A 57671-nucleotide genomic window follows, 5' to 3' on the forward strand; every position below is an offset into this window, starting at 1 on the left:
ATCTTACCCTTTATGTGATAAAGATCAAATAAAGTTGGTAACTTAATTACATGATTTTTAGGAGTCCAGTTTGGAAAATCTAATTCGTATGTAAGCAACCTCTTAGATCCTTTGCTGATGTGTCGTACATCCATCGCTATTGAGAACAATAAGTCCTTCTTTTGACGAATTGGTTGGGTAATCATCGCAGAAAATGCTTGTAACAAGGCGTTTAAGAGTGATTCTCAACGCGTGGCAATTTCAGCTTGAATCAGTTTAAGTGTTTACGGCAAATAGTTTAGGTTAGGTGGTATGCGTTGTTCACACCTTATTGTAGGCGTTACATGCAAAATGAGTTTCTTACTCAAAATAATTTAGACAGTAGTAAATGTTGGGTTTAAATACTACAGGAACAAAGTGAGACTTTTTCTGTTAAATCAACCTATTAAGTGCTTATATACATCAATACGATTTGTTCCTGCATCTATTGAGAGTTAGGTCTATATTGTCTACAATAGCGCACTTTTTATTTTCTATAGATCACGAATATGAGCGACACTAAATCGCAACCAACTTTACCAGATCACCTTTCAGGTAATTCTCGTAGTCCACATCATGTGGCAGAATGTTTCGAGCACCACATTGGTATTCGACTTAACGGTAAAGAGCGTTCTGATGTTGAGGAATATTGCATCAGTGAAGGTTGGGTAAAAATCCCGTCGCTGAAAGCGTTGGACCGTCGTGGACAACCTCTTATGATCACATTGAAAGGAACTGTTGAAGCCTTTTATAAATAAGAAAAAACGATAACTTAGTCAACGGTAATCATCCTACCAAGTTGTCGTAATAGTTAAGTGGTTTTCTTATTCCACTTACTATAATCGCTAAAAATTGGCCTAAAGAAATTTAGGCCTTATGTATATTGGTATCCAAGCAAACATTTCTATCATTCTCTATCTCAAGGTTTCGTTACAATTACCCCCGATATTCAGCTTATAATCGGGTAGCCGAGGGTTTCTAGCCCTCAGCCCCCACAACACCCTGCATGCGGATCCGCACAGGGCGTTTCCCAAAGATGTTTAAAGAAAGTTGGCCGATTAGCTCCTACTTTCCCCAATGCTGGCTACTGTATTCTCAACGCCCCCATGCCTAAAGTCCGATCGGATATAGCATGTTGAGTTGCACAGACTCCTCATTGACCTCTAGGTTCAGGCCTTCACCGTGTCCCAGCCATTACGCTGGGCGTTTGGCTACTATGCCGTCTGCTGACTTCTGCTTAATCACTTAGCGAGTTACCTCGTCAAGCGCTATCGTTGATCATCTGTTTCGCTCGCGTAAGTTGATGAAGCTTACACGCCAGGCCTGTTAAACCAGAGGCCAAGCTGGTTAGGTAAACGATCGCTTGTTAAGCAGATCTCCCCAGATAAGGACATGGACTTTCACTGCGCAACTGYATCATTTACGGTGGTCATTAAATCACKTGGCTTCGTCGTCTTGTGCCGACTCGCCTCTGACCTACGCCTCATATGATGTTCTTGTTCATCAGCTCGCAGTTTTGCTAGCGGCTTCCTTCAGACCRTTCCTCGCGGAAAAGCCCTTGCCATTCGCTAGTAGTTAACATCTAATAATCAATAGATTATTAGACGGTGATTTTCCTACAGAGGACTTTCACCTCATTAGTTCATGCCCATGCTGGGCGTACACAAAAACATCAAGGTGATGCGTTACACTCGGCGGTTTTGGTATGCAGTTCTGTGAGCTTGGTGAGTTGGTCGTAGCGCACCTTATGCCAAGCGTTATATTTTTCTCAGTTTCAGTGGATACAAGGATTTTGTATGAATGTGGATAAGGCTAAAAAACGAATCGCGAAACAGGTCAAGAAAGGCTTTAAAGGTTATCCTCAAATCACATTAGCGTACTTTGGTAAAAGTGCGGATTGTGCAACTGAAGTTGTGGTTCAGTTTACTCTGGGAGAGGGCGAAGAAGTTCAAGAAGAACGGTTTGCGAGTGAAACTGACGTTAGAGAAAATGAGGTTATTCAATCGGCCTTGGTTAAAATTATCGAGCGAGCCGATGCCAATTCAGTAATAGAGATTGAAGGTGTTTCCATTCTCTAGTTTTTTGACTTTAAATTGCTATCAAGCAATTGAGTCGAAAAAAATATAATCGGGTAGCCGAGGGTCTCTAACCCTCAGCCCCCACAACACCCTGCATGCGGATCCGCACAGGGCATTTCACCTAGAAAGTGAAGTATGTCCAATTCATCACACGGCTTCGTCGAATTGTCTTTGACTGTTTTTATTTGGTATTCTGAGTATACGTTTGCATTTGTGATTACGTTTTTTCAATTTATTATTGTGCAAAACAGCGTCACACTGCAGGCGTTGGTTTTGAAGGGAACTGCTATATGCGAATATTGCTTGCAGACTCTAAGCGCCTGCAATCGCAAGCAGAGGAAATTGCGAACAGCATTAGCCACGGGCTGGGGCTGGTCGCCGCGCTCATCGGAACTCCTTTTCTCATCATGCATGCAATACGGCAGGGGGACACTGGATTCCTTGTCGGCACAAGTATCTTTAGCGGATCTATCATTCTCCTATACCTAGCCTCGACCCTCTATCACGCGTTGCCAATGGGCAAGGCCAAGCGAGTTTTTAGGATCATTGAACATTCCGCCATATTTATTCTTATTGCTGGTACTTACACGCCGTTCACACTCGGAGTGCTTCGTGGCGCATGGGGCTGGACCCTTTTCGGTATTGTTTGGGGTCTTGCTTTAGCTGGGGTGGCACTGAAGGTTTTCAATAAGACCTCCCATCCCGTTTTCTCCACCGTTCTTTATTTGTTGATGGGGTGGATTATCTTGATCGCGGTCGATCCGTTGTTTGACCGAGTACCAACAGTTGGCTTGCTCTTGTTGAGTGCTGGAGGCATTTCTTACACAGCTGGTGTATTCTTTTTTACAACCGATTCGCGGCTGCAGTACGGCCACCTGATTTGGCATCTATTTGTTATAGCCGGTACGGTATTCCATTATTTCGCTGTGCTCTGGTATGCAGCCTAATCGGATAGTTAAGGGTTAAAGCCCCTCTGCCCCACAATACTCTACATGTTTAGAACGGCGAAACCTGTCCTCTCTTTTTAAATATGCGCCCCCCTCCAGAAACCCGTGCGATGGAATACTGAGTGGAAAATTGATGTTGTCGAATTGCCTCTCTTACAGCCGATTAGGGATTGGCAAAAGCTAAATCCGTTTAAGTATCGCTTCTAGTACGCTAAACTCCACGTCAAATCAACACATCCACCGCCAGTACAAACAGGTGATCCCATGAATAATACAACTAATGTAAAAAGTCTTTCTGGATCACTAACGGTTAAACCCATCATGTTAACTCGTGCTTTTAGTACCCCATTTAGTACCCCAAACAGCACAGTGAAAATAAAAAAGAGTTATAGATCAAATGAGTAGTCAGACAATCCAGTGGTTCCCGGGCCATATGCACAAGGCTCGCAAGGAAATTGAAGAAGCCATTCCTAAAGTCGATGTCATTATTGAAGTGCTTGATGCGCGTATCCCTTTCAGTAGCGAAAACCCGATGATCTCTTCTTTACGTGGCGAGAAGCCCGTAGTTAAGGTACTGAACAAACGCGATCTGGCTGATCCGGAAATGACCCAAATGTGGATTGACCACCTTGAAAAAGAACAAGGTGTAAAAGCGATTGCCATCACGACTGAGAATATTGCTGAAGTAAATAAAATTACTGAGCTATGCCGTAAGCTAGCCCCGGGCCGTGAAGAAATGGGGAAAAATATTCGCACCATGATCATGGGTATTCCGAATGTCGGTAAATCGACCATCATTAATACCTTAGCGGGCCGTGCTGTTGCCGTTACGGGTAACCAGCCAGCCGTCACCCGCCAGCAACAACGTATCAATCTACAAAACGGTATCGTGCTGTCTGATACGCCTGGGATCTTATGGCCTAAAGTTGAGAACCCACACAGTGGTTTCCGTTTAGCCGCAACAGGTGCGGTAAAAGATACGGCAATGGATTATACCGATGTCGCATTCTTCACTATTGAATATTTGGCCGCGGCTTATCCTGAATTAATCAAGGCACGCTACGATCTTGACGATGAGTTACCTGAAACCGATATTGAGCTGATGGAAGAAATTGGCCGTAAGCGTGGTTGCTTACGTCCTGGTGGTCGAATTGATATCCACAAAGCATCAGAAATACTGATCAACGAACTCCGTAACGGTACTTTAGGCAAGATCACCATGGAACGACCGGAGATGATCACTGAAGAGCTGGTCAATGTGGCGATTCAAGCTGAACTTAAGAAAGAACAGCAAATTAAAAAGAAAGAAGAGCGCAGAAAACGCTACTTGAAGAACAAGCGATAGATAATACCCTAATTTGTAAATATAAAACTTAGAGTCAAATCTAGCTGTTTTGAGCTGAAAAATGCTGCCAATTGGCGGCATTTTTTTATACATCTAATAAGCCAAATGGCGACAGATCTTTTTCTTTACTCTGCTAAATACCAATTCCGTCTTTATTTCCGAAGGGGTACGAAATCTCATCTCACCGCGCGGTGGAAAAGCAATCAAGCAGTAATCCAAACGCCCCTGCTTTTAACGTATATCCGTAACAGCAATGTGCAGTTTTGAATTGAGTCATGTACTTCCCTTAGCTTTTCAATTCGGCGAGCTTTATAAGTTCATCTGCAGTTGATATATGGTCAAGTGAATTCATAATTTCCTGAACAGCTTCAGCTTGTTTAGCCCGCTCCCCCTCATCAGCTTTATGAATCAGTGCGTTAATCATTCCATACCAATCATGTACATCTTGCATAGCGATTTTGTAGAACCCTTCGCTTCTTGCACATTTATTATTCATAAAACTGATGTCATGAGTGGGTAAGTCAGTTCTATTAACCGTCAAGCGAAAATCGATTGTTGTTACTTTATCTGAAGGAAGTTGCGCGCCAGATAGCCCACCTAAAACTGCATCTCCCTCCCCTACATGGCCAGATCTAGAACTCCGAGCAACCATAACTCCATCTTCAAAAATTTCAGATGCCAACAAATCTTTAGAAGGTATTGTGTAAAGGGAAATTGATTCTCCTTTATGTGTAATTAGACAAATTTTATTATGCGCTTCATCAATAGCCATGCCTGTTTTTCCAGTATTTCCCATGACTTTTTGTGTGAATGAAAAATCACTTATTTTTGCAAGCTCTTCTTCCATCTCCTCTTTTCTTCGCGAAACTACTCCTGCGTAAAGGATGCCACGCACAAACAGCAAAACAATAAACAAAATTACTATGGCAACAATTTCCATGGCTTACTCCGCAACATAGACCTAGCCTGCAATTTGTATTTCTACAACCACATATAACACCTATTTCATATTCTATAATAATAGAAGCTCATTGGCTATTTTCCATCAACTTGCTTTCATTCGCGCAGAATCAGCGGTTAATACGTCAACTTCGTGATCTGTGTTGACTTTCCATTTGTAAAATCGTGCTGTTGCTTGAGGTCACCATGCATGAATACTCAACTATCTTCTTTTAGAAAAATTGTTGAGCAAGCTCTCCTCTAAACCATAAAGGCAATCAGTTATAACTAGTGCTGAATTATAATTATTAGTCAAATCAGTAGTTGTAATTCATCTTGCTATAAATGAAAAACAGCCTCTACCTCTATATAGTACAAACAAAAGTTATTGTGCTTAGTCCGTGTATTTGCGATGGGATTAATGTCTCTGAGTAATTATTTTTTGTATTAATGCTAGCGTTTGCTTTACTGGGGATGTCTGCTTTTTAGCTACAGCGTAGGCTCAGCGGCGGGCCCGATGGTTGAGAATTGATTTATGACTAAAAAAAAGAGCGGGCGCGACTTTCGTCGCGCCCTTAGGTCTTACTTGCAGCAATCCCGCTACTATGGTGCTCCCTGCATCATTCCATGATATTGCTGATTCCTTCAGCTTAGTCCTTTATTCTCTGTCCCAGAGATGTCCTTGATCTTACCTTGATCCGTCGAATCATCCTGTTCCGACTCTCCTCTCCATCCTGGAGGTGTCCCTGACTTCATCCTGAAGTGGTCCATTTTTGTCGTCCTGACTAGTAAGTTATCCTACTTACTATATCGATTCCTTCCGATTGTCCCTTCACAGTCCATGTCCGATAAGCCATCCTGACTCACCGCCCTCATCCTGAGGCTGCCAATGTCCCTGGCTTTTTCCTGTTCCGTTCCGTCAGTTCCTTCCGACTGAGTACAGATTACTTGTTTTATGGATCTAAGCAATGAGCTGAGATCACATTTTTGCCCGAGCATTTTACAAAAACAGAACGCGAACCAGTAAGGCACTGATAATTATTGGTTTTTTGTTTCAGGCAAGAAATATAGCCAACGATATTATTATAATTTCGCACAGTTTTGTAAGAGATATCGCACAAGAATAGGTGTATTACTCTGTCGTTCCACCACAAACCGGCTCAAAACCTTTATTTTAACCTAGGTTAGCAAACCGATTTTGCGGATCTTCATCACAGCAAGGCCACTTTTCATAGCTATACCCTACTTCAAAAAAACACCATTCGATCATAGAGTTGTCTTCTTATACCGCTTCCATCAAATTCTCTAACTTTTCTAATAGGTGTTCTTTCTTAAATGGCTTAGCAACATAGTCATCCATTCCTGCTTCAAAACATTTCTCAATATCTTCATCAAGTACACTGGCAGTCAAAGCGATAATCGGCAACCTATCAATCTGATTCGCGGTTTCCCATCGCCGGATCTCTTCTGTCGCGGTAAATCCGTCCATGACAGGCATCATGCAATCCATGAGAATGGCGTTATAGCGGGTGCCCTTCATAACGGCATCAACTGCCTCCTTGCCATTATTAGCGATTTCAAACTGATAGCCCGCTTTTTCAAGTAACACGGAAGCCACTTTCTGATTAATCAGGTTATCTTCAACAATCAAAACGAGCGCTTTATTCCCTATATCAGCCGCAATTGTTGTATCTGTAGTAACTAGACCTATATTGTTGTTATTTATGTTAGTCGCCAAGGCATCAGCTTGCATTAAAAGATGGCGAATCAAAGGCTCCCTATTTTGTTTTGCTGAACGTAATGAGCCACTAACTGTTTTCACAAAACGTTCACCCAGTATTGGCAAAGTCACCACCCCATTAATGGTATTACCGAAATCATATTGTCCATCACCATGACTACAGCATATAACCAAAGCTGGACTTGAAGGAGCTGCACTCAGTCGTTCAATATCTTTTTTAGTCTGATCTAGCGTGTTCTGGCAATACATCAGCAAATCATATTGCCCTATCATGGATGACGCTAATTCTGAGGACGCAGTGAATAAAGTGACATCTAAACCATATTTCTTACACTCGTCACCTAACTGCATTGCAAAGGCAGTCTTGTTACACAGTAACAAGCATTTGATACCTTTAAATTCAAGAACAGGCTTAGGCTCCATTTGTTGTATGTCAGCCTCAAGAGAAAAATAAAAGTTACTTCCTTTTCCTTTCTCTGAATCCAGACCGATATTTCCTCCCATTAACTCAACCAACTGACGACAAATCGCCAACCCTAGCCCTGTACCACCAAACTGCCGAGTGATAGAGCCATCTTCTTGAGTAAATGGATCAAATATTTGATGTTGTTTATTCTTGGCAATACCTATGCCTGAGTCCTGAACTGCAAATAGTAGTGCCGCTTTATGTTCAGTGAATAAATCACAATGAATAGATAAAATAACGGTTCCACTTTGAGTAAATTTGACCGCATTAGACATCAGGTTCATTAATACCTGACGCAGACGGTGCTCATCAATCATTATGGATTGAGGCAATCTTGGATCAAGCTTGAGTTGCAGATCCAGACCTTTTTCAGACGCTTTAGCCAGTACGACGGCCATCGTGTCATAAGCAACTTCACAAATATCTGATTTATATGCCGTCAGCGCTAAATTACCAGATTCAATTTTGGACAGATCCAAAATATCGTTAATCAACATAAATAGTGCCTGGGAGGACGTTTCTATTGTTCGTAAATACTCTAACTGCAATGGATTCAAATCGGTATCAGCCAGAATTGCCGACATACCGACAATGCCATTAAGGGGGGTACGGATCTCATGAGACATGTTGGCAAGAAATGAACTTTTCGCAAGATTCGCCTTTTCTGCCTCTTCTTTAGCCTTGATGATCTTAGTTTCGTTAATTGAACGCTCTTCAATCAGCTTGTTTAACTTACTGCTAAACAAGGTGAATTCATCGTTACCGTCTTGTTCGATCTTCAACGAGTAATCACGAGTCTCTTCAATCTGAGACATTGTCCGAATCACTCGATGCAAGTAATTGATTATCCGCCGGGAAAGGTTGGCGCCCAGATAACTCATCAGAGCCAGTGACAGAACAATTACTGATAAAAAAATGCCCATCAGCAACTTCGCATTGTTCATAGATGCTTGGATTTCTTCAACTAGCTGTCGATTGACTTTATAGACCACAAACTGAATCAGTTTAAATCGTTCATTAAATGCGCTCAGCCCCTTCCCGATCTCACTGTTTTCAATATTACCCGTTATAATACCCTCGCGAAGTTTATAGCTGCTTGCGAATGCTGGGTGGGCAAATGTTTTAAGCAATAATTCAATTTGTTCAGGTTGTGCGTTAATTGCAATGAATCGATCGATGTATAACTGCTGACGTTCGATGACTGTCGACAAGGATGCTTTATAGTCCATGTTGTTTTTTGCCAGGAATTGATGGATGTACCAGTTTTCTTCCTGAGCCCAGAACAACAGCCACTGCAGTTGGTATAAAACACTCACATTGTGTTCAATATGAGTATTTCCAGTGTGCAATACTTCTTTTTCAAAATTCATCAAAGACTGATTAATTAAGTCATCCACCCAAAGTGACCAATCATTTAAGTCTTCTTTTTCTAATCCTCTGAACTCCTCGCTCGCTTCTCCCATCTCAGTCATGACTTGCGACATTTCCGCCAAAATAACACCCTTAAAGGCTCCGGGTAGTAGATTTGAAACATTCTCAATCGACTCTGAAATTTGTTTTTCGGCCAGAGTGCTATCTTCACCCTGCAGTCGTCCTATTTTTAAGGAATGCATGGCCGATGAGATTTTAGACTGCTCTTCCAATAGCTCAATACGAGTATTTAGGATGTTCAAAGCCTGCACATCGTGGTACAGATTCTTGATCTCTGCCCCTGCAAAAACACCGGTAAAAAGCAGGGGTAATATCACCAGAAACAACAGCCTTGTTTTTATTGATATTTTATTCAACAGGCTCATATCATCTCCTTGATCTTGAACCCAAATCACATTTATATGTCGCTACATGCATGTCTATTTGTAGTTACATTTATGCCTACTATTATCTATAGTAGGACTAATTCAGGATGAATGGAAAAGAATTAATGGATAATGGATTTCATTTCCGACACATTCAGACCAACGTGTTAATGGGATTATTAATCGCATTTCTCTGCTTCCCCACATTTGCAGCTAAGAACAAAGAGAAAGAAGTCGATTTTGCCGTGTTTTCGCTAAATAGTGAGTTCCCGACACTCAGTAAAAGTAAAGCTAGAATGCTATATAAAGGAAGAACTAAAAAGTTAAACGGTAGCATTAAAATTGTCCTGGTTGATTTACCCGAAAGCTCTATTCATCGGGAAGAGTTTTATGAAATGTTACTTGGAAAATCCATTTCCCAAATGAATGGTTATTGGGCTAGCCTCTCCTTTTCGGGTAAAGGTGCACCACCGGAAGAACTCAATGGGGATGATATTAAAGACATTATCGAATGGCTAAATAATAATCCTAATGGTATCGCTTATGCACCAATCGAATCAGTACCTGATAATGCCAATATCCTCATCACAATCTTACAAGGAGAGTAAGGTTATGAAAAATAATCTTTTTTTATTACTGTTTATCGCGAGCATTTCCTTAAGTTCTCATGCCGGCATTAAAATTACCGATAACTTTTCGGTCAGTGGCTTTGGTTCAACCTCCCTCACCCAATCTGATAATAAAACTCCGCTGTTTGTTCATCGTGAAATCACTGATAAGACTTGTTATGACTGCGACACTACCTTTGGTTTACAGGCTGATCTGGCAATTACTGATGAGTTAAATACATCAGTACAAATTGTGAAACGCCCGCAAGATGACTGGTCCGATCCTGAGGTTGAATGGGCATATCTTGCCTATAACTATGATGACTGGTCTTTTAGAGGTGGGCGATTAAGACTACCGTTGTTCCTGGCATCTGAGTATTACTACGTCGGTCAGGCTTATACCTGGGCTCGCCCTCCCCAAGAAGTCTATGACAGTATTCTCGGTTTTACCTTCTACGATGGTTTCTCCGTTCATTGGGAATATCATTTATCAGACGAAGCCATTGTCACTATTAGCCCATATTATGGTTTTTCAAAAAAATACAAAACCGAATTGGGTAGTGATGAACTCGTATTTGATGCAGAACGAATAACGGGAGTCTCTTTGGAGTTAAATGGTTTTAATTACCGGATACATGCCGGGTACATGTACGCCGATTTTGATATGTTGCCAGAGCCAACCTACGATTATCTGAATATGTATACATTAGGTGCTGAATATTCCTTTAAGCAATGGCTATTTATGTCAGAGCTGGAAACCGATAATTTGCAAACAAGCTGGTATCTCAGCAGTGCTTACCATTTCGATCAGTTCACGCCATATTTGGTTTACGGTGAAAGCCATCACCGCAGAAAATCCAACAGCATCACCGCAGGCCTTCGTATTGATCTCACCTACTCCATTTCAATTAATGCCGAATGGCAAAACATATTTATGGACCAGGAAGATTACAACAACGGTTCTATGGGGCAATTTATTGCACCACCAATTCTCTACAATGAAAGCAAAGATGTACAACTCTATACGCTGATGCTGAACTTTGTATTCTGAAATTGATGGTACACAGTGAATTGTCGATAGATGCACTTCTTTTATTTGTCCAACAACAGGTTCACCTGATTAAGGAAATAAGGTCTAAGGAAATAAGGGGCCCCGGCTATTTCACCAGCATCGCCGCCCCAAACACCCCGGCGCTATCACCTAAGTCAGGTTTAACAATCAGAGTTTCTAGTCTGGGATTGAATAGATGCCGCTCAATGGCTTTTGGCGCATATTCGTAGAGTGCATCAATATTCCCCACCCCGCCACCAACAATAATGACATCAGGATCAATGATATTGATCACCTGAGCGACAGCCAGGCCGAATTTTTCAATCAGACGTGTCAAAGTATGCTGAGCATAACTGTCAGCTTTAGCGGCTTGCTTAACAATTTCAGGTAACGATAAAGACTGCTTAGTCAGGTTCTTGTAGTGCGCTTCAAGGCCTTTTCCTGAAATGACTGTTTCGAGACAGCCATTTTTACCGCAATAACATGGTGCGCCATTTGGCTCAAGTACATTGTGTCCCCACTCACCGGCAATACCATGCAAGCCATTAATGAGCTTGCCGTTGACAACCAGCCCCGAGCCAACACCTGTACCCATAATGATACCGAATACCACTTCAGCATTTGGTTTTAAACGCTTCACGACGCCTAAATGCGTTTCTGCCAATGCGAAACAGTTCGCATCATTGGCTAACATAACTTTTGTGCCAAGCACATCTTCTAAATCTTTATCAAAACTCTGGCCATTGAGCGCCGTCGAATTACAGTTTTTCATCACGCCGGTTTGGGGATCGAGAGCCCCCGGCGTACCAAAACCAATGGCATCAGGATATTCCCCTACAGCTTCGACGCACTTATCAATTAATAATTTAATCCGCTGTAAGATGTGTACATAACCCTTATCACTTTGCGTCAAAACACGTTCACGAACGACACAACGGTTATCTTTACGTGACATCACTGCGCACTCAATCTTAGTTCCGCCAAGATCGACGCCCCAATAATACTGGCTCATGGCCTACTCCACTGGCTAAATTTCATATCTGCCTGATATATCCAAACCACATAATAATAGAATTACGCAAATTAATTCAGTTACCTACCTAACAAATAACCTAAATAGTGAGCTAATACCAATCGGGATAACAAGTCTCCGGGGAACCATCGTTTCTGACAGATTGAGACGTTCAATTACCTAATGAATAAAATCGGCCATACTTATATCTATCGCACTCACGGTATTAGACCCAATACTGAGCAGGTTAATCTGCTGGTATCTTAACTTGAGGAGAATCGCACTATGTTTCTGAAAGAGACACGCACCGGCGACCTAGTCGATGTGGTTGATATGGGAGCATTGATAAACCCGTTTGCACAGCAGGTAAATGTGCAGTATCAATCAGGGGAAGATCTGGCAGAGCCCGTAACCATCGACAAAAAAAATCTGGCTTTTCCCTCTGGTGAAGAACTGCCAGAATGCTGGATTAACGGTTATTACCGATTTAAACAGAAGTAACACTCTTATACCATTATACCAATCGGTACAATTATCTGCCTATCCGCGGTAATTATGCCGGTTGGCATTCATTTTTACTTTAATGACGCTTTAACCTGCAGCGTTACCAATCGCTGAGCAATCTGCGAAGTTAACTGTGACACCCCTTCCGACAAGGCTTTCACCTGAGCATCATAACCCTCTTGTTCCAGCGGCACCTGGAACTGAAAAGGAAACACACCTTGCAGCGAACCCTTACCATCCAGTATTAGCCATTCACCACTAACTTTTGCCACACCTGAGAAATGGCCGTTAAACTGACTGATTTTCACCTGCAACCTTGGCAGGCCCGCCGTAGCCAGTGCAGGCGTCAGTTCTGTCGGCCAGTAGCGAGTTTGTTTTTGACGAAGATCAGCATTAATACGACGCGTTAGCTGCTCACCAATACTTTCAGCCCACAGGTTTTGCTGGGCTTGTACGACCTCGGTCTCGCTCACCTGATAAACCAGCCCCGTACCCGCTAAATGTTCAGCCATTTCGACCGGACGTACCACCAACAACGGTTGATGGATACCAGCTTGTGCCATCGCAGCCTTCCCGCTGTAAGGAAGAAGATAGGTGTTACTCACCGCTTCCGGCTGACTGCTACACCCGGTTAGCGCTAAGGCCAATAGTAATAACCACTTTTGCATTATTGACGCCCCCCGGCAGGAATCGGATCTTTGGCTTTCTCACTACTAAAGATTAAAGAATTAGGTTTTTCGTTAAGTTGCCTTAATACCGGCTGTAGCTCTGTCATCACTTGTTCAAAACGTAATAATGCCTCTTCGAGATTACGATAAGGCACCGCATCCGGGCCAAATCCATTCAGTGTCGATTGGATCTGTTGCAGACTTTCACGGATCTCACCAGGAATTGCTTGTGTCTCTTTCTGCGCTAATAATTTATTTAGCTGGTTAGCCACTTTTTCTGCCGCGAGTAAACTTTTTTGCGAGGCATTTAAGCTTTTGGTCAATGACGCTATCGTCTCTTCAACGGGCAGATCATTAAACTTGTTCAGTAAACTACTTACTTGCTTCTGAATTTCAGCAAAGCCACCAGCACGAGTCGGGAATAGATCATACTCGTCATATTTGACTATTTTTGGCATTGCCTCTTCCGGGTACATGTCAGTATCAACGAACAAAGCCCCCGTCAGAAAACTACCGGTTTTCAGTGTTGCCCGCAGGCCCAGTTTAAATTCGCGAACCAGGGTAGTTTTCAATTCCTGTGACGTTTTATAGCTCACATGATCATTAACACGACCCAGTTCGATACGCACTAATACAGGGATCTGCTTATTCGAAAAGCCTTTTTCTCTGGTTGGCAATTGCAGCGGTACTTTCTTCACGGTACCAATACGAATTCCTCGATATTCAACCGGTGCACCTGCATTTAAACCTCGAACCGATTCATCAAACATCATGACGAACTCAAGGTACTCGTCAAAAACACGTTCACGCACTAATTTCAGGCTGTCATACAGCTTGAACAAACTCATCTGCTCTGTGATCAGCCGGCCTTCTTCTGAACCTTCAGGTACCCGGAAACTTACCCCACCGGTGATCAGTGACTCTATAGAGCCGATCGTCAAGTTAAAGCCTTCCGCCGACATCTGCAAATCAACACCCGAGCTAATCCAGAATTTGGTGCGAGAACGGATCAAACTGTCATAAGGCTGGAAGATGAATAACTGATAGTTCGCTTTCTTGGTATTAGTATCAAAGCTCACCTTCTCAACCCTACCTACGGTAAAACCTTCATACAGTACCGGATCACCGACACCTAATTTTCCGGCTTCATCGTGAGTCAGCACCAAACGTAGTCCCTTAGCATCAGCAGGGCCGACGGGGGGCGTTTCCAATACGGTAAATTTCAGCTGTTTCTCTTTTTTAACCCCAGGTTGCAATTCAATGTATGAACCCGACAGCAGCGTATCCAGCCCTGAAATACCTTCTTTACCAATACGTGGTTTCACCACCCAAAATCGCGTATCTTCTTTCAACATGCGTTCTGCATCTTTATTCATCTGAGCTTTCGCAATAATATAAGTGTAATCATCACTCAAATTCACATTGGTGATCACCCCGACTTTTACATTCAGTGATTTAATTTCAGTCTTACCAACTTCGATCCCTTCTGCGGTATTCAGTTTCAAGGTCACTATTGGCCCTTTACTGCTGACATACTGAACCAGCATCCAAATCCCGATGACTACGGCAATCACAGGTACCAGCCATATTGTTGATATCTGTTTTAGGTTTTCGACTTCAGCCTTCGCGGGTTTGTTATCACTCATAGTCAGGCATCTCATTCAAGTTAGTAGTTACTGTCAACTAAGCGCCATTATCTGAAACGCCACCATTCGGAGGGGATGGATTGGTTGCATTGTGATAGCTCGCGTTATGGTTAATGTGCTCTTCATCGTTTGCACCTTGTTGGCTGTCTGATGATGTCCAAAATGCACGGGGATCAAATGTCATCGCTGATAGCATGGTAAAAACTACGACCACAGCAAAAGAGAGCGCGGCAGGCCCCGGAAGAATCGCCATTAAATTATGTAACTGAACCAAAGCAACCAAAATTGCGACCACAAAAACATCAATCATCGACCAGCGGCCTATCAGCTCTGTCATGCGATATAAGCGTAACCGCTGAATAACTTGCGTTGTCGATCTGTCGCCAATACGCTGCGCACTGATGTATAACCAAGCTAAAGAAAACATTTTGGCGAGTGGGATCACCACACTGGCAAGAAAAATGACCATCGCAATGGGATAGGATCCAAACTGCCACAAAAGAACAACGCCTCCCAGAATCGTCGAACCTTCACTGTTACCGAGACTGACGGTGTACATGATCGGATATAAATTAGCCGGGATATAAAACACCGCAGAAGCGATCAACAACGCCCATGCCCGTTGCAGACTCTGATTGGGGCTGTAACGATGTAACGTGCTGCCACAGCGGTTGCATTTTGCATGCGAAGTTGCAGGCAAAGGATTCAGCTGTGAACAAGTGTGACAGCTCACATGATTATCCGACATGTGAGTATCACCGACTTTCACGCCTTCTAACGTTTGCATCGGAATAAACTGTTGCCACAGCCAAGTTCGATCAACCATAGAGACACACTTCACGACCAGCATGGAATACACACAGAACGCCCAAAACGACATACCGAGGCCAACATCAGCCAGCGAAGCTATCTTAATCAGGCTAACCAAAACACCGATCAGAAATACATCAACCATGATCCAGGGTTCGATTCGAAAAGTTCCCCGGTACACTCGTTTGAGAATACGCATATGCTGACTGGAACTCTCGATGCACTGATGCCTCGACGCCTGGCGGTACAAATACAGCACCGCAGTAATATAACCCGCGGGCAATACCACGACCGTTAATAACAGCAGCATTGCCAACAGGCTATTTTCAAAATGCTGGAGCATTTTGGCAGCATGCAACAAGGTTATTTCCTGCGTGATGCCTTGCACACTGAACGACATAAAAGGAAAACTGACACTCAGCACCAACATAATTAAACACGCAATACCATAAGCAAAAGGACGCTGGAATGGCATGCTGATCTGTTTGATCAGGGTATGATGGCATCGCGGACAGGCCGCTTTTTGCCCATCGGACAATTTCGGCAGAGCAATCACCAATCCACACTCTTCACAGGCTATCATCGGTTCTGGTGTTTTGTGTTCCGTCATAATACTGCTTGGTTTCAGTTAACAGTTATCACCTCAGTATAGAAAAGATTCAGAAAACCATCAGTGAACAGGCAAGATAAAGCCTTCAAATACAAGAGGATATAGCGGCAAACCGCGAAACTTCAAGCTATAGCACGGGGTAATCATAGTTTTATATGCTGATAGATTGTAAAAAACACCATTGTTATAGACCCAACCCCCTTCAAGATGCCGTGTTCAGCAAGAATTCAGTGGCTTTTAGGCAAGGCAGCCATATGAGCGAATAGTGGTTCTATTTGCAGTTTGGGTATATACCCAAGTTACCTCAAGATGCAGGATTCAGAGTGATACCAGCTAGTTCAATTCAAGGAAAATGTGTGAAGGAATGACTGGTCCTTTCGAGTACATTTGACACAGAAGTGGGCTGGCTGGATCACTCCCGAAGGGCGAGTTTTCCAGGCACCAATGTTGCGTTGCTGATTTTTGATGTAGAGCGCTATATCTGCAAATCAGCGCCTGACCTTAGCGCCTGGAAATTCTCGCTGAAACGAGCATCTTGAGGTTACTTGGGTATAATAGATAAAAAGAACCTTCCAATGAGGAAGGCTTTAAATGATGAAGTATTACGTTATAGCTTGCTTTCAAAAAGCACATCGTTTTTTGCCGCACAGATGAAGTCATTTTTATGTAGTCCCTTCACTGAATGGCTCCACCAAGTCACGGTTACTTTCCCCCACTCCAGCGTAATGGCCGGATGGTGAAATTCCTCTTCCGCTAGCTCGGCCACTTTATTACTGAACGCCCAAGCCAGTTTGAAATTCTTAAATGTAAAGACACGCTCTAACTGCAGAATGCCGTCTCGATCGACTACCTCCCAGAGTGGGATCCCTTGCGACAATTCAGTCAGTTCCTGCTCTGTCACTTTCGACGCGTCGTTGTGGCAAGCTTCGCATTTTAATTGATGTAAATCAGACATATTCCCCCATGCTCTCCATGGTTTTGGATCGAAATAACGGCGTATGCAGACCTTGAGCTTTGGCCTCTTGCACCATGCTCATTATGTCTTGCTGCGCCAGCTCATATAGCTGATTGATATTATCAGTCACAAAGTAAATCGGCTGCATGATGTCAATGCGGTATGGCGTGCGCATAACATCAACGGGTTCAAACGGTTTATAAATCGGTACAGTACCGGCAATCGCATATTCCGTCTCACCCGGAGAGGATAAAATGCCGCCGCCATAAATTTTTCGCTGCTCGTTAACGCTTAGCAAACCAAATTCGACGGTAAACCAATACAGGCGAGCCAGGTATACCCGATCTTCTTTACTCGCCTCGTAGCCTAAACAGCCATAAGTGTGGGTAAATTCAGCAAAGGCCGGATTTGTTAACATGGCACAGTGGCCAAAGACTTCATGAAAAAAATCAGGCTCTTGCAGGTAGTCAAACTCATCACGGTTACGCAGGAATGTCGCGACCGGAAACTGCTTATTGGAAAGCATGCTGAAAAAGCGGTCAAAGTTGATCAACGCGGGAACTTCCACGCATTGCCAACCCGTGGTATTACGCAAAACCTGGTTGATTTCGTCCAGTTGCGGCACGCGGTCAGTTGGCAAGTTCAACAGTTCCAGCCCGGCAATATATTCATCGCAAGCCCGACCATCAATACAGTTGAGCTGGCGAATGATTAAGTCATGCCAGATTTGATTTTCTTCATCGCTCCAATCAATATAACCATTTTCATCTGGTTTCTTGGAGACGTACTTTGTCGCTTTTACCATAGTCCATCTACCTTGGAAATGAGTCACCTTGTCAGCTTACCCGTATCTGCTGATGCGTCTCCTTTGCATTAAGGTTAGGTGTTTTAAGGGAGTAACTGGAACCAATTAGTGAGAATCGCCACCGCTCGCGTGTAACAATTATTTTACATTGAAATCTTTAAGTCCTTCCTGCCCCTTGTATTCAACGGACTACAAGCAGACAAGCCCTAATCCATAAAATACATCTCGTTATGCACAAAAATTAACACCGCCTTCACCCGCATAATCTTGGGGCTAATACCAATTAGCAAAATCATCTCTCTGATGGGTCAAATTAATATGCTGATTGGTATTGTTGCTTGTTAGCTCACTCTCAACCAAAGTTAACAATGAGCGTTAACAACTTATTAACCACCTTTTATGAAGATGAAGAGGGACTAAAGGATGCGGCACTGGTTTCAATTTCCAATCATTGAGGGAAAGGCTTCCCGGCAGGCACACTGTGATTTACCCGACGGAACGTACGAGCGGGAATGCGGCAAAGAGGGCTTCTTCGGCCCTGCCAGCCACATGTACCATAAACATCCGCCAACTGGCTGGATAAACTGGGAAGGTCCCTTACGCCCTCGGGCTATTGATACCACGCGGCTGGAGCAATCTGGCGTCACACCGTGGGATGCCTCATTACTGCTGTATAACGACAACCTGAAAATACGCGTATGGAACAGCCAGCAGAATATGGATCACCTGGTCCGCAATGGTGACGGCGATGAGGTATTATTCGTCCACCAGGGTAGCGGTCACCTCTACTGCGATTACGGCCACCTCTCCTTCCGCGATGGCGATTACATTGTGATCCCACGTGCTACCAGCTGGCGAATTGAAGTTGATAAACCCGTCTCGCTGCTACTCATTGAAGCATGTAACAGCGGCTATCAGATGGCAGAACGAGGCTTGGTAGGACAGCATGCGATCTTTGATCCGGCGATGCTCGAATACGCCCGCATAGATGAGTCCTTTCTGGCCCAACAAAGCAGCAATCAGCACTGGCACGTATTGCTTAAAGCCCGCAATCACATGAACACCATCACCTATCCGTATAACCCGTTAGATGCCCAAGGCTGGAAAGGCGATCTTACGGTATTCAAACTGAACTGGCGTGACATTCGTCCGCTAATGAGCCACCGCTATCATTTACCGCCATCAGCGCATAGCACCTTTGTGGCTAATGGCTTTGTGATATGTACTTTCGTACCAAGGCCGATTGAAAGTGATCCTAATGCACTGAAAGTACCTTTCTACCATAACAATGATGACTACGATGAAGTCTTATTCTACCACCGCGGTAACTTCTTCAGCCGCGACAACATCGAAGCCGGCATGATCACCCATCACCCTTGCGGATTTTCACACGGCCCGCATCCAAAGGCCTTAGCCACCAGCCAGCAAAACCCGAAGAAAGAAACCGATGAAGTAGCGGTAATGATCGATGCCCGCTTCCCGCTGGAAATTGCGGATTTACCGGATGGGGTCGAAAATAAAGATTATGTCTACTCATGGCGACATGAAAAATGCTGAAAAATTTACAATGTAAATATAGTTAGCACATTAAGGAGCCCAACGTGAAATTAGCGTCTCTTAATCATGGTCGTGATGGCCAACTCATTGTTGTTTCAATGGATTTATCTCGGGCTGTTCATGCCCATAATATTGCACCGACTTTGCAATTTGCCCTCGATAACTGGGATCAGGTGGAAACCGATCTACAGCATCTGTACCGCAACCTAAACGATGACATCGCCCACGATGTCTTCCCATTCAATCCTAAACTTTGTGCGTCTCCCCTGCCCAGAGCCTACCAATGGGCTGATGGCAGTGCCTATGTCAATCACGTAGAACTGGTACGGAAAGCTCGCGGCGCAGAGATGCCAGAAAGTTTCTGGACTGATCCGCTGATCTATCAGGGAATGTCTGACGCTTTTCTTGGTCCGTATCAAGACATTCAAGCTGCTGATGAAAAATGGGGCATCGATTTTGAAGGGGAAATAGCCATCATCACTGATGATGTTCCTATGGGTGCCCGCACCGAGCAGGTTCACGGCCATATTAAACTGCTGATGCTAGTCAATGATGTTTCGCTCCGTAACTTGATCCCCAGCGAGCTGGCAAAAGGTTTTGGTTTCTTCCAGTCAAAACCAGCTTCAGCTTTTTCTCCGGTCGCTGTGACCCCTGATGAACTGGGCAATAACTGGCACGACTTTAAAGTACATCATCGGTTAACCGTACACTTAAATAACGAGTTATTTGGTCAGCCTCATGCAGGCACCGACATGACATTTAACTTTGCAGAGCTGATCCAGCATGTCGCAAAAACCCGTCGTCTGTGCGCCGGAACCATTATTGGATCAGGCACCGTATCCAATAAAGATCGTTCCAGCGGCTCTTGCTGTATAGCGGAACGGCGAATGCTGGAACTTATTGATCAAGGTGACGCAAAGACACCTTTTATGCAATTTGGCGATCAGGTTCGGATCGAGATGCTTGACGACAACGGCCACTCTATCTTCGGAGCCATCGAGCAAAAAGTCGTGCGCTACACTAATATCTACGATGACGAGGATTTAAATCGTCATAAGCCAATGTAAATACCCGAGTAAGGCGCAATAAGGAGCAGAATGAAACTCTACGATTATTATCGTTCTTCAGCATCATACCGGGTTCGTATTGCATTCAATCTAAAAGGGCTGAGCTACCAACAATGCCCTGTTTCTCTGTTGGAAAATGAGCAGAAAAGCGCAAGCTATATGTCACTTAACCCTAATGGACTGGTTCCCTGCCTGGATACCGACCAAGGCTTGCTTGGCCAGTCGCTGGCGATCATTGAATACCTTGAAGAGACATATCCAGAGCATGCACTGCTTCCTTCCGAACCCTGGCAAAAGGCACAATGCCGTTCATTAGCGCAGCTGATTGCCTGCGATATTCACCCGTTAAATAACCTGCAAGTGTTGAACTACCTTAACAGTGAATTCGGAGTCAATAAAAACGAAAAGATGGTGTGGTATCACCATTGGTTAACGCGTGGTTTTCAGGCTTTGGAAACGATAATCGTCAATAACCGAACGATAAATAGCACCAATGACCGTTTCTGCTGCGGTGACAGCCCCACTTTGGCCGACATCTGCCTGGTACCACAGCTTTATAACGCCAAACGATTTGGGTTTGATCTCGGCCCTTATCCGACACTCATGAATATCGACCAGCAATGTCAGCAGCTTGATGCATTTATTCAGGCACACCCTGACAATCAGATGTAACGTTTTAAAGAGCTCACATTTTTATACCAAGACAGGCGAGCCTATGAGGGAGCAAAAGAGTGATGGACGAAAACGATAGCCAAACTGCTCACAGCAATCCTGCCGTTCAGAATGACGGCAACGGTGGAAATAAGGAACCGGGAAGCCCGCAGATGATGTGGTTACCGTCAAGGGAGTGCATCCATAACAGTTTGCTCTATCAGTTCATGGTTCAGCTCAGCGAGCAAAAAAACACTCTATTCCACGACTACAACCAACTTCACCACTGGTCAGTAAATAACAGTGACGCATTCTGGGATCAGGTATGGGATTTTTGTGGCGTCATTGGTGAAAAACGCCAGCCTGTCAGCTTTTGTTCTGAGCAATCCAGTCAACCCGCGAAAGAAACTCAGTGGTTCCCTCATGCCTCCCTTAATTTCGCCGAAAACCTGCTAAAAAACTGGGATCACCACGCTGCAGGTGATGCCCTGATCTTTCACAGCGAAGGCCAGCCTGAACGTCGCCAGCATATTAGCTGGCAGCAGCTATATCGGCAGACCTCACAGTTAGTTCAGTTCTTGTCCGAAAGCGGTGTAAAACAAGGGGATGTAGTCGCCGGTTATATTGCCAATATTCCACAAGCCGTTATTGCCATGTTAGCGACCACTGCATTAGGCGCTATCTGGACATCAACGTCACCAGACTTTGGCGTCGACAGTGTGGTCGAACGCTTCGGACAAACCAAGCCTAAAGTCCTGTTTTGTACTGATGGCTATTTCTATAATGGCAAACCCCATAGCAGCTTAACCAATCTGGCTGAGATACTGCCCAAGTTACCCAGTGTTAAACATCTGGTTGTGGTCCCTTATATCAACGACGAACTGGCACCATTAGTGTCTGATCTAAAAGTAAACCTTGCACTATGGCATGACATTTTAAACTGGTATGAACCACAATCCATTGAATTTAAGCAAGTTACGTTCAGCCATCCACTCTACATCCTCTACTCATCGGGCACGACCGGTAAACCGAAATGCATTGTGCACGGCACTGGTGGCACCTTGCTCAACCACTTAAAAGAGCATCAGCTTCACAGCAATATACAGCCCGGTGATCGTATATTTTACTTCACCACCAGTGGCTGGATGATGTGGAACTGGTTGATCAGCGGATTAGCGTCTGGCGCAACAATCATCTTGTACGACGGCTCTCCCTTTTACCCCGATGGCAATGTACTGTGGAACATTGCAGAACAAGAAGACGTGACCCTGTTCGGTACCTCGGCTAAATACCTCGAGGCACTGGAAAAGCAAGGTTATCAACCCATTGATTCTCATAGCCTGCCCCAATTAAGAACACTGTGCTCAACCGGTTCAGTGTTAGCGCCTGAGCAATTTGATTATGTTTACCGGGCAATAAAGAAAGATCTACAACTGGCCTCCATTTCGGGCGGTACTGACATATGCGGCTGTTTTGCCATTGGTAACCCTATCAATCCTGTCTATCGCGGTGAATGTCAGGGACGCGCATTAGCCATGGATGTACAGGTTTTCAATGAACAGGGTAAACCTGAGTTCAATAAACAAGGGGAATTAGTATGCTGCAACAGTTTCCCGAACCAACCCGTCGGATTCTGGAATGATCCCGACGGCAGCCGCTACCAAAATGCCTACTGGGCTACCTATCCCAACATCTGGCATCACGGTGATTTTGTCGAACTCACACAAACCGGTGGTATCACCTTCTTTGGCCGTTCTGATGCCGTGTTAAATCCCGGCGGAGTGCGCATCGGCACCGCAGAAATTTACCGGCAGGTTAATCCGTTAGAGGCCATTGTGGACTCTGTAGTTATTGGTCAGAAATGGAAAAAGGATGTACGAGTGGTGTTATTCGTCCAGCTCGCTGACAACTGCGAACTGGATGACGAACTGAAAACAACGATTCGCGAGCGCATCAAAAACCACTGTTCGCCCCGTCATATCCCTGCCGTGATCCTTGCGGTAAATGATATTCCCCGCACTAAATCAGGGAAGCTGGTCGAGCTGGCTGTACGCAATATCGTGCATGCTGAACCGGTTAAAAACGTTGGCGCACTGGCCAATCCACAAGCTTTAGAACAATTTAAAGGGCATAAAGAATTGGAGTAGCGAATAGCGTCTCCCCCTGTTCCGACATAATTATGAACATGTCATCCCGGAATAGAGGAACGAGATATCCGGGATCCAGTTCTGACCACGAACTCATTAGATTCCGTATAAGTTCGTTCCTCACTTTACGGAATGACGACGTTTGGTGGCTGAACTTGTCAAAACTTCTGTGATGAAGTACTGGCTGCCCGCCTACAATTCACCCGCTATTTATACTCCCTGAATCGTTTACTTCTACACGGGGCATTTTTTGCAGTAATATGGCACTAATCATTCAGCATGTAAGTGGCTAAAACTCTCCTTATGAAGCGTATACCGACGAATATCATTACCGGCTTTTTAGGTGCCGGAAAAACAACCTCGATTCTTTCATTGCTGGCGCGCAAGCCTGAGAATGAAAAATGGGCCGTCCTCATTAATGAATTCGGCAATGTCGGCGTTGATGGTGCCATTCTGAATCAACAAGGTGCCATTGTTAAAGAAGTACCGGGCGGCTGCATGTGCTGTGTGACAGGCTTGCCAATGTCGGTCGGTATTAATGCTCTGTTAGCGCAAAAGCCCGACCGCCTGCTGCTTGAACCAACGGGTTTAGGCCATCCTAAAGAGGTCATCAATAAATTAACCTCTGATACCTATCAGAATTATATTGATCTGAAAGCCACTATCACAGTGGTCGATCCTCGCCATTTTGCCGATGCCCACTACACCAACAACCAGAATTTCCAGGATCAGCTAAGCCTGGCTGATGTTGTGGTAGCCAACAAAATCGACGAATGCGTCGATTACGACATCACCGCGTTTGAAACCTTTGTCGAAGAATGTCAGCCAGCCAAAGCCGCAATTGGTAAAGTCGAACAAGGACAGTTAGATCTTAACTGGCTGGATATCGAACGTGTTGAGCGCCAGGCTGCTCACAGCCATGATCACCATCACGCTAGCGATAACGAAGCTGTGCCTCTTCCCGAGGTTGAACTGGCACCGGGCCAAGCCTATCTACGTAAAGAAAATAGTGGTCAGGGCTATCGCAGCTGCGGCTGGTTCTTCGCCGCCGATCAGATATTCAGTTTTTCAGATCTGTTTAAACTATTCTCAAATATAAATGCCCAACGTGTAAAAGCCGTTGTAAATACCGAGCGTGGTTGTTTTGCCTTCAACGTCGTCAACCGCGTGGTATCTGTCAACGAGCTGTCTCTGGAAGGTTTTGAATCACGCATTGAAGTGATCGACAAAGAGCTGCTTCCCTGGGATGAACTAGAAGACATTTTGTGTTCATTGGTTCAAACCGATACAGCATCTTAATACCACTGAATACAATAACTAAACGCCACACTGAGTATTATAAATTAGCAAGGAGCAACTATGCTAAACCCTGCTACTGCAAAAGCAGTAATTGATCATGCGCTATTTCATGGCGCAGATTTTGCCGAATTATTTGTCGAACATCACCAATCCAGTTCGGTCGAACTCATCTCCGGCGATGTTGATAAAGTCAATTCCGGGATTGATTTTGGTATTGGTATTCGCCTGTTTTTCGGCCATAAAGTGCTGTACGGCTACACCAATAGTACCGACGAAGAAGAGTTAAAACGTGTCACCAGCCTGCTTGCCGCCAAAGACAAGCGCGATCAAATCATCGATGGCACAGCGCTGAACCTTAACCGCTATACCAGCAAGCATACTTGCCAGCACCCGCTTAGCCAGGGCGCTGAACTTGCACAGAAAATCGCTTTTTTGAAAGATGTCGATCATGCAGCCCGCGCTGAACACGAGAAAATCTCGCAGTTCATTGGCCGCCTGCTGCAGCGTGAACAACAGATTGAAATCTTCAACTCTGACGGCCTGCACATTGGCGATACCCGTCACTACACCCGTGTTGCTGCGACGGCAATGGCACAGAACGGCAGCGAGCAGTCTACCGGCTTTGAAGCACCCGGCGCGCTGACAGGGTGGGAATTCTACAACACTCTTGATGCGAAACATCTCGGCCAGCATGTTGCTAAACAAGCCATGGTGAAGCTGTTTGCAGAAACCTGCCCATCCGGCGAGATGCCAGTGATCATCGGTAACGGCTTCGGCGGCGTTATTTTCCACGAAGCCTGTGGTCACCTGCTGGAAACCACCTCTGTTGCGAAGAAAGCCTCGGTATTCCACGACAAAATGGGCGAAATGATTGCTAACCCGGTAGTGAGTGCTGTCGATGACGGTACCATGTCCAACGAATGGGGCTCCGTTAATATTGATGATGAAGGCATGGAAACCCAGCGCACTCAGCTCATCAAAGACGGCAAGCTGACCAGCTTCATGGTCGATAAACTGGGCGGAATGAAAACCGGTTATGCGCCAACCGGTTCCGGTCGTCGTGAATCCTACAAATACGCGCCAACCTCACGCATGCGTAACACCTTCATTGAAGCAGGCAACAGCTCGCTAGATGAGATGGTAGCAAGCGTCGAGCGTGGGATCTACGCACCGAAAATGGGTGGCGGCTCGGTTCAGCCCGGCACCGGCGAATTTAACTTTGCAGTACAAGAAGCGTATCTGATCGAAAATGGCAAAATCACCAAGCCACTGAAGTCAGCGACTCTGATCAGTACCGGACCGAAAGTACTCAAAGAAATCAGTATGATCGGCAGCGACTTCGCACTGGCAGCCGGTATGTGCGGCTCGGTCAGTGGCTCAGTTCCGACAACCGTGGGTCAACCGGCATTGAAAGTCGACAATATTCTGGTGGGAGGTGGCAACTAATGGCTGATCAAAACAAACTTCAACACGCAATTGACCACATATTAGACAAAGTAAAAGCCGCTGGCGCTGAAGCGGACGTGATTGCCAATTGCAGCAACAACTTCTCGCTTAAAGCCAACGACGGTGAACTGGCGGAATACAAAGTCACTTCAGGTCAGGTGATCGGCGTCCGCGTGGTAAAAGACCAGCGCGTTGCCACCAGCTATTCTGAATCGCTAGAGCCAGCCAGCCTGGACATCATGCTTGAGCAGGCGCTGCAAAACGCGCAGTTCACTCAGCAGGATGCACACCAGACCATCAGCTGCCTTAACAGCAAAATCACCACTGATGTCGCAGAAATCTATCAGCAAGATGACGCAACGGTTGACGACAAAATCGAACTGGCCCTAGCGTTGGAAAATGGCGTTGTGACTAAACCTCACGCGAAAAGCTCGCCATACAATGGTTTTGCCGAATCTGACAGTCAGATCATTCTGGCCAATACTCAGGGCACATTATGTCAGCATCAGGAACGCTCTACCTACTGCTACGCATACACCCTGTATGAGCAAGATGACAAGCAATCAATGCACGGAGGCATGTCTTCAGGTCGTCGTTTCGATCAGCTTGATCCTGCTTACTGCATCAATCATGGCTACGATATTGCTCAGGCGCTGCTTGAAGGAGGCCCGGTGGCAACCAAAAGCTACCCGGTCGTTTTCGACCTTAGCTCACTCAGCAGTCTGTTCAGCGGATTCAGCATGTGCCTGTCTGGCCAGTCAGCCATGAAAGGCATTAATCCATGGCGCAACTCGCTACACGAGCAAGTTGCCAGCCCGTTGCTGACCGTGTCTGATAGCGCCTTTGTTGAAGGCGGCTTTGCCATTAAACACTTCGACAGCGAAGGTTTCGCGGCTCGCGATACCATTCTGATTGGTGAGGGCCAGCTGCAAAGTCTGCTGCACAACAGCCATACTGCCAGCTTCTTTGGCATTGAAAATACCGCGAATGCGGCACGTTCGGCAAAAGGCGGCTTAGGGGTTGCACCGCGTCATACCGTCATTGCCGCAGGTACCAGCTCAGCGGCTGAAGTCACTTCCGGTGAATACCTGGAACTCATTGAACTGCAGGGTGTTCACTCCGGTGCCGATGCAGTCAGCGGTGACTTCTCATTTGGCGCGAGCGGTTTCTTGTGCCGTGATGGCAAGCGTGTTCAAGCGGTGCGCGGTATTACCGTAGCAGGTAACTTCTATCAGATGCTGAAAGAGATTGATGCGGTAGGAAATACCCTCACTCATGATTACGAGCGTGATTTCTACGCCCCTCAGATCCGTTTCAACCGCCTGAGTATTGCGGGGAAATAAGTCAAAGATTCTAGAGGCGAGTGACTCGGTTCGAGGTTAAAGTAACAAGCCTCTGGCATAAATACAGAACCGGGAGAGTATCGTTTTTCGACGCTCCCCCCGGTTCTAAAATCTTTTCTAGATACTCATTTCTAGTCTCTAGTACTCTTTCACATAAATTATGAATAGTTGAAACACCTAAACATGTCATCCCGGAATCGAGGAACGAGATATCCGGGATCCAGCTCTAACCGCGTGCTCCTTAGATTCCGTATAAGTTCGTGCCTCACTTTACGGAATGACGAAGGTGGGGACTGAACTCGTCAAAACTTCTGTGATGAAGTACTAGATACTCGTTTCTAGCCCCCCTAGACACTTGCTCCTATCCTATCGCTTTATCCGGGTCGATTTGAAAGTAAGTGTTCACACAGGAGTTCGCCAGTTCAGGCTCAAGATACTCCCTCACCATATCTATTGATTCAGCTTCCCACATGCACTGACACATGCTGTCGCTTTGGCTACCCATGGTGGAATGCAATCTCATGCCTGCCGGCAAATGGGTTAACGCACCATTGGCTTTTTGCCAGAATTCTTCAGGATCGGTGATTTCATGCTGAATAGCGATAAACATATAGACACTCCTCCTCTGTCACATAAAAGTATAGAAGAAGTGTGTAAAACCATATGCCTGACATTAAAATTATGAGGTTAATTTTTCAATAATAGGACACCGGGCTCCGCCATCACCCGGGCAGTCTTCGGCTAAGGCTTTCAGTGTTTTTTTCATTTCACGGAGCTCTTTGATTTTCTCTTCCACCTCTTCAATTTTTGCCATAACCCGGGCTTTTACGTCAGCGCTCTTACGCTGAGGATCCCGGGTCAGCTGAAGCAGCGCCTTGATCTCTTCTAAACTGAAACCCACAATTCTTGAGCGTCTGATCAAATGCAGTTCAGCCACCTGTTGCGGATTATATAGCCGATAACCGTTTGCACCTCGTTCAGGTAAGGATGCCACTCGCTTTTCTTCATAAAAACGAATGGTTTTCGCCGTCAGGCCTGTTTGTTTAGCAACTTCACTGATATTCATACTCGGTTCCCAAAAAAGCTTGACCTTCCAGTGAGTGGAAGGATTATTCTTAATAGTAAACGACTTAACCGAACGATTTTCAAGTGTTATCGTTACCTTACTCAAGAGGTAAAAATTATGTCCACCATTACCCTGCCGTTGCACAATGTGTCTTGCATGGGATGCGCAAAAAAAATCAAAAAGACACTGGAAGCCATGCCTGGCGTTCAGCAAGCCAATGTGGATACCCAGCAGGCCGAGATCAAAGGCGATGCTGCTGAGCCAGGGCTGGTTGAAGCAATCCAGGCTCTGGGATATGGGGTCGGAAATACGTTTTCAATGCCTCTGGCCGGTCTGTCTTGCAGCAAGTGCGTCGCCAAATTAGAAAAAGCGCTATCTGGCCGTGATGATGTTTATTCTCACCAAATCAGTAAAACCTGGCTAAAGGCAAATGGCAGCCTTAGTTATGATGATCTGATCGCTGAAATTGAGAACCTGGGTTACAGCGTGCCTGATGCGCAACAGTTCACCTTAGCTCTGTCAGGCCTTTCATGCGGAAAGTGTGTGGCGAAAGTAGAGCAAGCATTTAGCGAACATGAAGCTATCACAGAATTTGCCGTCACTAAAACCCAGGCCATTGTGACGACCACTCTCGAGAAGTCTGAGCTGATCAACATTATCAATGCATTAGGCTATGATGTTACAGATCAGGAGCCCCCCCACGCTGAAAGCTTGGCTTTAGAAACAGACACTTCAGCTTCTGAAACAGACAATAGGGTTTCAGAAACAGAAACCGCCGCTGCGTCTAATCAAAACGGAGGGGAGCACATTCAGCTGCTGCTGAGCGGGATGACCTGTGCCAGCTGCGTGTCTTCGGTTGAAAAGGCCTTAAACAGCGTGGTTGGCGTAGAGCAGGTGAACGTTAATCTGGCAGAGAGAAGCGCCCACATTTTGGGTAATGCTACACCTGAGGCCCTGATCACAGCGGTCATTGATGCCGGTTACGGTGCCGAGCAAAGCGAAGATGAACAGGCCCGTCGCCAGCGCCAGCAAGCACAAAATATAAAGACGTACCGAACACATTTACGTAATGCCATTACCGCCCTGGCTATTGGTGTGCCTCTGATGGCATGGGGTGTTTTCGGCGGCAGTATGTCAGTCAACTCTACAACCAGCCAGCTTTCCTGGGGCATGATCGGGGTCATCACCTTTATCTTGCTGATCACCGCAGGCCGCCATTTCTTTGTTAATGCATACAAAGCCTTTACTCATCACAGGGCAAGTATGGATACCCTGGTCGCCTTAGGTACTGGCTCGGCATGGTTATATTCCATCGCTGTTGTTCTTTTTCCTGACGCATTTCCCGAGCAGGCGCGCCATGTCTACTTTGAAGCCTCGGCGATGATTCTGGGTTTAATCACCTTGGGCCATGCCCTGGAAGCAAGAGCCCGCAACCGTACTTCCAAGGCACTCGAACGCCTGATCGACCTTCAGCCACAGACGGCTATCGCAGTCATTGACGGTGTTGAAAAAGAATTACCGCTGGAGAATGTTTCTGTGGGTATGGTGCTACGCCTTCGCCCCGGAGCCAAAGTCCCGGTTGACGGTGTTATCGAGCAAGGACAAAGCTATTTAGACGAGTCGATGCTGACCGGAGAGCCGCTACCAGCCCATAAAAAGGTTGGGCATAAATTGCATGCCGGTACCATCAACCAGAACGGCAGCCTGCTTTTCCGCGCCGAGCGGATCGGTAGTGATACGATGTTGTCGCGCATCATTCAGCTGGTGCGCCGTGCCCAAAGCAGTAAACCCGCATTGGCCCGATTAGCCGATAAGATCTCAGCCATTTTTGTTCCTGTCGTGATGATCATTGCCACGTTAACAGCCATGGCCTGGTACAACTTCGGCCCGCAACCCACCATGATTTATATGCTGGTTACGGCCACCACGGTACTGATCATTGCCTGCCCTTGCGCCTTGGGCTTGGCAACTCCGATGTCGGTTACCGTCGGGGTCGGCCGGGCTGCCGAGTTCGGGGTCCTGATCCGTGATGCAGAAGCACTGCAGCTTGCCGCCGATATCGACACCGTTGTACTGGATAAAACCGGAACTCTGACCGAAGGCAAGCCACAGGTCACTTCACTGCTGACTTACCACGACACTGACAAAACCCGTTTATTAGCCCTGACCGCCAGCCTTGAACAAGGCTCAGAACATCCTTTGGCACAAGCCATTGTAAAAGCGGGACAAAAAGAAGCCGTTACCCTGCTTGCGCAGCAGGACTTTCAGGCTCTTCCCGGGTTAGGCGTTTCCGGCATTATTGGTGATATTCCCGTTTTATTGGGTAACCACCGCCTGATGCAGCAAAAGGGAGTGGATACCCGTCTTGCCGAGCAAGATGCCCGGGTTATTGCCTCACAAGGTGCCACCCCTATTTATGTTGCAGCCGATCAGCAGCTGATTGGTCTGCTCGGGATCAGCGATCCGCTACGGGCTGATTCTGTCGAAGCGGTCAAGCGCCTTCAGGCCATGAACCTTAATGTCATTATGCTAACGGGTGATACCAAAATTACCGCGGAGGCTATCGCCAAACAAGCCGGGATCACAACCGTTATCGCCGGAGTATTACCTGACGGCAAAGCAGAGCAGATAGTCACGTTGCAGCAGCAAGGTAACAAGGTCGCAATGGTCGGTGACGGCATCAATGATGCCCCTGCGCTGGCTCAGGCCGAGGTCGGTATCGCCATGGGCAGCGGCAGTGATGTGGCGATAGAAAGTGGCCAGTTTACCCTGATGCGTCACTCGCTACACGGCGCGGCCGATGCTATCGCCTTGTCGAAAGCCACCCTGCGTAATATGAAGCAGAATTTATTTGGTGCGTTTGTTTATAACTCGCTCGGTATTCCGGTTGCTGCCGGGGTATTGTTCCCGCTCACTGGCGCACTGCTAAGCCCGGTTGTCGCAGGTGCCGCGATGGCACTCTCATCAATTACCGTCGTCAGCAATGCGAACCGATTACGCCTGTTCACCCCACGCCAGACAGAGGAGAAATAGAATGGTTAATATTATCGGCCTTGCCATTATTGGCCTGATTGTCTGGTGGTTCTGGTTGCACCCTGAATCGAGGAAGTAACTCGACCTCTTCCTCCTGGAAAGTCGTGCACTGTTCAACCATTTTATAGGGTTCTGATCTGTCAGAACCCTTTTTTAATGGTGTGGGATCGCGTTGATTTTCACACCTGTACGCCCTCTACACCGTAAGAATATTTTGATAGCCCGCTATTTCTATATCAAATGTCGTTGTTCGGCGTAAATGATCCCGCATTCCTTCAAGAGCGTCAGGATCACCATGAATCAGTTGAATAGGCATGTCCTTTCGCAGAGAAGACTGCTTAAGCCATTGCTCAATATCCATAAAGTCCCCGTGCCCAGACAATCCATTCATCACTTCTAACCGCGCACGGTTGGGAATCCACTCACCGTGAATTTTAACATTCTCCATCCCTTCCAACATTTTTGCGCCACGGGTTCCCCCTGCCTGATAGCCTGTAAATAAGACCGTTGTTCGGTGATCGGGTAACAGCTGTTTGAGGTGATGCAGGATCCTGCCACCAGTGACCATACCGCTACCGGCAATAATAATATGAGGAAACCGCATCTCTGCTATTGCTTTAGACTCCTCAACACTGCGTGTATAAATGATTTTCTGGCACATAGAATTACATTGTGCATGCGTTAGCCGGTGCTCATAAGAATAGCGACGATAAATATCAGAGACGTTTATCGCCATCGGGCTATCGAGATAGATGGGTAACTTAGGAATGCGCTTGGCCTCCAGCAACGTGACTAGCATATGTTGCAGCGTTTGCGCACGACCCACGGCAAAACAGGGGATCAATAACACCCCACCTTTTTTTGCGGTTTCATTTACGACATCGGCCAACTGCTGAAACGGATCCGTTTTATCATGGCGGCGATTACCGTAGGTGGATTCGAGTAACAGTAAATCAAGATCTGGCAAGGGGTTTGGCGGTTTCATTAGCACATCGTCAGGTCGACCGACATCGCCGGAAAATCCAATTTTTTTACCTTCCGCTTCGATAATGATACTTGCCGCACCCAGGATATGACCGACATTTTGCAGATAAACCTTGATATCACCTACAGAAAAGCAGTCTTCATATTCCACAGATTCGAATAACTCCATGGATTTATCAGCCGTGGCACGATCATAAAGCGGCTCGGGTACTTCATGCTTACTCAGTTTATATTTACTGTAATACCGGGCATCTTCTTCCTGAATGTGACCGCTGTCTGCCAGCAATATCGCGCATAGCTCTTTAGTCGCCCGATGAGTGATAACCGGTCCACGATAGCCTTGTTTGTATAAAACGGGAATATAACCGGAATGATCCAGATGGGCATGGGTTAGAAGAATAGCATCGATTTTATCAATATCTACAAACAACAAGGGCTGCCAGTTACGCCTTCTCAACCACTTATAACCTTGGTAAAGCCCGCAATCGACAAGCACGCGCGTTGTTTTAGTTTCAACCAAAAACTTAGATCCCGTAACCGTTTCGCAACCACCCAAAAAAACAATTTTCATGAGCTTATCCCTGTATATAACCAAACCACATCCAATTGTAGGGTCCCGCGAGAATTCACTGCCTTATTACAAAATACAATTGAATGGCTGACCAGCCATAATCTTCTTAGTTAAATAGCTATAATTGCTAATTACATATCCTGTAATCGGTTTGCACTATGTACCATTAGCATTGCCTCGTGTTTTTCCAATTCAGCCAGTTGAGCCAGCAATTCCTGACTGGATGACGACTCTGCCCGGCTTTGCAAATAACGATAGAGCTCAGTGAGCTGTTGGTGCAGAGTGACAATTTCAGTAATAATGTCAGCTGGGTCAAGCTGTGAAAATGCACTTTCACACTGTATATCATGATGGATGGGGTTTTTATCAAGATAATCATAACACCATGTATTTAATGCACTTTCATCTGCAGTCTTCTCAAACCCCGTCAACACATTCACAAGTTTTTGTTCATGCTCTCCAAGATACTGAAGTAACAGCTTTGCCCGCTGACTCTCATTTTCGTCGACACCATGCTGTAAGCAATTTGCTAGGTACTGATGAAATTCACGAGTCCAATGCAGGACATCTCTTAACGTTTCAATTTGCATATTCAGCGTCCTCTATAGGTTAAGAAGATTTAGATAATCCGCGACTTTACATAACAGATCATAGTACGTTGGAAGTGATCCTGATGTGGCATAATTAATTTTCCACATCAATAACTAACGTTAACTTGTTTAGGGTCTACATTAGTAGTAGCTAATTTATATTTTCCCTGCCCATCAATGAGTTTTAAGGAGCAAAACCATGAAATACAATCGGACATTATTAATCGGTGTTACTGCTGCCATAGGGCTGACAGCTACCTTGGCTTATGCTGCGCAAGATTGGCAAAGCGGCATGATGGGAATGATGGGTGGCCCGGGTATGATGAGCGGGGGCTGCATGATGGGTGGCGGTCAGGGCATGATGTCAAAAAATCACGGCATGATGCATGGGCGAGGTGCTATGGCCGGAGGTATGGGCATAGGAGCGATGCAGGAGCAGTTCAACGAACTGGAAAGTCAGCTCAAACTGAACAAAGAACAACAAGTAAAATGGGATGAGTTCGAGCAAATCATAGAGCGTCAGGCAAACTCTATGATCGAACACCACCAGCAGATGCTTGAGTACTTCCAGGGCGGTCAATCACTAACACTTCCGCAACGTCTTGAACGCCATACTCAAATGATGAGCGAGCGATTCGCCAGCATGACTTCCTATTCCGCGGCATTGGCCAACGTTTATCAGAGCCTGGATCCTAAGCAGCAGAAGATTTTGGATCAAAACACCTTTATGGGATGTTTTTGATAGGCCCTGGAGACATCAACGATAAGCAACGCTCAGTCATTATCTCCTAAACAAGCACCCCGACTATCGAGGTGCTCACTTCGATTTATTTATTACGTAACATATAATCCATCGTCATGCCGGCTTCTGCATGGCCTGGTACATTACAGGCAAACTCAACATGGGGTTTACCCATAAAGTGCCAGGTCAGCTCACCTTGTTTACCTGCGCCTAAACTCAATACGCTGCCATCTTCGTGTTTCATGTTTGGCATGCTGCGCATCATCTCACGATGCTTTACCTGCTCTTGTTTACTGCCAATAGCAAACTCATGCGGCATCGTGCCTTTGTTGATCACAATAAAGCGTACTGTGTCCCCTTGTTTAATCTTCAAAGGTTGATCGAACCTTAACTTCATTTCATCCGTTAATGTCACGTTAACCGTTTGAATAGCTTGCGCGGTTTTAGCCGGCATGCCCACTTCCGACATGACATGCCCCATTTCGCCATGCCCCATTTCATCATGGCTCATCTTTTGTTTGTTATTACTTTGATGATCATGACCATTGCTGTCTGCCAATGCGGGTACTGCTGACAAAGCTATTGCTAATGCAAGGGTATTCAGTAGTTTCATGTTTACTTCCTCTTATAATATAGATAGTTATTCAGCTCGAATTAATACCAATCAGTTATTTCAACTTGTGACTGGTCTCTTTCCACAGCTTGAAGACCGCTGGCAAAACAACCAGGGTCAATAGCAGGGCTGAGACCATACCGCCTATCATCGGTGCCGCGATACGTTGCATCACTTCAGAGCCAGTGCCTGAGCCATACATGATAGGAACAAGACCAGCAATAACGGTCACGACGGTCATTAGCACAGGTCGCACACGCAGACCGGCCCCCTCTTTAATGGCATCACTCAAATCATTTCCCGTGACTTCCTGACCTTTTCCTTTTGCATCCAGCAATTTGTAATGCCAGGCCTGATTGAGGTAAACCAACATGATGACCCCAATTTCGACCGCCACACCGGAAAGGGCGATAAAACCGACACCAACCGCTATCGAGAAATTGAAACCCAGCACATGCATCAACCAGAGCCCGCCCACCAAAGCGAGCGGTAAGGTCGCCATAATGACCAGCACTTCACCGACACGGCGGAAGCTGAGATAGAGCAGCAGCATAATGATGGCAAGGGTGGCCGGCGTTACCACACGGAGGCGCTCTTTAGCCCGTTCCATATATTCGTACTGACCAGACCATACCAGCGAGTAACCGGCAGGCATGTCTAATTGCTCTGCCACGACCTGCTGAGCGTCTTGAACATAGGAGCCTAGATCTCGGCCACCAATATCGACAAATACCCAGCCGTTCGGCCGTGCATTTTCGGTCTTGATCATCGGCGGACCGTCCTCAAAGCGGATATCCGCCACATCGGCCAGCGCAATACGAGCACCGTTCGGAGTCACCAATGGCAGGTTTTGCAATTTATCCAGCGAGTCACGATAAGCCTGCGGGTAGCGTACATTGATAGGATAACGCTCAAGCCCTTCGATCGTTTCCCCCACATTCATGCCACCCACAGCTGTGCTGATCACTTGCTGAATATCCTGGATATTCAATCCGTAACGCGCCGCTTGCCTGCGTTTAATATCAATGGTGACATAACGCCCGCCGGCAACCCGTTCGGCATAGACAGATGTCGTGCCTTCCACGCCATTTAAGATGGGTTCTAATTGCGCACCTATCGCTTCAATCTGTTTAAGCTCAGGACCGGCAATCTTGATCCCAATCGGCGTTTTGATCCCTGTCGCCAACATGTCGATCCGGGTTTTAATCGGCATTACCCAAGCATTGGTTATACCGGGGAACTGAATTAAGCTGTCGAGCTCTTTGCGCAAACTTTCAGACGTCAGCCCTTCACGCCATTCACTCTTTGGCTTTAGCTGGATAAAGGTTTCAATCATGGTAAGCGGCGCAGGATCTGTCGCGGTATCAGCGCGGCCAATTTTGCCCCAGGCAGTTTCCACTTCCGGTACGGTTTTGATCAGTTTGTTGGTTTGCTGAAGCAGCTCACGCGCCTTACCAATCGAAATACCCGGGAATGTCGTTGGCATGTACATTAAGTCGCCTTCATCCAGTGGCGGAATGAATTCACTCCCCATCTTTTGCAGCGGATAATAGGCAGAGCCCAGCAGTACAGCAGCCAACAGCAGCACGGTTTTAGGGTAGCGCATGCTGGTATTGAGCATGGGGCGGTACAGTGCAACCAGGCTGCGGTTAATCGGGTTTTTATGCTCAGGAAGGATTTTCCCGCGAATAAAATAGCCCATCAACACCGGCACGAGAGTAATAGAAAGGCCAGCCGATGCTGCCATGGCAAAGGTTTTAGTGAAGGCCAGCGGCGAGAACATCTTGCCTTCCTGTCCTTCCAGAGCAAACACAGGCACAAAGCTTAATGTTATGATCATCAATGAGAAGAACAGCGGTGCCCCAACTTCTTCTGTCGCTTTCGCGATCACTTGCCAACGGTTTTTGTCGGTCAGCGGCGTGCGTTCAATATGCTTGTGAACATTTTCAATCATCACGATTGCGCCATCCACCATGGCCCCGATAGCGATAGCGATCCCGCCCAGAGACATAATATTGGCATTAATGCCTTGCGAGCGCATCACGATAAATGCGACTAAAATACCGACAGGAAGACTGAGTACCACCACCAGCGACGAGCGGAAGTGGAACAAAAACAAAGCACACACAACGACGACAACAATGAACTCTTCCAGCAGTTTTTCAAACAAGTTTTCAACGGCATGATCAATCAAGCCAGAACGATCATAGGTAGGTACAATTTCCACTCCTTCAGGCAGACTTCGCTTTAGCTCTTCCAGTTTAGATTTTACGTTCTGGATGACATCTCGGGCATTTTCACCAAAGCGCATCACCACGACCGCACCAACCGCTTCACCTTCACCATTGAGTTCAGAGATCCCGCGACGCATCTGTGGCCCTAAGTTGATATCGGCGATATCGCCCAAGAGCAAAGGTGTGCCTCTTTCAGTGACTTTTAACGGTATATCTTTTAAGTCTTCAATGCTTGATAGATAGCCGGTCGCCCGGACCATATGTTCGGCTTCAGCCACTTCAATAACGGATGCACCTGCTTCCTGGTTACCTTTTTGGATGGCACCATTAACTTGCTGCAACGTAAGATCATAGGCGCGTAGTTTGGCAGGATCAATTTGCACCTGATACTGCTTCACCATACCGCCGACCGTGGCAATTTCAGAGACCCCCTCAACCGTCTGCAGCTCATATTTCAAGAACCAGTCTTGCAGGCTGCGCAGCTCACTGAGATCATGTTGGCCGGTTTTATCCTGCAACACATAGCTATAGATCCAACCCACACCCGTCGCATCAGGCCCTAATGTCGGCTTAGCATTGGCTGGAAGGTTAGGTGCTACCTGACTTAAGTATTCCAGTACCCGTGAACGCGCCCAGTACATATCAGTATCATCATTAAAAATGATGTACACGTATGAATCACCGAAGAAAGAGTAACCTCGCACGGTTTCAGCACCCGGTACTGCCAGCATTGCCGTCGTCAACGGATAGGTCACTTGATCTTCGACCACTTGCGGCGCTTGTCCCGGATAGCTGGTTTTAATGATCACCTGCACATCCGATAAATCCGGCAGTGCATCAATCGGCGTCTGACGAACACTGTACAATCCTGCCGCCACCAGGAAAACCGTGGCGACAAGCACCAGGAACCGGTTCCCGATCGACCAGCGAATAATGGCACCTATCATTGTTTATCCTCCGCTGAAGGCATATTCATTGCAGCATCCGCGGGACGAATATCAGAAATGACATAGTCACCCGTTTCTGTTTTCTCAATCAGAAATCGGATCGACTCACCCCCAATCAATTGCGATAAGTCATCCCCCTCTTTGACCGTAAAGTTCATCTGCATCGCCGGCCACTCCCACTCAGGGATCGGTGAATGTTGAATGGTTAACATTCTGTGGCCCGCCATCACATCGGTGATCGTTCCCGTTGCCCAAGCGGTGTTAGCGACAATGGCTTTTTCTTCTTGCCCTGCCATGCGACTGAAATCAGCACTCTGACTGGACTCAGAGTCAAGCAGGAAGTGCGCTGACGTGACGACTTTGTCGGTCTCACTCAGCCCCTCAAGCACTTCAATCTGTCCGGCAGCTTCCCGACCGGTGAGAATGCGGGTTGAGCGGAACTTGCCTTCACCTAATGCCAAAACAACTCGCGTCATATTGCCGGAGCGGATCACCGCTTGTTGCGGAATAACCCGTGATAGTTCATCAATTTTCGGCATCAGGGTAATGTTGGCGAACATGTTTGGCTTAAGATCACCATTCTGATTGTCAAACTTTAATCGCACACGCAAGGTACGGGTTTTCGCGTCCAGTACCGGGTAGACGTAATCAATTTTTCCTTCCCACGCCTGACCAGGCAGAGCATCAAGCGTCATCTCAGCTGCTGCGCCCTGTTTTACCCAGTGCGATTGTCTTTCAAATACTTCAGCATCCACCCAGACTTCACTAAGCGAACCGCCGCTGATCACCGCCTGAGCCGGTGATAAATACGCACCATCACGCACATTCAAGGTTGCAATCACCCCATCCGAAGGGGCTTTAATGGCGATATCGCGCTTTGCTTTACCGCGACGGAGGATCTGGTTAATTTGCGCTGAATCCACCCCAAGTGAAATTAAGCGTTCTTTGGCCCCTTTAACCAGGACGGCTTTGCCCATGCGCTTAGCATTAAGCAACTCTTCCTGGGCACGCACCAGATCCGGCGAATATAGTTCGAAAAGCACCTCGCCTTTCTTCACCTTTTCACCGATAGCAGCAATATTTAACTTTTGGATCCAGCCACTCACGCGGCTGTTGATTTGCCATAAACGGCTTTCATCAAAGGCGACATAACCGACCGTCTCAATTTGCGGTGCTAATTTTTGCTGAAGTACCGGGGCAACTTTAACGCCTAAATTATTTTCGACCGCAGGGTTGATAGTGACAGTACCTGCTACATCATCCTGCCCGCCGGCCAAATCTTCTTCGTAAACAGGGATTAAATCCATTCCCATTGGAGATTTTCCGGGTTTGTCACGCTTATAATTCGGGTCCATCGGCGCAACCCAATACAGAGGCTCATTTGAAGATGACGCACTCTGCCCATCCGTATGTAAAGCCTCATTAATGGGTTGGTACGCGAAGTACCCCAGAGCGCCACCGATAGCCAGGGCCAATACAGCCACAGAAAGTGATTTCATTTTGTTATTCCTTATTTTTATTCAGCAGAAAAGCGAGATTGCTGTTAGTCAGCTGTAAATCTGCTTTTAATCGCTCTTGTTCCAATGCCAGATTTAACTCTTCGCTCGCGGCACGAATATATTCATCCAGCTGGCTGGTATTATTTTGATAACCACGCTCTACCGCTTGAGTTCGCTCTTTGGCTCGTTTAAGCAGCGTATGGCTATAACGATTAGACCGTTCCTGGAGGTTGTGGTGATTCACCAATAATGCATCGACTTTGGCATTCATCTGCTGGAGCATCAGATCGCGTTGAGACTTTGCTGCCCCGACCAGGTGTTGGGCTGAGGACAGCTTTTTATCCTGACGCTTATCAGTAAACAGCGGGATATCCATGGTTAAGAAAAAACTCACCAGATCAGATGCTGGCTGGCCATTCATGCCATTGGCCTGGCGATAGCCATACATCATTTCCACCCCGAATTGAGGTTTATAAGCTTCATGAGCAATATCAACCTGGGTTTCACTGCTCTCAACCAGATAATCAACCATCTTGACGGTTGGGTGAGTTAACAGGGCGTTATAATGACTTTGTGGTTTGGTCGCTAAGTATTCCGTCAAGCTCTCCCAACCGGGGTAGCGGTTAACTTTTATATCCAACGCCCTGTCACCTAGCCACTCGGTAAGCTGAGCACGGATACGTTGTTGCAGCTGCTGATTTGCCTGCAGCTTTTCATCAAGTACAGAAACCTGAAGCTGTGCCTTGATAAGGTCTTGTGCCTGATTTACCCCCACCCCGTAGTTGGTACTTAAATAGTGCTCAAGATCAGAAAACAGGACTCGATTTTGCTCTAATGTCTGCTGGGCTTTGTGCTGATAAAAAAGCTCAATCCACAATACGGTGATCGCATTGGCGACTTCCAGTTCACGTACGCCGGCCTTTTGGCGCATACTGTCGGCTTGCTCAGTACTTTGTTTTAACTGCAGATCTAAGGCGTCACCCCGCCCGAATTTCTGCATCAGACCAACGGAAATATTGGTCATCGGATCTTTATCGAAACTGAAACTGTCAACAGGAAGATTGCCCACCCCAAGTTTTAGCTGCGGATCTTTCCATTGAGAGTTGGCAACCCCCATATCTAGCATTGCATCTGCCTGATAGGTGATTTGCCTTTTGCCTGCGTCTTGCTCAATGGCATAAGCAATCAGTTCGTTTAGCTCAGTTTCAGCAAAAGCAGGTTGTATCAGTATCGCCGAAAGGCTGGCTGCCAGTAAGCGGCACGCAAATTTTGAGCGCATAATTAAATCCATTACATAAAGTAATTATTAACAAATAACCAATGTGCATAGAGTGCTGTCGTACTGCTGTATTACTGACTAGGTAAAAGACAGTTATGCCAAAGTGTTAAGTGGCAGATACAGGCACGAGCAGCCCGTACAATTAGTAGAAATTACCGGATTGCATACCAAACTGATTAATGATCTGGCCTATCAGCGAGAGTTAAAAGATTTTGATACAAGGCGCTTGTTTGAAAATGTATGTCGATACATTAAAAACAAGCAACACAGGAGCAGAATCTTTTAAACTCGCCCTTCGGGAGCTTGTCAGCAATTCGATAACGGCCCCAAATTACTTCGATGTAGAACCACTATATCTTCATTAATTTGGCTTGTTCTCAAACTGCTGACAAAGCTCTGATTGGATCAGATCATTAGTCAGTTTGGTATTATGCTATTGGGGGGCGGAACAGGGATTCGATACGCTTAAGCGGTTCAAAAATACCGTTAAGGGCAGCTGGGGTTGGATGAAAAGATAAGGGGATAGTAAAAGCTGATGGAGGTAAATACCCCATAACGCTCATACATAACGGCTGACTGCAGCATTGATCAGTGTCAGAACCACAATCCACCAACATCTTGCTTGCCTGCGCAATGGCGTTATTTTCTGAGTTGTGCTTTTGACCATGGCAGTCCATGTCAGCCATAGAGTCACTAGCGTGAGTCATCTGACTCATAGAAGCAGAAGAAACATGTACCATGCCAGATGAGAAACGCGCAGCCACTACCGAGTTTGATAACAGAGCAGTTATCAAAAACAATATCAAAGCAACCAAATTGTATCGGGAGCCTGTGTGAGCCATCTTTCTTCATCCAAGTGAGTACACTGAAACTATAAAGCTTCCAGCAGGGGTAAGGTCAATACGTTTTCATATACTTTTCAGCTTAGTCGCATTAAGTGAACACATATTAAACTATCGCTACCTATCGCTGAATCTGTAACACCGCCACTCTTCTGCTGATTCAACTACAAGCCCCCCAGCCAGCATATAGGCCTGGCACAAGCTATTTAAATTCATTTCGGCATATTAATAGCAAGCGAAGTCGTTAAGTCAAACCACTTCTTCCTCAATCAACCCCTTCCCTTCTATTGACGAGATGGTATCAAGCAGATGTTGCGACAGCTTGGCTTTCTCATTCGTTTTGAAGTCAAACATCACCACTTCAGCGCGACCGACCGTTGTGGTTCTGCCGAGCTTCTTGCTGACAATTTCATAAGTCATCGTGAACCTGTCTGTTTTAACCTCAGAAATGCGTGAACCGACGTATAAGGTATCAGGGAAGGTAACGGGAAGCTTGTAGCGACAGGTTGTTTCACTCAATATCGGTCCTATCCCTGTTTGCTTCATTTCTGCCATCAAAGCGACTTTATTGAAATAATCGATCCTGGCCGTTTCAAAATAGCGAAAGTAAACGACGTTATTAACATGATTCAGGGCGTCCATCTCACCCCAGGCAACAGGAATTTCGGTGATCACCGGGTAGTCTTTCAGCATGTCGTCCATGTTTGCTCCTTGCTATACCTGATATGCAGGTTCGTTAATTATCTGTTGTTATACCCAAGTAACCTCAAGATGCTCGTTTCAGCGAGAATTTCCAGGCACTTAGGTCAGGCGCTGATTTGCAGATATAGTCGCTCTACATCAAAAATCAGCAACGCAACATTAGTGCCTGGAAAACTCGCCCTTCGGGAGTGATCCAGCCAGCCCACTTCTGTGTCTAATGCACTCGAAAGGACCGGCCATTCCTTCGCACATTTTCCTTGAATTGAACTGGCTGGTATCACTCTGAATCCTGCATCTTGAGGTAACTTGGGTATAGAATATTTAACCTAGCCTCAACTTAACACTTTTGCAACAAGTCTGTTTTCATTGTGTGTCGCTGTTATTTAGAAATCAGCGCTCCTAGGCAGTCAATCATCCGCAATCTGTAGCACGTAAAAGTTGATATTGAAGAGTTTGCAAACAACAAATGCTTAAGTATTAAACAGTTATGAAAGTGGCGTGTCAATTTCCATCGATAAGCCTTGAAAAGCCACGTTTTATAAGGGCTCAGCCTGTTTTTTAGGGTATCCTTGCCGTCCCTTTTTTATTGCTTGGCGGCATAGCTGACAAGCTAATGTGCATTGCGCTCATCGACACAGATACTCTTTATGCTTTACAACCAAAATTTACCCGTAAGATACCCGAAAGGGACGTTCGCGATGTGGACGGTTTACAGCTTCACCGGCGCGTCTATTCTCGCGTCCATTGTCTTCTCTTTGCTTCTATTTCTGTCAATTGATGATGACCCGCTGATGCAGGTACTGTTCGGTGGCCTGGCGGTGATTTTTGAGCTGGGTAAGTTTTTTGCCTGGTATGAAGTCGGTGAACGTAAAGCCCGTCGCCATTACGCTGGCGCACTCTCTGCCTTTGCTTTTTATGCGGTATTGGCAGCGATCTCGATTGGCGGCTCTGTCGGTGGCATAAATAGCGCCACGAACAAGGCTCAAAACCACGTTAATGTTCAGCAAAGTAAGGTGAATTCTTACAACATGCAGATCGATGCCATCGAGAAGCAGATTGAACTCAATAACGTTGCCGCCGAGAAATATATTCAAATGGAACGTATCGCCACCGGGGTGACACGTATTCAAAAAGCCAATGATAAGTTACGCCAGCAGCAGCAAGAGCTGGCAGCAGAACGCGATAGTATGCCAGTAGTCAGCCAGGGCTCGGTGCTCGGCCTAATCGATAGCCTGGCAAAGTCGCTGAATATTCAGACCCAAACTGCTCAGCTGGGCCTGGTCGTCTTTCTATCGGTACTGCTTGATTTTTTCGCGGCCTTTTTTGTTGGACTCATTGGTGAAGAGCTGCGTTTTCGTAATCAATTCCGTCGCCTGAATCCGATTACGATTGATGCCTACAACAGTGCTGAACACCGAGATCCTGAACTGCTGGCGCACCAGATGAACCCTTCAGAATTTGGCACCAGCGAGATTGATGCTCAGATTATTGCTGAAGCACTGGAGCCCGAAGAGCCCAAGAGCATCTATGAGCAAGCGATTGATGCGCTCAGCCAGAATCAGGTGAACTGCAGTAAACGCGCTATGACTCGCTTTTTGAAAACAAATAGTGAGGAAGTCGACGAGATTTTCAAAAAGCTACTGGATGAAGGCTTTGTCAGTAAAAAACCCAACAACCATTATCAATGGCATGGTTTGGCAGAATGCTAATTCCCTCCTGATTCATCGCTAGCAGGTTCATACCTCACGCGTAGAAGTACAATAAAACACCGAGCGTGAATACGTTCGGTGTTTTTTTTCTTAATGCCTGCTAATTCAAGCAATTGCTATTAAAAATATTCTGAAATGAAATCAGTGCTCCAATCGTCATCCGGTTGGAGTAATTTCAGTGCCAGCCAGTTTTTTATAAGTTTCATCATGATCATTTTCCTTATATTGATAAAAAGATAGTTAAATCAATTTTTAATCACTTTCAATTCTGACAGCAAAGAAACCAAACCAACTTGCTACCCATTGGTTACCAAGATGTTAACTGGCTGAAGTCGGCAGGTTCATTACACTCATGCACTTAACCGTTACACGCTTCAGCTTCTTAGAACGATAAAAAAAGCCCACTCAGCTTACACGTGTAAGCTGAAAACATGGACAACTGTACGCTGAAATAAAATTCAGGTCAATATCTATACCCAAACCACTTCAATATGCTGTGTTCAGCGAGAATTCAGAGAACCCCACATTGACTAAAAAATCTGACAAGAGTAAAAACTTTAATATCACACTATTCTAATCATCTTTTTAAAAGGGGTTACTTTAAGCGGCTAAATTTAAAATCAATACGTTATAATAAAATTATTATGCCTTATGTTTCATTGTTTTTATTACCTTGGAAAAATATGCTGTTCTATTAATTAAAAACATTGAAATAAATTTTTAATATAAACCTTTTCTGTCTCAGAAAGTTATCTTAGCAAACTATTATGTTTCTCACTTTTGAGATTTTTTTATAACTCATTTTTGAAAAAAGCCATTTGACTAAATACATTTTTTCGCCATTATGTGCTGTGCCAAGGAGGAACCACTTCATTCTAGGGCAAACAAGATTAACTGCAACGGAGAAACAGCGCTAAACAATAAAAACAAATTAAATCAACAAGATAAACTCTGTTTTACTTTGTAATATCAACGTTTTGCCCCAGATATTTGGTCTTAATTTGTCATGACTAGGAACTATTACAGACGATATCCAGAGCGATAAATTGCCTATATTGGCAGACAAAAACCAAATATATAAACAACGACTTCACTAAATGGCGGGTTGTTTCTATTTATCGTTGGATAACGAAGATATAGTCATATTTTATAGCTACTTAATGGACAGAACATAACGATAAATGACTAACTAAACGATTGAACGGTTTTATAATCTACCGCTAACTCTCTGAATTAAAAATAATGGTATCAAAATTACAACTCATTAAAGGTCATGCCTTTTATGGTGTTTTGATGCGCAATGAGTATCTAATTTTATAAAATAACAGGAAACCAAAATGAAAATAGCATTAGCGATATTACTCGCCTTTGCTGCTCTTCCGGCTAGTGCCAGTGACTTTCGCGTGACAATCCCTCTGGCAAGCAAACATTTTTTCTGCGCAAATGACCAATGCGTTAAATTGAATGAGTCAAACCTTGGTATTGGAGCTGAGTATGCCGGGTACGGCGTTATAAGCTTCAAGAACAGTTACAGTCGCCAAAGTGTCGCTCTGTACAAGGCCTTCGAGTACAACGCGAACCCATACTTGGGTTTCGGCATTCGCTTAGGTGGCGTGACCGGATATAAAGAAGAGTCAGGCATGGATGTTGTTCCATTAGCCCAACCCTATCTACGAGTGTTACCCATGAGCAACTTCAGCTTAAACTTAGGAGCCGTACCTGTCGGCTTGATCGATACCAAAAATTACAACCTTGTCATTACTCTGGACTCGCAAATTACATTCTAAGATCAGTGGTTATACCCAAACCAGTTCAAGATGATGTTTGGGTATAAATCACTCATAGACTTAATGAAAGTATTTATGAATCAGTCGCATCCAATACACCACGGCGGATCTGATCTAACTCAATCGATTCAAACAGAGCCTGGAAGTTACCTTCGCCAAAGCCCTGATTACCTTTACGCTGGATTATTTCGAAGAAAACCGGACCAATCACAGTATCAGTAAAGATCTGCAGCAAAATGCCCGTTTCATCACCATCGATCAGGATCTTCAGCTCATTGAGCTTCTCGACATCTTCTTCATGGCCTTGTACACGCTGATTGATCCCTTCGTAATAGGTATCCGGTGTATCCATGAAGCGCAGCCCACCTTCTTTAAGCTTTCTCACTGTACTGTAGATATCCTGAGTACTCAGGGCAATATGCTGGATCCCTTCCCCATTGTATTTTTCAAGATACTCGGCAATTTGTGACTTATCGTCATGGGATTCATTAATTGGGATACGGATTTTTCCGCAAGGGGCTGTCATCGCCCTTGATAACAATCCGGTCATCTTACCTTTGATATCGAAGTGGCGAATTTCATGGAAATTGGCAATCTTCTCATAGAAGCTTGACCATAAGTCCATGTTGCCCCGCTGAACATTGTGCGTAAGATGATCGATAACTTCTAAGCCGGCATCTAGATCGGCTAATTGCTGCTTATAGTCAGGGTAATACTCAAAATCGATCTCATAGATATCGTGTTCGCCAAAGCGATCGACCAGATAAATTAACGACTCACCGATTCCATAAATCGCTGGAATATTCAGCTCCATCGGGCCAGCCTGCGGTGCACACGCAGTGGCACCTTGTTCGACGGCATAAGCCAGTGCCTGGCTCGAATCTGCCACGCGAAATGCCATCGCATTAACGCTTGCCCCATGAAGATCGGCAAACCCTTCGGCCTGGCAATGTGTTTCACCATTGACGATAAAATTGATATAACCCTGTCGGTAGAGCCATACCGCTTTATGTTTGTGTTTCGCAATCTCAGCAAAGCCCATGAGTCGGAACAGATCTTTCAAATTCGCGATCCCCTCAGGGGTTGGCGCGGTATATTCAACAAACTCAAAGCCATCCGTTCCCATTGGATTAAAGCGGGGGTTTTCCATCTGTTTATCCTCAATTCATGCCTACTAATAGAATTAGCACTAATGAGTAATAGATGAGAAGTTCACGATGAAATCAATGTTATAAAAATGTAAATGAATTTTGTAACGCATGCTTGCCAATGGGTATCGCCTGCCTTTCTTACCCCGACAGGTCACTTGAGTATATTCATTTTGAATTCCTGCCTATTTAATCAAACTCTGAGTCAAGTGGTACTAGATTTAATAGTAAGGAGGAAACAATGAACGTAACAAAAAGAGATAAGCTAAAATTGCCAAAACGCAAAATTAACAAGATTAATCTTGATGCAAAAACAGACATTTATCTTCCTACCTATTCTTTTCTGATCACCGAATTTCACCATGCACGCCAGCATGAAGCCGGATTATTGAGGGATGATGATGACGAATTCTTACATCAATATCGGGTTTCCCTACGTCGCAGCCGGGCAATTATCAGCCTGCTGAAAGAGATTTTTCAGCCAAAACAGAGCGAGATGCTGACAAATACATTAAAAAGCATGATGCAAAAAACCAATCTGCTACGTGATTTAGATGTCTATCTTCATAAGATGGATGACTACTATGATTTCCTGGAACACAAGCATCACCAGGGGTTAGCACGCTTCTTTGACGACTTGCAAAGCAAGCGGAGCAAGGCTTTTAAGGAATTAAAACAATGGATGAAAACAGACAACTACAAGCAGCAGTGCAGACAAGTCAAAGGGCTGCTTGAAGGGCTCTCTCAAGATCCTACCAAAGCGGGACACATACCCATCCTGCAATTTGGTACAAAGGTTATTTGGAAACGAGCTCAGAAAGTGCTGAAGATCAGCCAGGCATTAGATAGTGACAGCCCGGATAGCAAACTTCACCAGCTGCGCATTGAGTGTAAAAAGCTGAGGTATCTGCTCGAATACTTCTTGCCGCTGTTTCCGGCCAAGTCGATAAATAATCAAATCACAACCTTAAAGCAGTTACAGGATCTGCTTGGTGAGTTTAATGATTCATCGATACAACAGCTGTTTTTAGCCGATTATCTGGCCACAAGAAAACCGAACAGCCACAGGTATCTTGCCGTTGAACGATTATTAGCCATCACCGAACAGCAACACTTAACGGCAAAAAATCAGGTTATCCAGCAGCTCGTCCATTTTGCCGATCAGCAAAACATTGACAGTTATCAATCCCTATATACCCAAGTTACCTCAAGATGCTCGTTTCAGCGAGAATTTCCAGGCGCTAAAGTCAGGCGCTGATTTGCAGATATAGTCGCTCTACATCAAAAATCAGCAACGCAACATTAGTGCCTGGAAAACTCGCCCTGCGGGAGTGATCCAGCCAGCCCACTTCTGTGTCAAATGTACTCGAAAGGACCTATCATTCCTTCGCACATTTTCCTTGAATTGAACTGGCTGGCATCACTCTGAATCCTGCATCTTGAGGTAACTTGGGTATACCTATGAGCGTCATTTTCGCCATATCATACTCTGGTTAACGCTTGAGCTGTCGTACAACATCGGCTTCCAGTGATTCTGGCTTCTTCGTTGGTGCAAAACGCTTTAACGGTTTACCATCACGGGCGATCAGAAACTTAGTAAAGTTCCACTTCACCTTTTTACCAAATGTACCGGGCAATGCCTGCGTCAGATACTGAAAGATTTCATGGCTGTCATGACCATTCACATCCACCTTCTCGAACATGGGAAATTCGACACCATAATTAATCTGACACGCTTCTGCTATTTGTTGATTTTCACCCGGCTCTTGTCCGCCAAATTGATTGCATGGGAAACCTAAAACCACTAATCCTTGATCTTTGTACTTAGCATACAGATCTTGCAGCCCTTGATATTGTGGCGTAAAACCACATTCGCTGGCGGTATTGACCACCAGCACCACCTTACCGGCGAAATCACTCATCAATACGTTTTCACCACGGATGTTACTGGCGGAAAGTTCATAAAAACTTGTCATCATGCATCTCCAATTAGGCTATTGAGCATAGGGCTGATAGTCACAATACGTCTTAGACATCCAGTTCGTCAGGCATAACATTAGCTTAATACAATGCTATTCGAGTTAATGTTATACACTGAATAGATATCATTTTCAGGCCTTCGTAGAATATTTGCTCTATCCCTGCAATTATCTCACTCAATAACGACAAATATATATATCTACTCTCTACTCTCTACTCTCTACTCTCTACTCTCTACTCTCATCAGAAAAAACAGCACAAAACCTATTTGCACCCAACAGCCTCTGCATTTTCAGTAAAATTCCGTATACTGCGATCAGATTAATATACTGAATAATTAGCATCATGCCTGACTTACTGAATGAATTAAGCGTCATGGGATTACATGACCTGCCCTTTAGCGAACAAGAACGCGGTGAACTGAACCAATTTATCGCGGTGTGTTCTCCATTTTTTGTCTCTGTTTGCCAGCAGAAGCCAGACAAATCACAACATCATTTACTGCTCGGCGTTATGACAAAAGCCCAGAGCGAAGCTGTCGAAGATTATAAACAGAAGAGTCAGAGCCTGCAGAATATGAAGCAGGTTTTCGAGGACACTGTCGGAGCTGAGCAAGCAGATAAATTTGTGGCAACAGATAGCCAGCGGTTAACGGTGATCGCCACGTTGTGGTTTATGGTGCAAGGTTATACTGGTATCGATTTCAGCTATGCCAATGATCATGCCGAGCAGATCGCGCAGACTCTGATGCCAGATGCGCTAGACTCTTCAAAGACACATTCCACCGAGCCAATCCGTTCCTGCTTTATGCGGGCTTATTATGTCGGGGTCGAACAAGCTCGCAAAAGCAAGCAATCTGCAACCCTGCTCGAAACAGTCAAAAAATGGCTAAGCCGTTAATTTAGTTAATATCCACCAGCCACCTCAAGATACAAAAGGATCACTAGAGGTGATCCTTTTTAATTGTTGAATCCATCATTATTGCTGAGGCTAATTCGTTTTACTCTGATTAGTGACCAGCCAAGTCATTCCACTCTGGCAGCAACACTATGCTATTGGGATTAAAGCCTTTGTCTTTGAAGGTATTAATCGTATCCAGCACTTTCTTATTTTTCAGATCCACCACCGTTATAGAGCCATCATTCATGCCGGGTAGATTTACAAATGCGTTTTGGATAAACGCATAACTACCGTCTTTGGTAAAAGCAACATGATGCGAACCTTCCTGGCCGGGCAGCGTTTTGATCAGTTTCGGGGCTTTCAAGTTTTGATCGCTGATATCGAAAATATGCAGGTGGCCAGGTTTGGCGGTTGAAACATACATGCGGCTACTGTTTTCGCGGAAGTAAATCTCTAGAGGTACACTCGCGCCGCTACCGGAAAAATCGTAAGCCATCGCGACATCAAAATCGTCTTTACCCGGGTTCCAGCTAGCGGTCCACAAGCTGTTGCCAAACATATTGGTGATATAGGCAACCGGCGGGTTAGTGCCAGGAACAAATAATATTTCAACAGGGGCTTCACCAGAAGGAGAAGGTTTGTCGGATACCTTTAGGTGAGAAAGCACTTTACCGGTACTGGCCTGAATCACGGTGATGGTTTCGCCAGGATCGCCCAAATCAGAAGCTCTCACCGTACTGGTTACCAGCAGCCGGTCAATGCTGCTATTGAGAGCAATACCATGGGGGTAGAGTTTCGGCATATCAATAAGCTGGGTAATTTCATCTGTTACTGCATTACCGACAATGACTTTGTTTGATCCCATACAGGTTGTATACCAGGTTTTATTATCTTCAGAGAAGATAGTGTCTTCGCCAACCTGGCAGCCTGCCATCACGAGTACCTTCATACGAAAAGGATTGCTTTTCATATCAATAATACGCAGCTCAGACTTACCTAATGCAGTGACATAAGCTTTGCTGGCATCGCGGTTGAAAAAGATATGGTGGGCAACCAAGTCTGGTGGCAGCTGGATATCCATCAGAATATTGCCATAGTTGTCAGACTCAGGATCAACATCAATGATCGCAATCCCTTCACGTCTATTTTGGGTAGCAAAAGGTAATTTCAGTTCTTTCAGATTGTCAGCCGGTTTTGATTCGTAGTTCAGCATCGCCAGTATTTCAGCACTGGCACTGAATGAGAATGCAATCAAAACGGAGAAGAATAACGCTGTGATTGCTTGTAGAGGCTTCATTCTAAGCTCCTTGGTTATTACGTTATTGCGTTAAACGATTGATATGATCAATAAGTCTAGCAGCCTGCAGCTCATCGCTCGGTTTATTTGATACAACAGTCAATAAGCGATAAGCCCTGAGGCAACGGCTCATTCATGCTGTGTATACTGTATCAGGAGGGGTTCAAAATAATGGTCGATATGAGATTGATTCATAGAGCAATGAGCAGCGCCACAGTGATCGTTTTCTTTGTGCTTTCTTCCGTATCAGCAGAAGAAAGTATCAGCGATGCCGGAAAAAGCATCCAACAATTTGACCTGCAGATCGAGAATAGGCAAATAAAGGGGAAGCTCAATAAAATCAAGGTAACAGAAGATGAGTGGGTGTCACTGAAGTGGTATACCGATGAAACCGTCAACTTGCACCTGCACGGCTATGATATCAAGCAGACCGTCACGGTAGATGCTCCCGCGGTGATGGAATTTAGATCCAGGGCAACCGGTCGATTTCCGATAACCGCCCACGGATTTGGTGAGCACCAGGATGAACTCGGGACAGACCACCATGCGGTATTGCTTTATCTTGAAGTTTATCCTAAATAACCTGTTCACAACTAAACAGGTATTCATAACATCATTCGCCGTTATTCTGATGCTGCTCCCCGGCGCGGTATCAGCACACGGTTTTGCACAGCGTTACGATCTTCCTGTACCTCTTATGTTGTATTTAATCGGAGCCGCAGCGACAGTCGCGGTATCTTTTGTCGTTATAGCCCTGTTCGTCCGACGCGGGATGCTGTTGTACCGCTACCCTTGCCTCAATTTAATGAAGCTCCCTGTTGTCCGCTTTTTGCAACATCCGCTCCTGATCGGTTTGCTACAGGCTCTGTCCATTGTTTTGTTCGTTTTAATCCTGACAGCCGGGTGGTTTGGCGTTCAAGACCCTTTCCAAAATATAGCGCCGACACTGGTCTGGGTTATTTGGTGGGTCGGGTTTGCCTATGTCTCTGGCTTGTTGGGCAATTTCTGGCCATTGGTGAATCCCTGGGCAAACATTTTCACGCTTTTGCAATGGTTAGTTTGCCGATATAGCCGTCTGTCGTCATTGTCTTTCAATGTTGCGCTGCCCAGATGGATAGGTGTGTGGCCGGCGGTTATGTTATTTGCGGCGTTTTCCTGGATTGAATTAGTCTGGCGACACAGTGACGAGCCCGCAAATATTGCCTCGATGGCGCTGGGGTATTCGCTGCTAACATGGACTGGAATGGTACTGTTCGGCAAAGAGGCCTGGCTACAGCGGGGAGAAGCTTTCACCCTCGTCTTTGGCTTGCTCGCTCGCTTCGCGCCGTCAGAATGGAATAATAAAGAACAAGAGAGACGTTGGCTTCTACGACCTTTTGGCGTGGGTCTTTTGGTCTCTCAGCCAGTATCTGCGTCATTGACCGTCTTTGTGGTGTTGATGTTGTCAGTGGTCACTTTCGACGGGTTCATGGCAACCCCCTTATGGGCAAGTACCGTTCAATGGATACTATATTCTGATTTTCTCCGGCCTTTGCTTATTTTGTTGCAGCCAATATTTGGTGATGCGGTGGCCGTCATCATGTCGTTGGGGTTTGTTCTGTTTCCTGCTCTTTTTATCAGTGTTTATTATACGTTTTGTCTGTTAATGAGACTGTCAACGGGCCCGGCATCCTCCCCTGGTATTAGGGAATTAGCCGGATACTTTGTCATGACGCTGATCCCTATTGCACTGGCCTACCACCTTGCTCACTATATGTCATTCCTGCTCATTGTCGGCCAATACATCATTCCCTTGCTATCCGATCCATTCGGCTTTGGCTGGGATTTATTCGGGACCAAACACTATTTTGTCGATATCGGCATCGTTAATGCGCGTTTCGTTTGGATAACCTCTGTCATTGCCATTGTGACAGGCCATATCTTTGCCGTGTTTTTATCCCATGTAATGGCACAACGGATATTCGATAATCAACGTCAGGTTTTATTGAGTCAGCTTCCTATGCTGGTATTGATGGTAGGTTACACCATGGTCAGCTTATGGATTTTAGCTCAGCCTATTGTGGAGTAACTTTTCCTGATTTCACAAAATCGGTTTGAACTGTTGATCCATATAATGCTGTAACCGCTGCTGTAATTCTGCTTTTTGCCGGGCATCAAGAAAACTGGCTTCAATGGCATTTTGACTGAACTGCGCCATTTCCAACTTGGAAGCGTCAAGAGCATGGGCAACGGCAAGATAATTATCCGTCATATACCCGCCGAAATAGGCCGGATCATCGGAATTAATGGTGACACACAAACCTTCGCGCAGTAGCTTAAGCACATTATGCTCGGCCATGGTGGGAAAGACCTTGAGCTTCACGTTCGATAACGGGCACACCGTCAATGGAATGCGGGTTTTCGCAAGGTACTTCACCAATGACTCATCGTCAACACAACGCACGCCATGGTCAATACGCGCGATATGAAGCATTTTAATTCCATCCCAGATATTACTGGCTGGCCCCTCTTCACCAGCATGGGCAACAGTGAGAAAGCCCAGCTCTCTTGCTTGTTCAAACACATGACGAAATTTAGCCGGCGGGTGTCCCTGCTCGGATGAATCCAGCCCTACTCCAATAATTAGATCTTTGTAGGGTACTGCCAACTGCAAGGTTTCAATGGCATCTTGTTCACTCAGGTGACGCAAAAAACACATGATGAGGTGGCTGCTGATCTCTAATTGATCTTTGCCATGTTGCAGCGCTCGGGTAATACCATTGATAATGGTCTCAAACGAAATTCCACGTGCAGTATGCGTTTGCGGATCAAAAAAGATCTCGGTGTGAACAACGTGATCCATTTTACAGCGTTGCAAATACGCCCACGTCAAATCATAAAAATCTCTCTCCGTTTGCAGTACCTGAGCACCTTGATAATAAAGCTCAAGAAATGACTGCAGATCGTCAAACTCATACGCCTGGCGTACCTGCTCCACGTTCTGATAAGGCAATTTAATTTTGTTACGCAGTGCCAGCTCAAACATCAGTTCAGGCTCTAATGTTCCTTCGATGTGAAGATGCAGTTCGACCTTAGGCAAGGTTTTGATAAATCCATCCATACTCTTCCCTCTCACTCATTCAATCTCAGGCAACAAAGACAACTTTAAGATTAATAACAATAGTGTAGCTAAAACACACAAAAGAAGGAGTGACGCTAACTGTGTTATATACAAAATCTTATTTGAACTAATAGTGGATTAAAAACGATACGCAATGAGGTTTTATCTTCCCATCCTTCCGCCATGTTCTAAGCTTGTCTTTATTAGTCGTATTTTCTATGGCTCAACTGAATGGTAAGTAACCAGCAATGACACTCATTACCAAAAAAAATAATTTTTTCTATCTTACCTTTTCTCTCATTGCTTTACTGATTGCACCATCCCTTGCCCAGGCATTACCTGAAGGGCTTCTTGATTACTTACTGCAATTTTTCATTATCGTGGTTTTTCTGGTCTGCTTAGTCAGCCTGAAAATCGATCAAAACTGGTATCGATTTCTTCTGGTCATCAGCGCCTGTATGGTTGCTACCATCCTGACCCATAACTTTCTAAACCTGACCGCCACCAACACCATAATGATGACATTAGTGTTGATTTTTTTCTCGGGCACTTTTCAATCGACAGCTCGACAGGTCTTGTTTACCGGCACGATTGACGGCAACAAAATCATCGGATCTGTCGCACTTTTTCTTTTACTGGGCCTCATTTGGGCCATGGCTTATCTACTAATCATTGAGTTTTCTCCCCATGCCATTAAAGGTATTGAACCTGCACCTTGGGGCGATAACCTCTCAACCGCTGCTTACTTTAGTTTTGTCACACTGACCACCCTAGGGTATGGCGACATCAGCCCTGTCTCGGCCTTGGCGCAAGTGATTGTCTATCTTGAAGCCATTACCGGCGTATTTTATATGGCCATCGTCGTCTCCAGCCTGGTCAATGCGCGGCAGAGCACACTGAATCAATAACGAGGCACGTTATGGAACAGCATCAATCCGATTATAAAAAGCAGAGCCAGTTCTTCGTCAATAATATGGTCGAATCGGCGATTCGGGTCGGCCTGCTTTTCATCTTAATTGTATGGTCTTTTGGTATCGTCAAACCCTTCCTGATCCCCGTTTTATGGGGGGCAATCATCGCCGTTGCCCTGATGCCTCTGACCTTAAAACTTGAGGCCCTGTTTAAAGGCAAGCGTGGGCTTGCCGCAACGGTGATAGCACTCATTGGTGTGACGTTATTAGTCGTACCTTTTGTCTTGTTCACTATCTCACTCATCGAAGCTATTGAAGGCATCAGTAGTACGATTAGTTCAGGTACCTTAAAGATACCCGGCCCGACTGAGAAAGTGGCAGAGATCCCTATCATCGGACAGCAGCTCTTTGATATCTGGCAGCTGTTTTCAACCAATTTAGAGAAAGCGTTCACCCGTTTTCTCCCTCAGCTTACTTCTGGCATTACGATGCTAGCTTCGCTCGTGGGTAGCAGTATTGTCAGTGTGCTAATGTTTGTTGTCGCGCTCTTTATTTCAGCCGCATTTATGGCCCACGCCAACAGTATTTCCCAATCAATTAACACGCTTTCTATACGGATCGCGGGCAATAGCGGTTCTGAATGGACATCACTCTGTACAGCAACTATCCGGAGTGTATTGCTGGGTGTGGTTGGGGTCGCCTGTATTCAGGCTCTTTTGGTCGGTATCGGGGTATTTGCGATTGGATTACCGACCGCCGGATTAGTCACCGTATTAGTATTATTACTGGCAATCGCTCAGCTACCCGCTTTACTTGTTGTCGCACCCGTTATTGCTTATGTCTATTCCATTCACGATACAACAACTGCAACCATTTTTGCCATTTGGAGTCTGTTAGCCGGGTTAAGTGACAATTTCTTAAAACCCCTGCTAATGGGCCGCGGTTTGGATATTCCCATGCCAGTGATCTTAATCGGCGCTATTGGCGGCATGGTTGTATCAGGACTTCTGGGGTTGTTTATCGGGCCCGTCGTTCTGGCTATCTGGTATCAGCTATTCATTACATGGATGCACGAGTCTGAATCAGCCACTGAATCCCAAGAAGAAGCAACCACCACCGAGCAATCACCATTGTCTGAGGAAGTTCCAGCCCCACCGAACCCTGATTGAAATGGCACAAGTCCTTTATAACAAGGACTGATAGCTAACCTTAAGCCTGAATATCCTCAGGTCACCTCAAGATGCGCCCTTTGTGTCTTAAGGTGGTCTGGGTATAAAACATTAGAATTTATTAATCTGGCCTTTCATCATCAAGGTGCCTACGGCTGATAGTACAATGCCGGTTAACAATATCACCACATTCTTATGTCTTGCTGCTGCCATCGCCTGTTCGGCATTATACGATGCTAAAAAATCGCTACCACCGGCAGCAAAGAAACCTCCCATATCAGATAAAACTTGCTCTTGCCCGACCATACCACTCAACGAAATACAGCCCCACAACAATGAAAAAGCCCCAATCAGAACAGAGATAAATCCCCAGCTTCTTTTAACATCCATATTTCCAGCTCACTTATGAAGAGATAAGATTGATATAAAAGTTACAGAGTGATTTATAAAATAAAACCCTATCAAACCGCTAAGTATTTTTAAACAAATGTTTTAACTTATGACATAGCGCACTTATCGATATACCCAAACCACCTCAATATGCGAGATTCAGAGCTTCCTCTGGGAATTCAATTCGAACGAAATGTGTGTAGGAATGGCGATCCCTTTCAAACACATTTTGTGAAGAAGTGATTTTCCAGAGGAGCTCCCAAGGGGCGAGTTTCATTGGCTTTTATTCTGCGTTACCCATTATCTAAATAGAACCACTATTCACTCAAATGGCTGCCTTGACTAAAAGCCAATGAATTCTCGCTGAACTCTGCATCTTGAGGTGGTTGGGGTATATGACTATTCTTTATGAGTATATGAATTTTCAGTGTTATTTTGAGTTATACCTAGAAACATAATCACACAACAGGTATAAAAAAATCGAAGTCGATGACTTCGATTTTTGTCAAATACAGTCTTTTTCAAAGTGGTAATCAACGTCAATTATTCTGTCAGATCGGTATCTATCCAGTATTTCGACCCTGAAATATTGGCATCGATCAACAGCCCTTTTTCACCAATCTGATAGATAGCCATTCCACCATTGTATTTAGCGGTTAACTCAGCACT

49 protein-coding genes (1 of these 49 running past the window's edge) are annotated in these 57671 nt (G+C 45.4%); 24 read left to right on the top strand and 25 right to left on the bottom strand.

Annotated elements, in window-relative coordinates; genetic code table 11:
• Positions 1 to 185: hypothetical protein (locus L4D76_RS16705; RefSeq protein ID WP_428442034.1), on the bottom strand; the 185-nt coding region annotated here is incomplete at its 3' end.
• A 342-nt stretch (positions 186 to 527) separates the two neighbouring features.
• Between L4D76_RS16705 and L4D76_RS16710 the strand changes: the two genes are divergently transcribed.
• The 4 genes from L4D76_RS16710 (at position 528) to ylqF (ending at position 4388) form a co-directional block, all read left to right on the top strand.
• A complete protein-coding gene (locus L4D76_RS16710) occupies positions 528 to 776 on the top strand; it encodes a DUF3297 family protein (protein WP_428442035.1) in 249 nt (82 codons plus the stop codon).
• 1038 nt (positions 777 to 1814) lie between these two features.
• A complete protein-coding gene (locus L4D76_RS16715) occupies positions 1815 to 2096 on the top strand; it encodes a hypothetical protein (RefSeq protein ID WP_428442036.1) in 282 nt (93 codons plus the stop codon).
• Positions 2097 to 2386: 290 nt separating this feature from the next.
• Positions 2387 to 3043 carry a PAQR family membrane homeostasis protein TrhA gene (gene trhA, locus L4D76_RS16720; protein ID WP_428442037.1) on the top strand — a complete coding sequence of 219 codons (657 nt, stop codon included), beginning with the start codon at positions 2387 to 2389 and terminating at the stop codon, positions 3041 to 3043.
• Between the two features lie 397 nt (positions 3044 to 3440).
• Positions 3441 to 4388 carry a ribosome biogenesis GTPase YlqF gene (gene ylqF, locus L4D76_RS16725; RefSeq protein ID WP_428442038.1) on the top strand — a complete coding sequence of 316 codons (948 nt, stop codon included), beginning with the start codon at positions 3441 to 3443 and terminating at the stop codon, positions 4386 to 4388.
• Positions 4389 to 4674: 286 nt separating this feature from the next.
• Here ylqF and L4D76_RS16730 read toward each other — a convergent pair whose 3' ends face one another.
• Entirely contained in the window at positions 4675 to 5328 is a 654-nt protein-coding gene (locus L4D76_RS16730; protein WP_428442039.1) for a hypothetical protein, read from the bottom strand.
• A gap of 1281 nt (positions 5329 to 6609) precedes the next feature.
• A complete protein-coding gene (locus L4D76_RS16735) occupies positions 6610 to 9330 on the bottom strand; it encodes a hybrid sensor histidine kinase/response regulator (protein WP_428442040.1) in 2721 nt (906 codons plus the stop codon).
• A gap of 107 nt (positions 9331 to 9437) precedes the next feature.
• Between L4D76_RS16735 and L4D76_RS16740 the strand changes: the two genes are divergently transcribed.
• Both L4D76_RS16740 and L4D76_RS16745 read left to right on the top strand, forming a co-directional pair.
• Positions 9438 to 9938 (top strand): hypothetical protein, encoded by a 501-nt coding sequence (locus L4D76_RS16740; RefSeq protein WP_428442041.1) that lies wholly within the window; start codon positions 9438 to 9440, stop codon positions 9936 to 9938.
• 4 nt (positions 9939 to 9942) lie between these two features.
• A complete protein-coding gene (locus L4D76_RS16745; RefSeq protein WP_428442042.1) occupies positions 9943 to 10989 on the top strand; it encodes a hypothetical protein in 1047 nt (348 codons plus the stop codon).
• Positions 10990 to 11095: 106 nt separating this feature from the next.
• Here L4D76_RS16745 and L4D76_RS16750 read toward each other — a convergent pair whose 3' ends face one another.
• Complete coding sequence (locus tag L4D76_RS16750) at positions 11096 to 12001, bottom strand: ROK family protein (protein ID WP_428442043.1); 906 nt, start codon at positions 11999 to 12001, stop codon at positions 11096 to 11098.
• A 285-nt stretch (positions 12002 to 12286) separates the two neighbouring features.
• Here L4D76_RS16750 and L4D76_RS16755 point away from each other — a divergent pair, with 285 nt between their 5' ends.
• Positions 12287 to 12502 carry an acetyltransferase gene (locus tag L4D76_RS16755; protein WP_428442044.1) on the top strand — a complete coding sequence of 72 codons (216 nt, stop codon included), beginning with the start codon at positions 12287 to 12289 and terminating at the stop codon, positions 12500 to 12502.
• 74 nt (positions 12503 to 12576) lie between these two features.
• Here L4D76_RS16755 and L4D76_RS16760 read toward each other — a convergent pair whose 3' ends face one another.
• The 5 genes from L4D76_RS16760 to phhA all read right to left on the bottom strand — a co-directional run bounded on the left by L4D76_RS16760 (position 12577) and on the right by phhA (position 18026).
• Positions 12577 to 13173, bottom strand: a complete 597-nt coding sequence (locus L4D76_RS16760; protein WP_428442045.1) for a PqiC family protein — start codon at positions 13171 to 13173, stop codon at positions 12577 to 12579.
• Complete coding sequence (gene pqiB, locus L4D76_RS16765; protein WP_428442046.1) at positions 13173 to 14819, bottom strand: intermembrane transport protein PqiB; 1647 nt, start codon at positions 14817 to 14819, stop codon at positions 13173 to 13175. Before pqiB ends, L4D76_RS16760 begins: the two co-directional genes overlap by 1 nt.
• Before the next feature lie 37 nt (positions 14820 to 14856).
• On the bottom strand, positions 14857 to 16239 hold the full coding sequence (locus L4D76_RS16770; protein ID WP_428442047.1) for a PqiA/YebS family transporter subunit: 1383 nt from the start codon (positions 16237 to 16239) through the stop codon (positions 14857 to 14859).
• A 607-nt stretch (positions 16240 to 16846) separates the two neighbouring features.
• Positions 16847 to 17194 carry a 4a-hydroxytetrahydrobiopterin dehydratase gene (locus L4D76_RS16775; RefSeq protein ID WP_428442048.1) on the bottom strand — a complete coding sequence of 116 codons (348 nt, stop codon included), beginning with the start codon at positions 17192 to 17194 and terminating at the stop codon, positions 16847 to 16849.
• Positions 17187 to 18026 (bottom strand): phenylalanine 4-monooxygenase, encoded by an 840-nt coding sequence (phhA, locus tag L4D76_RS16780; protein WP_428442049.1) that lies wholly within the window; start codon positions 18024 to 18026, stop codon positions 17187 to 17189. The genes L4D76_RS16775 and phhA overlap by 8 nt, the downstream gene beginning before the upstream one ends.
• Before the next feature lie 396 nt (positions 18027 to 18422).
• Here phhA and L4D76_RS16785 point away from each other — a divergent pair, with 396 nt between their 5' ends.
• From L4D76_RS16785 to L4D76_RS16815, 7 genes are all read left to right on the top strand, one after another.
• Positions 18423 to 19556 carry a homogentisate 1,2-dioxygenase gene (locus L4D76_RS16785; protein WP_428442050.1) on the top strand — a complete coding sequence of 378 codons (1134 nt, stop codon included), beginning with the start codon at positions 18423 to 18425 and terminating at the stop codon, positions 19554 to 19556.
• A 44-nt stretch (positions 19557 to 19600) separates the two neighbouring features.
• Positions 19601 to 20623, top strand: a complete 1023-nt coding sequence (locus tag L4D76_RS16790; protein WP_428442051.1) for a fumarylacetoacetate hydrolase family protein — start codon at positions 19601 to 19603, stop codon at positions 20621 to 20623.
• A 30-nt stretch (positions 20624 to 20653) separates the two neighbouring features.
• Positions 20654 to 21295, top strand: coding sequence for a maleylacetoacetate isomerase (maiA, locus tag L4D76_RS16795; RefSeq protein ID WP_428442052.1), 642 nt, complete (start codon positions 20654 to 20656; stop codon positions 21293 to 21295).
• A gap of 152 nt (positions 21296 to 21447) precedes the next feature.
• A complete protein-coding gene (locus tag L4D76_RS16800; protein ID WP_428442097.1) occupies positions 21448 to 23421 on the top strand; it encodes an acetoacetate--CoA ligase in 1974 nt (657 codons plus the stop codon).
• Between the two features lie 303 nt (positions 23422 to 23724).
• Complete coding sequence (locus L4D76_RS16805; protein ID WP_428442098.1) at positions 23725 to 24720, top strand: CobW family GTP-binding protein; 996 nt, start codon at positions 23725 to 23727, stop codon at positions 24718 to 24720.
• 60 nt (positions 24721 to 24780) lie between these two features.
• Positions 24781 to 26166, top strand: a complete 1386-nt coding sequence (locus L4D76_RS16810) for a TldD/PmbA family protein (protein WP_428442053.1) — start codon at positions 24781 to 24783, stop codon at positions 26164 to 26166.
• Positions 26166 to 27509 carry a TldD/PmbA family protein gene (locus L4D76_RS16815; protein ID WP_428442054.1) on the top strand — a complete coding sequence of 448 codons (1344 nt, stop codon included), beginning with the start codon at positions 26166 to 26168 and terminating at the stop codon, positions 27507 to 27509. Before L4D76_RS16810 ends, L4D76_RS16815 begins: the two co-directional genes overlap by 1 nt.
• A gap of 361 nt (positions 27510 to 27870) precedes the next feature.
• Here the strand turns inward: L4D76_RS16815 and L4D76_RS16820 are convergent, their stop codons facing one another.
• Positions 27871 to 28119, bottom strand: coding sequence for a hypothetical protein (locus L4D76_RS16820; RefSeq protein ID WP_428442055.1), 249 nt, complete (start codon positions 28117 to 28119; stop codon positions 27871 to 27873).
• 69 nt (positions 28120 to 28188) lie between these two features.
• Positions 28189 to 28575 (bottom strand): Cu(I)-responsive transcriptional regulator, encoded by a 387-nt coding sequence (gene cueR / locus L4D76_RS16825; RefSeq protein WP_428442056.1) that lies wholly within the window; start codon positions 28573 to 28575, stop codon positions 28189 to 28191.
• Positions 28576 to 28692: 117 nt separating this feature from the next.
• Between cueR and L4D76_RS16830 the strand changes: the two genes are divergently transcribed.
• Entirely contained in the window at positions 28693 to 31608 is a 2916-nt protein-coding gene (locus L4D76_RS16830; protein WP_428442057.1) for a cation transporter, read from the top strand.
• Between the two features lie 196 nt (positions 31609 to 31804).
• Here L4D76_RS16830 and L4D76_RS16835 read toward each other — a convergent pair whose 3' ends face one another.
• Both L4D76_RS16835 and L4D76_RS16840 read right to left on the bottom strand, forming a co-directional pair.
• Positions 31805 to 33163 (bottom strand): MBL fold metallo-hydrolase, encoded by a 1359-nt coding sequence (locus L4D76_RS16835; protein ID WP_428442058.1) that lies wholly within the window; start codon positions 33161 to 33163, stop codon positions 31805 to 31807.
• A gap of 131 nt (positions 33164 to 33294) precedes the next feature.
• Positions 33295 to 33753 (bottom strand): ATPase, encoded by a 459-nt coding sequence (locus L4D76_RS16840; RefSeq protein ID WP_428442059.1) that lies wholly within the window; start codon positions 33751 to 33753, stop codon positions 33295 to 33297.
• A 199-nt stretch (positions 33754 to 33952) separates the two neighbouring features.
• On the opposite strand from L4D76_RS16840, the gene L4D76_RS16845 reads away from it, so the two are divergent.
• Positions 33953 to 34495 carry a Spy/CpxP family protein refolding chaperone gene (locus L4D76_RS16845; protein ID WP_428442060.1) on the top strand — a complete coding sequence of 181 codons (543 nt, stop codon included), beginning with the start codon at positions 33953 to 33955 and terminating at the stop codon, positions 34493 to 34495.
• A gap of 85 nt (positions 34496 to 34580) precedes the next feature.
• On the opposite strand, the gene L4D76_RS16850 is transcribed toward L4D76_RS16845, so the two are convergent.
• The 6 genes from L4D76_RS16850 to L4D76_RS16875 all read right to left on the bottom strand — a co-directional run bounded on the left by L4D76_RS16850 (position 34581) and on the right by L4D76_RS16875 (position 42611).
• Positions 34581 to 35108 carry a cupredoxin domain-containing protein gene (locus L4D76_RS16850; protein WP_428442061.1) on the bottom strand — a complete coding sequence of 176 codons (528 nt, stop codon included), beginning with the start codon at positions 35106 to 35108 and terminating at the stop codon, positions 34581 to 34583.
• Positions 35109 to 35163: 55 nt separating this feature from the next.
• On the bottom strand, positions 35164 to 38289 hold the full coding sequence (locus L4D76_RS16855; RefSeq protein ID WP_428442062.1) for an efflux RND transporter permease subunit: 3126 nt from the start codon (positions 38287 to 38289) through the stop codon (positions 35164 to 35166).
• Positions 38286 to 39788 (bottom strand): efflux RND transporter periplasmic adaptor subunit, encoded by a 1503-nt coding sequence (locus L4D76_RS16860; protein WP_428442063.1) that lies wholly within the window; start codon positions 39786 to 39788, stop codon positions 38286 to 38288. The genes L4D76_RS16855 and L4D76_RS16860 overlap by 4 nt, the downstream gene beginning before the upstream one ends.
• A 4-nt stretch (positions 39789 to 39792) precedes the next feature.
• A complete protein-coding gene (locus tag L4D76_RS16865; protein WP_428442064.1) occupies positions 39793 to 41067 on the bottom strand; it encodes a TolC family protein in 1275 nt (424 codons plus the stop codon).
• 428 nt (positions 41068 to 41495) lie between these two features.
• Entirely contained in the window at positions 41496 to 41867 is a 372-nt protein-coding gene (locus L4D76_RS16870) for a CopL family metal-binding regulatory protein (RefSeq protein WP_428442065.1), read from the bottom strand.
• 291 nt (positions 41868 to 42158) lie between these two features.
• On the bottom strand, positions 42159 to 42611 hold the full coding sequence (locus L4D76_RS16875) for an acyl-CoA thioesterase (RefSeq protein ID WP_428442066.1): 453 nt from the start codon (positions 42609 to 42611) through the stop codon (positions 42159 to 42161).
• Positions 42612 to 43258: 647 nt separating this feature from the next.
• On the opposite strand from L4D76_RS16875, the gene L4D76_RS16880 reads away from it, so the two are divergent.
• Together L4D76_RS16880 and L4D76_RS16885 are read left to right on the top strand one after the other, a co-directional pair.
• Complete coding sequence (locus L4D76_RS16880; protein WP_428442067.1) at positions 43259 to 44320, top strand: Preprotein translocase subunit SecY; 1062 nt, start codon at positions 43259 to 43261, stop codon at positions 44318 to 44320.
• Positions 44321 to 45657: 1337 nt separating this feature from the next.
• Entirely contained in the window at positions 45658 to 46107 is a 450-nt protein-coding gene (locus L4D76_RS16885) for a hypothetical protein (RefSeq protein ID WP_428442068.1), read from the top strand.
• Positions 46108 to 46180: 73 nt separating this feature from the next.
• Here L4D76_RS16885 and hppD read toward each other — a convergent pair whose 3' ends face one another.
• Positions 46181 to 47257 (bottom strand): 4-hydroxyphenylpyruvate dioxygenase, encoded by a 1077-nt coding sequence (hppD, locus tag L4D76_RS16890; protein WP_428442069.1) that lies wholly within the window; start codon positions 47255 to 47257, stop codon positions 46181 to 46183.
• Between the two features lie 239 nt (positions 47258 to 47496).
• Between hppD and L4D76_RS16895 the strand changes: the two genes are divergently transcribed.
• A complete protein-coding gene (locus L4D76_RS16895) occupies positions 47497 to 48513 on the top strand; it encodes a CHAD domain-containing protein (protein WP_428442070.1) in 1017 nt (338 codons plus the stop codon).
• A 235-nt stretch (positions 48514 to 48748) separates the two neighbouring features.
• Here the strand turns inward: L4D76_RS16895 and L4D76_RS16900 are convergent, their stop codons facing one another.
• Positions 48749 to 49234, bottom strand: coding sequence for a glutathione peroxidase (locus L4D76_RS16900; protein WP_428442071.1), 486 nt, complete (start codon positions 49232 to 49234; stop codon positions 48749 to 48751).
• Between the two features lie 346 nt (positions 49235 to 49580).
• Between L4D76_RS16900 and L4D76_RS16905 the strand changes: the two genes are divergently transcribed.
• Complete coding sequence (locus L4D76_RS16905; RefSeq protein WP_428442072.1) at positions 49581 to 50135, top strand: hypothetical protein; 555 nt, start codon at positions 49581 to 49583, stop codon at positions 50133 to 50135.
• A 109-nt stretch (positions 50136 to 50244) separates the two neighbouring features.
• Here the strand turns inward: L4D76_RS16905 and L4D76_RS16910 are convergent, their stop codons facing one another.
• Positions 50245 to 51432 (bottom strand): YncE family protein, encoded by a 1188-nt coding sequence (locus L4D76_RS16910; protein WP_428442073.1) that lies wholly within the window; start codon positions 51430 to 51432, stop codon positions 50245 to 50247.
• A 201-nt stretch (positions 51433 to 51633) separates the two neighbouring features.
• Between L4D76_RS16910 and L4D76_RS16915 the strand changes: the two genes are divergently transcribed.
• Both L4D76_RS16915 and L4D76_RS16920 read left to right on the top strand, forming a co-directional pair.
• Positions 51634 to 52014 (top strand): hypothetical protein, encoded by a 381-nt coding sequence (locus tag L4D76_RS16915; RefSeq protein ID WP_428442074.1) that lies wholly within the window; start codon positions 51634 to 51636, stop codon positions 52012 to 52014.
• Positions 51995 to 53500 (top strand): hypothetical protein, encoded by a 1506-nt coding sequence (locus tag L4D76_RS16920; protein WP_428442075.1) that lies wholly within the window; start codon positions 51995 to 51997, stop codon positions 53498 to 53500. The genes L4D76_RS16915 and L4D76_RS16920 overlap by 20 nt, the downstream gene beginning before the upstream one ends.
• A gap of 12 nt (positions 53501 to 53512) precedes the next feature.
• Here the strand turns inward: L4D76_RS16920 and L4D76_RS16925 are convergent, their stop codons facing one another.
• Positions 53513 to 54532, bottom strand: a complete 1020-nt coding sequence (locus tag L4D76_RS16925) for an adenosine deaminase (RefSeq protein WP_428442076.1) — start codon at positions 54530 to 54532, stop codon at positions 53513 to 53515.
• 248 nt (positions 54533 to 54780) lie between these two features.
• On the opposite strand from L4D76_RS16925, the gene L4D76_RS16930 reads away from it, so the two are divergent.
• Complete coding sequence (locus tag L4D76_RS16930) at positions 54781 to 55440, top strand: potassium channel family protein (protein ID WP_428442077.1); 660 nt, start codon at positions 54781 to 54783, stop codon at positions 55438 to 55440.
• Positions 55441 to 55451: 11 nt separating this feature from the next.
• Positions 55452 to 56612, top strand: a complete 1161-nt coding sequence (locus L4D76_RS16935; RefSeq protein WP_428442078.1) for an AI-2E family transporter — start codon at positions 55452 to 55454, stop codon at positions 56610 to 56612.
• 111 nt (positions 56613 to 56723) lie between these two features.
• Here the strand turns inward: L4D76_RS16935 and L4D76_RS16940 are convergent, their stop codons facing one another.
• Both L4D76_RS16940 and L4D76_RS16945 read right to left on the bottom strand, forming a co-directional pair.
• Positions 56724 to 57002 (bottom strand): molybdenum cofactor biosynthesis protein, encoded by a 279-nt coding sequence (locus L4D76_RS16940; protein ID WP_428442079.1) that lies wholly within the window; start codon positions 57000 to 57002, stop codon positions 56724 to 56726.
• Positions 57003 to 57545: 543 nt separating this feature from the next.
• A protein-coding gene (locus L4D76_RS16945; RefSeq protein WP_428442080.1) for a lipid-binding SYLF domain-containing protein crosses the window boundary here: on the bottom strand, positions 57546 to 57671 show its final stretch. Its footprint extends 645 nt past the window's final position; the window shows 126 of its 771 coding nt (coding positions 646-771); its start codon lies off the right edge, out of view; the stop codon is at positions 57546 to 57548.

The sequence above is a fragment of the Photobacterium sagamiensis genome, assembly GCF_050337085.1.
In the GTDB taxonomy this organism is placed as follows: Bacteria; Pseudomonadota; Gammaproteobacteria; order Enterobacterales; family Vibrionaceae; genus Photobacterium; species Photobacterium sagamiensis.

Excerpts from the sequence above, each read along its gene's own strand:
- L4D76_RS16710 (WP_428442035.1), top strand. The coding sequence starts at position 528 with ATGAGCGACACTAAATCGCAACCAACTTTACCAGATCACCTTTCAGGT.
- L4D76_RS16715 (WP_428442036.1), top strand. The coding sequence starts at position 1,815 with ATGAATGTGGATAAGGCTAAAAAACGAATCGCGAAACAGGTCAAGAAA.
- trhA (WP_428442037.1), top strand. The coding sequence starts at position 2,387 with ATGCGAATATTGCTTGCAGACTCTAAGCGCCTGCAATCGCAAGCAGAG.
- ylqF (WP_428442038.1), top strand. The coding sequence starts at position 3,441 with ATGAGTAGTCAGACAATCCAGTGGTTCCCGGGCCATATGCACAAGGCT.
- L4D76_RS16730 (WP_428442039.1), bottom strand. The coding sequence starts at position 5,328 with ATGGAAATTGTTGCCATAGTAATTTTGTTTATTGTTTTGCTGTTTGTG.
- L4D76_RS16735 (WP_428442040.1), bottom strand. The coding sequence starts at position 9,330 with ATGAGCCTGTTGAATAAAATATCAATAAAAACAAGGCTGTTGTTTCTG.
- L4D76_RS16740 (WP_428442041.1), top strand. The coding sequence starts at position 9,438 with ATGAATGGAAAAGAATTAATGGATAATGGATTTCATTTCCGACACATT.
- L4D76_RS16745 (WP_428442042.1), top strand. The coding sequence starts at position 9,943 with ATGAAAAATAATCTTTTTTTATTACTGTTTATCGCGAGCATTTCCTTA.
- L4D76_RS16750 (WP_428442043.1), bottom strand. The coding sequence starts at position 12,001 with ATGAGCCAGTATTATTGGGGCGTCGATCTTGGCGGAACTAAGATTGAG.
- L4D76_RS16755 (WP_428442044.1), top strand. The coding sequence starts at position 12,287 with ATGTTTCTGAAAGAGACACGCACCGGCGACCTAGTCGATGTGGTTGAT.
- L4D76_RS16760 (WP_428442045.1), bottom strand. The coding sequence starts at position 13,173 with ATGCAAAAGTGGTTATTACTATTGGCCTTAGCGCTAACCGGGTGTAGC.
- pqiB (WP_428442046.1), bottom strand. The coding sequence starts at position 14,819 with ATGAGTGATAACAAACCCGCGAAGGCTGAAGTCGAAAACCTAAAACAG.
- L4D76_RS16770 (WP_428442047.1), bottom strand. The coding sequence starts at position 16,239 with ATGACGGAACACAAAACACCAGAACCGATGATAGCCTGTGAAGAGTGT.
- L4D76_RS16775 (WP_428442048.1), bottom strand. The coding sequence starts at position 17,194 with ATGTCTGATTTACATCAATTAAAATGCGAAGCTTGCCACAACGACGCG.
- L4D76_RS16785 (WP_428442050.1), top strand. The coding sequence starts at position 18,423 with ATGCGGCACTGGTTTCAATTTCCAATCATTGAGGGAAAGGCTTCCCGG.
- maiA (WP_428442052.1), top strand. The coding sequence starts at position 20,654 with ATGAAACTCTACGATTATTATCGTTCTTCAGCATCATACCGGGTTCGT.
- L4D76_RS16800 (WP_428442097.1), top strand. The coding sequence starts at position 21,448 with ATGATGTGGTTACCGTCAAGGGAGTGCATCCATAACAGTTTGCTCTAT.
- L4D76_RS16805 (WP_428442098.1), top strand. The coding sequence starts at position 23,725 with ATGAAGCGTATACCGACGAATATCATTACCGGCTTTTTAGGTGCCGGA.
- L4D76_RS16810 (WP_428442053.1), top strand. The coding sequence starts at position 24,781 with ATGCTAAACCCTGCTACTGCAAAAGCAGTAATTGATCATGCGCTATTT.
- L4D76_RS16815 (WP_428442054.1), top strand. The coding sequence starts at position 26,166 with ATGGCTGATCAAAACAAACTTCAACACGCAATTGACCACATATTAGAC.
- L4D76_RS16820 (WP_428442055.1), bottom strand. The coding sequence starts at position 28,119 with ATGTTTATCGCTATTCAGCATGAAATCACCGATCCTGAAGAATTCTGG.
- cueR (WP_428442056.1), bottom strand. The coding sequence starts at position 28,575 with ATGAATATCAGTGAAGTTGCTAAACAAACAGGCCTGACGGCGAAAACC.
- L4D76_RS16830 (WP_428442057.1), top strand. The coding sequence starts at position 28,693 with ATGTCCACCATTACCCTGCCGTTGCACAATGTGTCTTGCATGGGATGC.
- L4D76_RS16835 (WP_428442058.1), bottom strand. The coding sequence starts at position 33,163 with ATGAAAATTGTTTTTTTGGGTGGTTGCGAAACGGTTACGGGATCTAAG.
- L4D76_RS16840 (WP_428442059.1), bottom strand. The coding sequence starts at position 33,753 with ATGCAAATTGAAACGTTAAGAGATGTCCTGCATTGGACTCGTGAATTT.
- L4D76_RS16845 (WP_428442060.1), top strand. The coding sequence starts at position 33,953 with ATGAAATACAATCGGACATTATTAATCGGTGTTACTGCTGCCATAGGG.
- L4D76_RS16850 (WP_428442061.1), bottom strand. The coding sequence starts at position 35,108 with ATGAAACTACTGAATACCCTTGCATTAGCAATAGCTTTGTCAGCAGTA.
- L4D76_RS16855 (WP_428442062.1), bottom strand. The coding sequence starts at position 38,289 with ATGATAGGTGCCATTATTCGCTGGTCGATCGGGAACCGGTTCCTGGTG.
- L4D76_RS16860 (WP_428442063.1), bottom strand. The coding sequence starts at position 39,788 with ATGAAATCACTTTCTGTGGCTGTATTGGCCCTGGCTATCGGTGGCGCT.
- L4D76_RS16865 (WP_428442064.1), bottom strand. The coding sequence starts at position 41,067 with ATGCGCTCAAAATTTGCGTGCCGCTTACTGGCAGCCAGCCTTTCGGCG.
- L4D76_RS16875 (WP_428442066.1), bottom strand. The coding sequence starts at position 42,611 with ATGGACGACATGCTGAAAGACTACCCGGTGATCACCGAAATTCCTGTT.
- L4D76_RS16880 (WP_428442067.1), top strand. The coding sequence starts at position 43,259 with ATGCTTTACAACCAAAATTTACCCGTAAGATACCCGAAAGGGACGTTC.
- L4D76_RS16885 (WP_428442068.1), top strand. The coding sequence starts at position 45,658 with ATGAAAATAGCATTAGCGATATTACTCGCCTTTGCTGCTCTTCCGGCT.
- hppD (WP_428442069.1), bottom strand. The coding sequence starts at position 47,257 with ATGGAAAACCCCCGCTTTAATCCAATGGGAACGGATGGCTTTGAGTTT.
- L4D76_RS16895 (WP_428442070.1), top strand. The coding sequence starts at position 47,497 with ATGAACGTAACAAAAAGAGATAAGCTAAAATTGCCAAAACGCAAAATT.
- L4D76_RS16900 (WP_428442071.1), bottom strand. The coding sequence starts at position 49,234 with ATGATGACAAGTTTTTATGAACTTTCCGCCAGTAACATCCGTGGTGAA.
- L4D76_RS16905 (WP_428442072.1), top strand. The coding sequence starts at position 49,581 with ATGCCTGACTTACTGAATGAATTAAGCGTCATGGGATTACATGACCTG.
- L4D76_RS16910 (WP_428442073.1), bottom strand. The coding sequence starts at position 51,432 with ATGAAGCCTCTACAAGCAATCACAGCGTTATTCTTCTCCGTTTTGATT.
- L4D76_RS16915 (WP_428442074.1), top strand. The coding sequence starts at position 51,634 with ATGAGCAGCGCCACAGTGATCGTTTTCTTTGTGCTTTCTTCCGTATCA.
- L4D76_RS16925 (WP_428442076.1), bottom strand. The coding sequence starts at position 54,532 with ATGGATGGATTTATCAAAACCTTGCCTAAGGTCGAACTGCATCTTCAC.
- L4D76_RS16930 (WP_428442077.1), top strand. The coding sequence starts at position 54,781 with ATGACACTCATTACCAAAAAAAATAATTTTTTCTATCTTACCTTTTCT.
- L4D76_RS16935 (WP_428442078.1), top strand. The coding sequence starts at position 55,452 with ATGGAACAGCATCAATCCGATTATAAAAAGCAGAGCCAGTTCTTCGTC.
- L4D76_RS16940 (WP_428442079.1), bottom strand. The coding sequence starts at position 57,002 with ATGGATGTTAAAAGAAGCTGGGGATTTATCTCTGTTCTGATTGGGGCT.